Consider the following 47976-nt stretch of genomic DNA (forward strand, 5'->3'; position numbering starts at 1 on the left):
AACCCGAGCTGGGCGGCGCCTTCAGCGCCACGATCGCCGAGGGTCTCGTCATCGGCACCGATCCCGATACCGGCAGCCGCGTACCGCAGGACAGCACGGTCACAGTCATCGTCTCCCAGGGGTTGCAGCCCATCACACTCCCCGCCCTGGCCGGGTCAACGCAGGCGCAGGCATCCGCTGTCATCACCGAATTGAAAGCCGTGGTCGGCAGCATCGACCCGGTCTTCAACGGTGACGTGCCCGAGGGCTCCGTCATCTCCGCGAGCAAAGAAACCGACGGTGCCGATGTCTCGGCCGGGGGCGAATACTTCGAAGGTCTGACCGTCAACCTCGTCGTGTCACTCGGGGCCATTCCCAACGTCGACGGCAAGTCCGTGGCCGAAGCCACCGACATTCTGGCCGGTCAGAACCTGCTCGTGGTGTCGGGCGAGCAGACCTATAGCGACACCGTTTCCGAGGGCAACGTCATCACCGCCCGGGTACCCGACGGCACCATTCGAGGGGGTGCCACCCTCACCCTGGTCATTTCCCGAGGCCCCGAGCCTGTCATAGTGCCTGATGTCATCGGCAAGTCGTGGGGCGACGCCAAAGCGATTCTCGAAGCCGCCGATCTGAAGCTGGAATACAACATTTTCGCCGATGCCGCACCCGGCTTGTTCACCGTGACCAAGGTCACTCCGGGGCCCGGACAATCAGTTCCCAGGGGTTCCACCGTCAAAATCAACTTCTCGGCCTAGCCTCGCGGGCCAGAAGCGGAAGGCGGGACGTCACCGAAGGAGTGCGGCCAAATACGTGGAGCGTAGGCACCCACGCTTCTGCGATAAGTCCAGCCTCAGACGTGGAGCACGCACTCTCCAGGTGACCACCAACGTCGCGATGCGCGGGAGCTGCGCCACTGCGCGGGAGGCGCAACTCGCGCGCACCTGCGTAGCTCCCGCGCGTCGTGTTGCGCGGGACTTCTGGCCAAGCAACAACTCCCGCGCACTGGCGTAGCTCCCGCGCAGCGTTTTCGGGCCCACGTTCCGGGCCCGGGCCCCGTGCGGAATGCGTGGGGAATGCGTACGGAATGCGTGCGGAATGCGTGGGGCTCTAGCGGACCGCGAGCTCTTCAGCAACCAGGAAGGCCAGCTCAAGCGACTGCGTGTGGTTCAGGCGAGGATCGCAGAGCGACTCGTAGCGGGTCGCCAGGGCGGCCTCGTCAATGTGCTCCGACCCGCCGAGGCACTCGGTGACATCATCGCCGGTGAGCTCAACGTGAATTCCACCGGGGTGAGTCCCCGCGGCACGGTGCGCATCGAAGAAACCCTTGACCTCGTCGACGACGTCATCGAAACGACGGGTCTTGTAGCCGGTCGGCGTGGTGACGCCGTTGCCGTGCATGGGGTCGGTGACCCACAGCGGCGTCGCTTCGCTCGTTTTGATGGCCTCAAGCAGCGGCGGCAAAGCATCCCGCACCTTGCCGGCACCCATACGGGTGATGAAGGTCAGACGGCCCGGTTCGCGGTTCGGGTCGAGCTTGTCGACGAGGCGCAGCATGTCGTCGGCCGAGGTGGTCGGGCCGAGCTTGACGCCGATCGGGTTGCGCACTCGCGACAAGAAGTCCACGTGGGCGCCATCGAGGTCGCGGGTGCGTTCGCCGATCCAGATGAAGTGTGCCGAGGTGTTGTACGGCGTGCCGGTGCGCGAGTCGATGCGGGTCATCGGGCGCTCGTAGTCCATCAACAAGCCCTCGTGGCTGGTGTAGAACTCGGTGCGTCGCATGGCCTCGAAGTCAGCGCCGCACGCGATCATGAACTTGATCGCCCGGTCGATGTCCTTGGCCAGGCCTTCGTAGCGCTGATTGGCCGGGTTGGCGGCGAAGCCCTGATTCCAGCTGTGTACCTGGCGCAGGTCGGCGAAACCACCCTGCGTGAAGGCGCGAATGAGATTAAGCGTGGAGGCGGCGGTGTGGTACGCCTTGACCAGCCGATCCGGGTCGGCTTCGCGCGACTGGGGGGTGAACGGGTAACCGTTGACGATGTCGCCGCGGTACGCCGGCAGAGTCACGGCGCCGCGGGTCTCGAAGTCGCTTGAGCGCGGCTTGGCGAACTGGCCGGCCATGCGCCCCATCTTGATCACGGGCATCGACGCACCGTAGGTGAGCACGACGGCCATCTGCAGCACGGTCTTGACCCGGTTGCGAATCTGATCGGCCGTGGCACCGCTGAACGTCTCGGCGCAGTCGCCGCCCTGCAGCAGAAAACCCTGTCCGCCAGCGGCCTGGGCGAGCCGGTCGCGCAGAATGTCGACCTCACCGGCAAAGACGAGCGGCGGCTGGGTGGCCAGCTCAGCGGATGCCGCAGCCACCTTTCCAGCGTCGGGCCAGGTCGGCTGCTGCTTGATCGGCAGGGTGCGCCAGTGGTCGAGACCCGTGATGACAGAAGCTTCTGCGGCAACGATGGGTTCGGTGGGGTCTACCACGGGATGGTTCCTGTTTTCTATACTGAACCGGCAACTCGTACCGACCCGAAATGGATGAGGTGCTGCAACGCTCAACGCGCAGACAGCACTTCCGCCAGCCTATCGCGAAAGGCTGGCCCGCTTTTCTTTGACCGACGAGGCGTAGACGTCGACGTAGTCCTGCGTGCTGAGTCGCTGCAGCTCGTACATGAGCTCGTCGGTGACGCTGCGCAGCACGAACCGGTCGCCCTCCATGCCCTCAAACCGGGTGAAGTCAAGCGGTTTGCCAATGACGATACCGATGCGACGCACCTGCGGAATCCGCGTTCCGGTCGGCATGGCCTTCTCGGTATCGATCATAGCCACCGGAATGACCGTCACGCCCGATTCCAGCACCATCCGCGCGACGCCGGTTCGACCTCGATACAGGCGGGCGTCAGGGCTGCGGGTGCCCTCGGGATAGATTCCGAGAATGCGGCCTTCGCCGAGAACCCGCAGGCCCGTGTTGAGCGAATCCTCCGAGGCCTTGCCGCCCGACCGGTCGATGGGAAGCTGTCCGGCCGCGGTGAGAAACTGCCGCGTCGCCCAGCCCTTGAGCCCCGTGCCGGTGAAATAGTCGCTCTTGGCCAGAAAAGCCACGCGGCGCGGCACGACGAGCGGCAGAAAAACCGAGTCGATGAATGACAGGTGGTTGCTGGCCAGAATGACCGGACCGGTCTTCGGAATGTTCTCCAGGCCGATGATCCACGGTCGAAACAGCGAGAGCAACAGCGGGCCAATGACGACGTTCTTCATGATCCAGTAGAACATTCGCACTCCCTTATCCGACGAGGAAAGCTTAGTCCGCCTGCCGCATCCAAGCGGATGCCACCGCGCGCGACACGTGAATACCGCTCCGGTCAGCGCACCGCGTGCAGCCGGGCGAGGTCGGCCGCACCGACGACACCAGCATCATTGACGAGCTGGGCGGTGGCAAACTCTGCTTCCGGATGGTATCCGCGGGCTGGCAGGTAATCGAGGTAGGCAGCGCGAACCGGCTCGAGCAGCAGGTCGCCGGCGGCTGCCACTCCCCCGCCGAACACGAACACCTGGGGGTCGAGCACGGCGCCGAGGCTCGCGCAGGCCTGTCCGAGGGCGCCGCCGAGCTGGCGGAGGGCTGCGAGGGCGCCGCCGTCACCGTTCCGAATCAGCCGTCCGACCTCGTTGCCGGTGAGTTTGCCGCGCCGGTCGCGGGCGCCGGCCAGGCCGAGGCCGATGCCGCCGGCATCCGCAAATTCGTTGGCGATGCGCAGCAAAGCCCGACCAGAGCCGTATTGTTCCAGGCAGCCATGCGCGCCGCAGCCGCACGGCAGCCCGTCGGGAACAACGCGCAGGTGGCCGAGTTCGGCGCCCGCGCCGAAACCGCCGCGGAACAGGGCGTTGTTGGTGACGATTGCCCCGCCGACGCCGGTGCCGATGGTCAGGGTGACCATGTCGGTGTACGGGCGGCCGGCGCCGAAGCGGAATTCGGCCCAGCCGGCGGCGTTGGCATCGTTTTCGATGATGATGGGCAGGTCGATCCGTGCCTCGAGCTTGTCGCGGAACGGCTCATTGCGCCAACTGATATTCGGGGCGTAGTAGACCGTTGACTGGGCGGAGTCGATGAATCCGGCAGCGGCGACCCCCGCCGCGACGACCTCCTCGCCCTCGGACAGCGCCAGGATCATCGCGACCACCGTGTCTTCGATCTCGCCCGGGTTACCCGGCGTGGTCGGCTGCCGGTCAGAGCGGATGATGGCGCCCGCCTCGTCGACGAGCGCTCCGGCGATCTTGGTGCCCCCGATATCGATACCTATGGCGTGCACGGGGCACCTTTCGTTCGGGGTGATCGGGAAGTGGAGTGGCGGCACCGGTGACGGCGCCTGACACCATCTAGAGTGTAGTAAACCAGTTTGCCGCTGCACGAAACACCCGCTCACTCCAGAAATTTGGTTGCAGGAGCAGTTGGTACGTTCAGCCGGTACCAAAGGAGTTGCCGTGAAACAATTTGATATGCCCGCCGTCGTTGCCGCCGACCCGGGCGCCAACATCACCGACCTCCTCCGGGACCGTCTCGCCGCGACTCCAGAGCTCGTTCTGTTTTCGTTGCCCCGGGGCGGCCAATGGCTCCCCGTCACCACCCGGGAGTTCCACGCGCAGGTGGTGGCGCTGGCCAAGGGCCTCGCCGCCGCGGGCATCGAGCCCGGCGACAAGATCGGGCTCATCTGCAAGACCCGCTATGAGTGGACACTGATTGACTTCGCGGTCTGGTTCGCCGGAGCAGTTCTGGTGCCCGTTTACGAGACCAGCTCCCCCAGCCAGGTGCAGTGGAACCTCAGCGACTCGGGTGCCATGGCGGTCATCGTCGAAACCGCCGACCATTTCGCCCGGTTCGACGAGGTGCACCCGGAACTGAGCGAGATCCGTTCGGTTTGGCAGATCGATCTGGGCGACCTCGACAAGCTCGTCGCCGGGGGCGTCGACGTGACGGATGCTGAGATCGAACGCCGCCGCAACCTGGCCGTGGGCGACGACATGGCCACCCTCATCTACACCTCCGGCTCGACCGGAAAACCCAAGGGCTGTGTGCTCACCCACGCGAACTTCCTGGAAACCAGCCGAAATGCCGCCGTCGCGCTCAAGGAAGTACTGGTTCACCCCGAGGGCGCCTCGACCCTGCTATTCATCACGACGGCCCACGTCTTTGCTCGTTTCATCTCGGTTCTGTGCGTGCACGCCGGCGTGCGCGTCGGACACCAGGCCGACACCAAGACCCTCCTGGCCGCGCTCGGCAGCTTTCAGCCGACCTTTCTGCTCGCGGTGCCGCGGGTGTTCGAAAAGGTGTACAACTCGGCGCAGCAGAAGGCGGTCGCCGGCGGCAAGGGCAAAATCTTTGACGCCGCCGCCCACGTGGCCGTGGAGCACTCCAAGCTCGTGCAGGCCGGAACGTCGATTCCGCTCGGTATGAAGATCAAATTCGCCCTGTTCGACAAGCTGGTCTACAGCAAGCTGCGAGCCGCCATGGGCGGCAAGGTCGTCTGGGCGGTTTCGGGTTCCGCGCCGCTCGGCGCCCACCTCGGTCACTTCTTCAAGAGCCTCGGCATTGTCATTCTCGAGGGCTACGGACTGACCGAAACGACCGCCCCCGCCACCGTGGGCCTGGCCACCCGGGCCAAAATCGGCACGGTCGGTCCGCCGCTACCCGGCGTCTCGGTGCGGGTCATGGACGACGGCGAGATCGAGGTCAAGGGCGTCAACGTCTTCAAGGAGTATTGGAAGAACCCGCAGGCCAGTGCCGATACCTTTGACGACGGCTGGTTGAAGACGGGCGACATCGGCGACTTCGACGAGAACGGTTTTCTCACCATCACCGGGCGCAAGAAGGAAATCATCGTGACGGCCGGCGGCAAGAACGTGGCTCCGGCCGCGCTCGAAGACCCGATCCGCGCGAATCCGTTGATTGGCCAGGTCATCGTCGTCGGCGACCAGAAGCCCTTCATCGGCGCGCTCATCACGCTGGACCCCGACATGCTGCCGGTGTGGCTGAACAACAACCAGGAGGATGCCGGCATGTCGCTCGTGCAGGCATCCGTCAACAAGACCGTGCTCGCAGAGATCCAGCGCGCGGTCGACCACGCCAATGAGGGCGTGTCGCGGGCGGAGTCAATTCGCAAATTCACACTGCTGGCGGTCGAGCTCACCGAGGACAGCGGTCATTTGACGCCGAAGATGAGCATCAAACGCAACATCATTCTGCGGGACTTCGCGGACGAGATCGCGGCCATGTATTCGGACGCGCCGGTCACCGAGGGCATCTCGCTGCGCGAGTAATTCTTGCGTCGTCGAATGCGTACGTCGAGCCTGTCGAGACCACGCCGGGGATTGGCTTCACCAACGTGACCTAGAACCAGGTCGACTCGCGGATTTCTTTCATCGCAGCGCGCCGGTTCTCCTTGTCGAGGCGGTCGATGTAGAGAAAACCGTCGAGATGATCGGTTTCGTGCTGCAGGGCCTGGGCCATGATGCCGGTGCCGGAGAGTTCGACCGGGTTGCCGTCGAGGTCGATGCCGGTGACCCGAGCGAAGGGGTAGCGCTTGGTCGGGTACCAGAGGCCCGGAACGGAGAGGCATCCCTCATCGACGAGGTCGGGCTCGCCGGAGAGTTCCGCGACGGTGGGGTTGAGAATGTAGCCGATGACGCCGTCAACGTTGTAGCTGAACGCGCGCAGGTTCACCCCGATCTGCGAGGCGGCGACGCCGGCCCGGCCGGGCAGGCGCACGCTGTCGACCAGGTCCGAAACGAGGCCGCGTACCCGGACGTCGATCCCGGTGATGGGGTCGGAGGCGGTCTTCAGCACCGGATCTCCGAAGAGACGGATCTGGCGTTCGGGCACGGGGAGACTCCTCGGTCGGCGGGTGGTGAAAAGCGAGCCAGTAGGAACCGGCCGCAAGCTACAGGCTGCGGTCGGCGGGCAGCCCCTCCACGACGAGCTCGGCGAGCGTGCGTGCGGCCAGCCGGGTGATCGGTTTGAGGTCTTTATACGACACGACGCTGCCGGCAGCGAGCTGCGGGTCGTAGGGAATGCGCACGATTTCGCGCACCCGGGAGCGAAAGTGCGACTCGATCTCTTCGAGTCGAACCAGGTTGGTGCCCTGGGTTGCGGTGTTGAGCGCGACGATCGCGTTGCGCACGAGGTCGCCATAACCGTTCGCTTCAAGCCAGGTGAGCGTTTCTGACGCCAACCGGGCCTCGTCGACACTGCCGCCGGAGACGATCACGATGGAGTCGGCGCGTTGCAGGGTGGCCCGCATGACCGAGTGCACAATTCCGGTGCCGCAGTCGGTGAGCGCGATCGAGTAGTAGCGGGCGGCGAGGTCGGCGACGACGTTATAGTCGTTCTCATCGAACGCTTCGGAGAGCAGCGGGTCGGTGTCCGAGGCGAGAATGTCGAGGCGGGTTTCGTCACGGGAGACGAGCGAGGAGAAGTCGGTGAAGTTGCCGATCGAGGCAGCCCGGGAGACGACGTCGCGCACGGTCGAGCGGGTCTGCTTGCTGACGCGTTCGGAGAGGGTGCCGCGGTCGGGGTTGGCGTCGATGGCGATGATGCGATCGTCGCGGGCATCGGCCAGGGCCATGCCGAGCAGCGCTGTGACGGTGGTCTTGCCGACGCCGCCCTTGCGGGTGAGGATCGGCACGAACCGGGTACCGCCCTCGAACTGGCGGCGGATGCGCTCGTCCATTTCCTTGTACGCCTGCACCTTGGTGGAGTCGCCCAGGTTGACCAGGTGCAGGGTGACCGCGTAGACGAATTCGGGCCAGACGCCCTGTGGCGCTTTGCGGGTCTTGCGGTTGACCGTGAGCAGGCGATCGGAGGTCAGCATGGCGGCCGACTCGGGCGCCGTGCTGTTGTCCGTGCGGATGCGTTCGCGCCGAACGGATGCTGCGGCATCCGTTCTCGACAGTGATTGCACGGCGGAGCCGGCACCGGCCGTCCGGGCCGGCGCGCGCGTGCTGATTTCGATCGTGTGGGTGGCCGGGGTCGACACGACGCGGGCGGTCGGGGTACTCGCGCTCGGGCGCCCGAGCGCCGCAACCGCGCGGCGCGGCGCGGCGGGCACGACGATCGGCACGCTCAGGCTCTCGGGCAGGGCCGCCGCGAGGTTGTCGATCGTGTGCGGCGGCAGCTCACTGTGGTAGTCGTCACCGCGGTACTCGTCGCTGGTCCGCTTGGCGGCGGCAGATACCGGGCGCGCGGACGCGCCCTGGTCGTCACTACGTTTGTCTGGCACAGGACATCCTCAACTGGTCGATAACGGCATTCATCTTAGCGTGGACGCACCACCACGAGCAGATCGCCCGCATCGACCTGCTGGGTGAACGGAATGGCTACGCGGTCGATCGTTCCAGCGATCGGCGAGGTGATTGCCGCTTCCATTTTCATGGCTTCGATCGAGGCGACGCTTTGGCCGGCATCGACCTGGGCGCCTTCCTCCACCTGCAGGGTGACCACGCCGGAGAACGGAGCCGCGATCTGGCCGGGCTGGTTGGCATCCGCTTTCTCAGCGATTTTGGTCTGCACGGTGATGCTCGTGTCGCGCACGAACACGGGACGCAGCTGGCCATTGAGGATGGTCATGACGGTGCGCATGCCCTTGTCGTCGGCTTCACCGATCGCTTCGAGGCCCACGTAGAGCCGCACACCCTTGGCGATTTCGACGGCGTGTTCCTGGCCCTGCTGCAAGCCATAGAGATAATCGACGGTGTCAATGACCGACAGGTCACCGTAGTTCTCCTTGACCTGTTCGAACTGGCGGGTGGGCGCCGGGAACAGCAGCTGGTTGAGCATGGCGCGACGTTCGGCGCTCGTGGCGCCCAGCGCGGTGCGCTCCCCCGCGGTGATTTCGGTAACGCCGATGCGCACGGTGCGTCCCGCGAGCACCTTGGTACGGAACGGCTCTGGCCAGCCGCCGGGCAGGTTGCCGAGCTCTCCGGCCATGAAGCCGATGACCGAATCGGGTACGTCGTACTTGTCGGGGTTCTGCTCAAAGTCGGCCGGGTCGGCTTTCACCGCGGCGAGGTAGAGGGCGAGGTCGCCGACAACCTTCGACGAGGGGGTCACCTTGGGCACCCGGCCGAGAATCTTGTTCGCCGCGGTGTACATGTCTTCGATGAGTTCGAAGTGGTCGGCCAGGCCGAGCGCGACGGCCTGGGTGCGCAGGTTGGACAGCTGGCCGCCCGGAATCTCGTGCGAATACACCCGACCGGTCGGTGCGGACAGTCCCGATTCGAACGGGGTGTAGAGGATGCGCACGGCCTCCCAGTAGGGCTCGAGGTCGGTCGTGGCCTTAAGCGAAATGCCCGTGTCCCGCTCGGTGTGGGCGAGGGCGGCCACGAGAGAGGATGCTGACGGCTGGCTGGTCGTGCCGGCCATCGGAGCGGAGGCCACGTCGACAGCGTCGGCGCCGGCGCGCGCGGCGGCGAGCAGCGTGGCGAGTTGGCCGCCCGGGGTGTCGTGGGTGTGCACGTGCACGGGCAGGTCGAAACGTTCCCGGAACGCGCCCACAAGCCTCTCGGCGGCACTCGGGCGGAGCAGCCCGGCCATATCCTTGATGCCGATGACGTGGGCGCCGCTCGCGACGATCTGGTCGGCGAGGCGCAGGTAGTAGTCGAGGGTGTAGAGGTTCTCGGCCGGGTCGAGCAGGTCGCCGGTGTAGCAGACGGCGACCTCGGCCAGGGCGGTGCCGGTGTTCAGCACCGCGTCGATGGCGGGGCGCATCTGCGACACGTCGTTGAGGGCGTCGAAGATACGAAAGATATCCACGCCGGTGTCGGTCGCCTCGCGCACGAACGCGTCGGTCACCTCGGTCGGGTACGGGGTGTAGCCGACGGTGTTGCGGCCGCGCAGCAGCATCTGCAGGTTGATGTTCGGCAGGGCTTCACGCAGCGCGGCGAGGCGATCCCACGGGTCTTCGCCGAGGAAACGCAGTGCCACGTCGTAGGTCGCGCCGCCCCAGGCCTCGACCGAGAGCAGCTGCGGCGTCAGCCGGGCCACGTACGGTGCCACGGCGACGAGGTCTTTGGTGCGCACCCGGGTAGCGAGCAGCGACTGGTGGGCGTCGCGGAAGGTCGTGTCGGTCACGGCCAGCGCGGTCTGGCCGCGGAGGTCGGCGGCGAACCGGGTGGGGCCGAGCAACTGCAGCTTCTGGCGGGAGCCATCGGGCGCCGGCTGGGTAATGTCGAGCTGCGGCAACTTGTCGCGTGGGTGCACCGTGGTCGGCGGCACGCCGTTGGGCTGGTTGACGGTGACCTCGGCGAGCCACGTGAGAATCTTCGTGCCACGGTCTTTGGATTCACGGCCGCGCAGCAGCTCCGGTCGTTCGTCGATGAACGAGGTGCTCAGGTCGCCGGCCGCAAAGTCAGGGTCGTCGAGCACGGCCTGCAAAAATGAGATATTGGTGGAGACGCCGCGGATACGGAACTCGGCCAGCGCCCGCTTGGACCGCACGACCGCGGCTGCATAGTCGCGGCCTCGGCAGGTGAGCTTGGCGAGCATCGAGTCGAAGTGCGGACTGATCTGCGCGCCCGGGTTGATCGTGCCACCATCCAAACGAATGCCGGCGCCACCGGGAGAACGATAGGTGGTGATCTTGCCGGTGTCGGGCCGGAACCCGGCCGCGGGGTCTTCGGTCGTGATGCGGCACTGCAGGGCGGCACCGCGCAGGCGGATCTCACCCTGAGTCAGGCCGATCTGTTCAAGGGTCTCCCCGGCCGCGATGCGAATCTGTGCCTGCACGAGGTCGACGTCGGTGACTTCCTCGGTCACGGTGTGTTCGACCTGAATGCGCGGGTTCATCTCGATGAACACGTGCTGCCCCGCGCGTTCGCCGACCGTGTCGAGCAGGAACTCGACGGTGCCCGCATTGACATAGCCGATCGACCGGGCGAACTTAATGGCGTCGGCGTAGAGCTGCACCCGGATCTCGTCGCTCAGGTTCGGCGCCGGGGCGATCTCAATGACCTTCTGGTGCCGACGCTGCACCGAGCAGTCGCGCTCGAACAGGTGCACCGTTTCGCCGGAGGCATCGGCCAGAATCTGCACCTCGATGTGCCGGGGGCGCAGCACCGCCGCCTCGAGAAACATCGTCGGGTCGCCAAAGGCGCTGTTCGCCTCGCGCATGGCCTCCTCGAGCGCCCCGCGCAACTCGCTTTTCTTGGAGACGCGACGCATGCCGCGCCCGCCCCCGCCGGCGACGGCCTTGGCGAAGATGGGAAAACCGATTTCGTCAGCCTGGCTGATCAACAGTTCGACATCGGTCGACGGCTGAGTCGACGTCAACACCGGAACGCCAGCCGCGATGGCGTGTTCCTTCGCCGTGACCTTGTTGCCGGCCATTTCGAGCACGCCGGCGCCCGGGCCGATGAACGTGATGCCGGCCGCGGCGGCTGCATCGGCCAGTTCCGGGTTTTCCGACAGAAAACCGTAGCCGGGGTAAATGGCGTCGGCACCACATTCCTTGGCCACCCGAATGATTTCACTCACATCCAGGTACGCCCGAACCGGATGCCCCACCTCACCGATCTGGTACGCCTCGTCGGCTTTCAGACGGTGTAAAGAGTTGCGATCCTCGAACGGAAACACCGCTACTGTCTTGGCTCCGAGCTCGTAAGCCGCCCGCATGGCGCGGATCGCGATCTCGCCGCGGTTGGCAACAAGGATTTTTTCAAACATGCAGGCCTTTCGAGGGCGTACGTGGCGCACAGCTAACGGTTAGGTTCTCTAACACTAGTGAAGGTAACGTTGCTACTCATGCACGTACTCAGCGTAAGTTCCCTTAAGGGTGGCGTCGGCAAGACCACGGTGACCCTTGGTCTGGCTTCTGCTGCCTTCGCCCGTGGCGTGCGAACACTGGTTGTGGATCTTGATCCGCAGTCCGATGTGTCCACCGGCATGGATATTCAGGTAGCCGGTCACCTCAATGTTGCCGATGTTCTCGGTTCGCCCAAAGAAAAGACCGTTCGCGCGGCTATCGCCCCGAGTGGGTGGACCCGTAATCGCCCCGGCACGATCGACGTCATGATCGGCAGCCCGTCGGCGATCAACTTTGACGGCCCGCACCCGAGCATCCGCGATATCTGGAAACTCGAGGAAGCGCTCTCGACGATTGAAAAAGACTACGAGCTCGTGCTCATCGACTGTGCCCCCTCGCTCAACGCCCTCACGCGCACCGCGTGGGCCGCGAGCGACCGGGTAGCCGTCGTCACCGAGCCCGGACTGTTCTCGGTCGCTGCCGCCGACCGTGCCCTGCGCGCGATCGAAGAAATTCGTCGTGGCCTGAGCCCTCGCTTGCAGCCGCTCGGTATTATCGTGAATCGGTCCCGAACGGCTTCGCTGGAGCATCAGTTCCGCATCAAAGAATTGCGTGACATGTTCGGTCCCCTCGTGCTCAGCCCCCAGCTTCCCGAGCGCACCTCACTGCAGCAGGCACAGGGCGCCGCAAAGCCCCTGCACATCTGGCCCGGCGACAGTGCGCTCGAAATGGCGGGATACTTTGATCAGCTGCTGGAACGGGTGCTGCGAACGGCGCGCATCGGAGAGTATGCCGAGACGCCCGCTCACTAGTCCTGACCTGCGCTAGCGGCACGCGACTTGCGGCACGCGGCACGCGGCACGCGGCACGCGGCTAGGAGATTTTGCGGGAGGTTCTCCGGGCGGCTAGCTCGTCGGTGGGGTCGATCGCCTGCCTGTCGAGTTCGACCAGGCTGGTTTCGACCTCGCGCAGGACCTTGCCCACGGCAATGCCGAAGACGCCCTGGCCGCGGCTGACCAGGTCGATGACCTCGTCGTTCGAAGTGCACAGGTAGACACTCGCACCATCGCTCATGAGCGTGGTCTGGGCGAGGTCACTGATGCCCGATTCGCGCAGCTGATTGACGGCTGTGCGAATCTGCTGCAGGGAAATGCCGGTGTCCAGCAGGCGCTTGACGAGCTTGAGCACGAGGATGTCGCGAAAGCCATAGAGTCGCTGCGAGCCGGAACCGGCCGCGCTCCGCACGGTGGGTTCCACGAGCCCGGTGCGGGCCCAGTAATCGAGCTGTCGGTAGCTGATGCCGGCGGCACGCGCGGCGACAGCACCGCGGTAGCCGCAGTTTTCATCATGCTCGGGCATGCCATCGGTGAACAGCAGTCCTAACGAGTAGCGCGAAGCGTCAGCGTCAGGCTTGAGCTCACTCATATGGGTTGCCTCTCGAGGGTTACGTCGTGCGGTGACTGGCAGCTGCTGTGAGGCGAGCGTCAGTCACTGTGGTGCGGAACTGAACCGGTGCGGTGGTGCTGGTGGTGCGAAGTCGTGCTGCTGTGGATCACTGTACCCACGGTATCGAGGTAGAACCCTTGCAGCCCTGACATTCGTGCGACTGGTTTGGCGTGTCGGTCATCCGCCGCCAACGCGGCCGAGGAAGACCCAGCGCGACCCACGACCGCACGTCACTCTGCGCCTGAGTCAGTCTACGACCTACTTGGTCAGTCGGCCCAGTGCGGAACGGATCAGGCTGCCTCGAATGACCTCAAGCTGCCCGGCGATTTCGACGGCCATTTCGGCCGCCTTGGCCCGGCTGGAGGCGTCTTTGCGTCGCGCGAGCGGCACGAGGGCACTCTCAATCAGTCCGAGTTCGCGTTCGGCGGCGCCGCGAAAGCCCCGAAGGTGTCGCGGCTCGATGCCGCTGCGTTGCAGCTCCACCAGGGCACGCAGCACGTGCAGCGCGCCGTCGCCGTAGTGGTCGGCGGGAAGAATGATCGACGCGGAGACGGCGTCGTGCAGCAGTGTGGCGGAGGCTCCGGCTTCACGCAATAGGTCCTCGCGGGTGAGGCGGCGTACGGTACCGAGCATCGACGGCCCGGGGGTGATTCCGCCCGGCAGCACCGGCGACAGTCCGGCATCCAGATCGTCCAGATACGAGCGGATGACTTTCAACGGCAGGTAGTGATCACGCTGCATCGACAGAATCAGCCGTAGACGGTCGACGTCACTGCTGCAGAACTTGCGATAGCCGGATTCGGTGCGGGCCGGGGAGACCAGCCCCTGTTCCTCGAGAAAGCGCAGCTTCGACGGGGTCAGATCGGTGAATTCCGGAGTGAGGCGCGCGAGAACCTGGCCGATGCTCAGCAGCGGCGCTGATCCCGGAGCGTGCGCTTTCGCCACCGACACGGACACGGACATGGACCGGGCTTGGGCGGCGTTTACTGCCACTACTCGCTCGCCGCGCGGGCGAGGTCGAGGCGGGACGCGTAGAAGGTGAGGCGGAACTTGCCGACCTGCACCTCGGCTCCGTCGGTCAGCGCCGCCGTTTCGATGCGCTCACCATCGAAGTAGGTACCGTTGAGCGAGCCGAGATCTTTGACCGCGAATGAGGTGCCCGTGCGCAAGAACTCGGCGTGACGTCGGGACACGGTGACGTCGTCGAGAAAGATGTCGGCGTTCGGGTGGCGACCGACGCTCGTGAGATCGGCGTCGAGCAGAAAACGCGCTCCGGCATTGGGTCCGCGGCGAACGACCATGAGGGCTGAACCGGAGGGCAAAGCCGTGATGTACTCCTGCTCCTCCGCAGTCACTTTCGAGTCGATCGACGCGATCTGTGCGGCAAACTCCTCACTGAAGTTCATCGTCGTATCGGTGCTGAGCATATCGTGCACCGTCGTCGATTCGCCGGGCGTCTCGTCACGGGACGGGACAGGGGTGGACGATGCTGGGGTGGACTGCGCCTTGTTGGGCATTGCTTCGCCTGTCGTCGGGTTCTCGGGCTGATCTGCGGGCACGGGATCGTTTTGTTTCTCGGAATTGTTCTTGCCGGGTAGATCGACCATCGTGCACCTCCTATCGCTCCAGCGTATCGGAAGATATCCCTCCAAAGACCCTCGGCAGTCGAATCACTCGCACCGTTTCAATCGCATAGATGATGCCCGCCCACCAGTACAGGAAAGCACCCCAGATGGCGAAGGCCCACCCCACCGGCTGTGACCACCATTCCAGCTGGGGAAAGGCCTGCCCGAGCATGATCATCGGCAGGGCGTAGAACAGGCAGAAGGTGGCCACCTTGCCCAATTGGTGCACCGGCAGCGGGCCGAAACCGAAGTTAGCGAGGATGATTCCGAGGGCCAGTAGAAAGATGTCGCGACCCACCACGACCAACACAATCCACCATGGCACGAGGTCACGCCAGGCGAGCCCGAGCAGCGCGGCAAAGATATAGAGGCGATCGGCGGCCGGATCCAGCAGCTGACCGAGCCGGGTGATCTGGTTCCAGCGGCGGGCGAGAAATCCGTCGAGCCAGTCGGTGAAACTGGAGATGCTGAGCACGACGAGGGCCCAGGCATCCTCTCCCTGCGCGAGGAGTACCAGAAATACCGGCACCAGCAGCAGGCGCAGAAAGCTCAGCACGTTGGGCAGGGTCAAGACCCGATCGCTGACCACCCCGTTCGCTGCCCCTGTCACAGGTGTGAGTCTATCGAGTGGGACCAGAGTCGGCCGCGGCGAGCCGCCCGCGCAGGGCGGGCCAGCTCGAGGCGAAACCGGGATGGAGGGCGAGGAGGTCAACCGCATCTGCCGCCACCCAGCGCAGAGCTATGCTCTCCTGGTCGCTGATGACGGGGTCAAATTCCTCCGTCGCCTCCACGACGACGGTCGTGTACGACCAGTATCCCAGATCGAGGAGGGAGGTGAATTTGAGCTGCACCAGGTGGGCGGGTACGCCGGCCTCCTCCCTGGCTTCACGCAGGGCGGCCGAGATCGCGCTCTCGTTCTCGTGACGGGCACCACCGGGCAGGCCCCAGGTGTCACCGAAATGACTCCACACCGCCCGGTGCTGCAACAATACGCCGAGGCGGGGATGGTACACGAGCAGTCCGGCCGCCCCGAATAGACCCCAATACCTGCGGCCATCGGGGGCGTGCACCCACGCATCGCCGCTGTCCCGGTTCGGGCCCGGCAACGGAACGGTGAACCCGCGTGCGTCACCCGCGTCAGCACCCCAACTCTCAGTCATGCTCCAAGCATGCCCCACCCGAGCCCCGGGTAGCGCGAAAACGCTCGTCCGGTGACCTAGATCGACATGATTGCGTGTACGGGGGCGGTGCCGAGACGCTCACGTCCGTGCAGATCGGTGAGTTCGAGCACGACGCCGACGCCGGTCAGGGTGTAGCCGGCGCGTTCTATCAGGCGGCTCGTGGCCGCGATGGTGCCACCCGTGGCGAGAACGTCGTCGAGGATGAGGACCCGGGTGCCGGCTGGCAGCTGGCCGACCTCAAGCTCGAGCCGGGCCGAACCGTACTCGAGGTCGTATTCTTCGGTCAGCACGGTACCGGGCAGTTTTCCGCCCTTGCGCACGGCCAGGACGGCCGCATTGGCCGCGTACCCGACAGCGGCGGCCAGCAGAAAGCCGCGCGCCTCGATGCCGGCGACCGCGTCGAACTGGCCGCGATGCTGGTCGGCCAGGTCGTCGATGATCGCGCGAAAGGCGACGGCATCGGCGAAGACCGGATTGAGATCGCGGAACAGGATGTCCGGCTGCGGAAAATCGGGGTAGGAGGCCAGCAGAGCCTCGACGTGGTCGGCGGCCGATGACGACGAAGCAGAAGGCGTAGAGAGTTGAGTCACTGATTCAGCTTAATCGGCGCTCATACCCTGCGTCCGCCAACGTACGTCAACGGTGTGCGAACTGCGGTTGCAGCTGCAATGCCAGATCGAATCCCGCATGCTCGAATGCCGCGTCCGGTCGCGGTATGACGGCAATCGCGCTCATCGCATCCAGAAAATGCACGACGGCCACCTGTTGGTCAACGGTGAGCTCCAGAGCCGCCTGCAGCAGCTGAGCGTGCGTGCCCCCCAACGCGAGGCGCATCTGCTCGTGCGACGACTGCGTCGCGAACAGCCGTTGCGCGTGGCCGTCGTCAGGGTTCACCTCCCGGCGAATGTGACCGGAGACGGAGAGCCTGGAGAGGAGCTTCGCCGTCGACGCCGAGGAAATATTCAAGAATTTACTGAGGGATGTGGGGCTGGCCACCCGGTGCTGGCGTTCGCAGTCGATCAGGTGCCGAATGGCCATCAGGTCAGTTTCGTTGATGTGCATCTCGGCTTGAGCACGATGACGCAACGCGGTACCGGCCACCCGAAAGCGGCGCACGGCGCGCAGGACCTCCATGGCCAGGGGAACGCCTGTATCCTCGGAGTGGTACCAGTACGCCCCGTGTGTTGAGGGCGAACTCTCATCCTGGCGCATGGTCACATGGTAACCTCAATCGTCGCTAACTTGGTTAGTTATTCGCAGCAGAATCAGCTTGTACCGAGAAGGGGAGCACACATGCAGACCGCCAACGCTCTTGATGAACACGTGGTCCTTCTCGATGACGAGGGGCGCCACATCGGCACCGCACCGAAGTACAGCATTCACGGATCAGACACCGCGCTTCACCTGGCTTTCTCGTGTTACGTCTTCAATGCGCTCGGCGAGGTGCTCGTCACCCGTCGAGCGCTGAGCAAGAAGGCCTGGCCGGGCGTCTGGACCAATTCGTTCTGCGGACATCCGCTGCCCGCTGAACCCATAACGCAAGCCGTCGACCGCCGTGCCCACCATGAGCTGGGGCTGCAGATCGACAATATCGACCTCGCCCTCCCCCTGTTTCGATATCGCGCCACTGACAGCGGCGGCATCGTCGAGAACGAAATCTGCCCGGTCTACCTGGCCACGACCGACCAGGAACCGACGCCGAACCCCGACGAAGTGGCCGAGTACGCCTGGACCCGCCCGGCGAATCTGTACCGTGCGGTGACCGACGCGCCGTGGGCGTTCAGCCCGTGGCTGGCGTTGCAGGTGCAACAGCTGGACGGTTTTCATGCTTGACACGGTCGCGGCCGGTGTCGAGACCGAACTGGCCCGGTTTTTTGCCGCGGCACGCCTGCGCGCGAGCGACTACGGTGAACACTATGTGGCCCTCTGGGATTCCCTTGAGCAGGCCAGCAGCGGCGGCAAACGGGTGCGGCCGGCCCTGGTTCTGGCGGCTTATGCCGGTTTCGGCGGGCGCGACCAGGCCCTCGTGGCACCGGTAGCCGTGAGCTTTGAACTACTGCACACGGCGTTTTTGATTCACGACGACGTCATCGATCGTGACTTGACCCGGCGCGGCGTAGCGAACATCGCCGGCCGGTTCAACGACCGCGCCCTGGCGCACGGCGCCGCCGCCGACCAGGCCGGAGTCTGGGCCGCGGCCGCGGCCATTCTCGCGGGCGATCTCGCGCTCAGTGAAGCACATCGCGCGCTGGCCAAACTCCCGGTCGACGTGCACACCCGGCTGCGGCTGCTGGACCTGCTCGACCGTGCGGTATTCGTCTCGGCGGCTGGGGAGCTGGCCGACGTCACGAACAGCTCGGCGCGGCATCCGCTCACCGTGGCCGAGGTCGTGACCACGTTGGAGAACAAAACCGCCGTGTATTCCTTTGAAGCGCCGTTGCAGGCCGGGGCCGTGCTGGCCGGGGCGTCGGCCGAGGCGATCCGTCTGCTCGGGCGCTACGGCCGGCTCATCGGGGTGGCATTTCAGCTGACCGACGATCTGCTCGGAGTGTTCGGCGACCCGGCGAAGACCGGCAAGAGCGTCACGGCCGACCTGCGGGAGGGCAAGCAGACCGCGCTGATCGCCCACGCCGGCGGTACCGCGAGCTGGTCGCTGATCGCGCCGTACCTCGGCAAGGTCGACCTGAGCGATGAGGAAGCCGAACGCGCCAGAGAGCATCTGCTTGCCTGCGGGGCGAAGGCGGCAGCCGAGGGACTCGCCTATGACCATTCCCGGCTGGCGGTCGACGCTCTCGACCCGGCGATCATTCCCGCAGGCCTGCGGACGAGCCTGACCGAACTGGCCGATGCCGCAGTGAATCGGTCACGCTGATGGGCCCCCTGCGAGCGATGGCTCGAACGAGTGGAAACCACACCAACCTGAACAAGTACGCACAGACGGCTCGGGCCAGCTCGACGACGGTCATCGGCCACTACTCCACCTCGTTTGGACTCGCCGCCCGGCTGCTCGACGCCCGGGTGCGCACACCTGTGCGCACGATCTATGCCCTCGTGCGCATCGCCGACGAGATCGTCGATGGAGCCGCCACCGAGGCCGGTGTCTCGATTGAGGAACAGCGACAGCTGCTCGACGAGCTCGAACGTGAGACCGAGCGGGCGATTGTGCGCGGCTACAGCACCAATCTCGTGGTGCACGCCTTCGCCGCGACAGCCAGGCAGTGCGGCATCGACTCCAGCCTGATCGCGCCCTTCTTCGCCTCGATGCGCCGCGACCTCGACCCGGCACCGTTCACCGTGCAGGGGGTCGCCGAGTATATTTACGGATCCGCCGAAGTGATCGGGCTCATGTGCCTGCGCTGTTTCCTGCACTGGTCGCCGCGCAGCGATGCTGAGGTCGGCGTACTCGAGGACGGTGCCCGCCACCTCGGCGCCGCATTTCAGAAGATCAATTTTCTCCGCGACCTGTCCTGCGATCGTGAGCTGCTCGGCCGCAACTACTTTCCCGGCATCGACCCGCTCACACTCAGCGAACAGCAGAAGAACGTGATCCTCGACGACATCGACGCCGATCTGGGCATTGCCAGCGCTGTTCTGCCGTTGCTGCCGCCCGGCTGCCGCCGCGCCGTGGCCGCCGCGCAGGGCCTGTTCACCCGGCTGTCCCAGCGCCTGCGGGCGACCCCGGCCGACCAGCTACTGCGCTCCCGCATTCGGGTGCCGGATGGAGAAAAACTGATGATCGCCTTGACCTCTACCCTCGGCCACGGTGCGTGGAAGCGATGACGCGCACCATCGTGATCGGCGGCGGTATCGCCGGTCTGGCCAGCGCCGCCCTGCTCGCCCGGGACGGCCACGACGTCACCCTGCTGGAATCCCGCGCCGAACTCGGTGGACGAGCCGGTCAGTGGAGCAGCGATGGTTTTCGTTTCGACACCGGGCCGTCCTGGTACCTCATGCCGGAGGTGTTCGAGCATTTCTACCGACTGTTCGGCACGACCGCCGCCGAACAGCTCGACCTCGTGAAACTGGATCCCGGCTACCGCGTGCACTTCGAGGGGGATCCGGATGCAATAGATATCCGGGCGGACCGGGCCGCGAACATCCGCTTGTTTGACAGTGTGCAGCCGGGGGCCGGGCGGGCGCTCGACCGCTACCTCGATTCGGCGATCGACACCTATGACATGGCCGTGAAAAGGTTTCTGTACTCGAGCTTTGAATCATTTCGCCCGCTCCTGGTGCCCGACGTGCTGCGGCGCCTCGGTCGGCTGGCCCGCCTGCTGCTGCAGCCGCTCGACAAATTTGTTGCCGGATATGTGAGCGACCCCCGGCTGCGTCAGATCCTCGGGTACCCCGCCGTATTCCTGGGTTCAGCGCCGAACCTGACACCGTCGATGTACCACCTGATGAGCCATCTCGACCTGGCCGACGGGGTGCTCTACCCGCAGGGCGGGTTTGGAACACTGATCGACAGCATCGCCGCGATCGCCCGTGCCGAGGGCGTGCGCATCGTCACGGAGGCCACGGTCACGGCCATTCGCGTCACCGGCCAGAAAGCCGTGGCCGGTGTGAATTACGACGACGCCAACGGCACGTCACAGCAACTCGACGCCGACGTCGTGGTGTCGGCCGCTGACCTGCACCACACCGAAACCGAGCTGGTCCCGGCCGACCTGCAGACCTACCCGGAGCGCTGGTGGGACAAACGCCTGTCGGGTCCTGGAGCGGTGCTCGTGATGCTCGGCGTGAGCGGCCAACTCCCACAGCTGCAGCACCACACACTGTTCTTCACGACGGACTGGGGCAAGAATTTCAGCCAGATCTTTGGCAAACAGACCTCCGTCCCGTCGCCGGCCTCGCTCTACGTCTGCATGCCGAGTGCCACGGACGCGTCGGTGGCACCGGCCGGGGACAGCAACCTGTTTATGCTCGTGCCGGTGCCGGCCGATGTGACCCTCGGCGGCGGCGGCATCAACGGGGCCGGATCGAAAACGGTTGAATCGATAGCGGATGACGCCATCGCGCAGGTCGCCCAGTGGGCCGGCATTCCCGACCTCGCCCAACGCGTCACGGTGCGGCGCACGGTCGGGCCCGGCGACTTCGCCGACGACCTGAACAGTTGGAAGGGTGGCGCCCTCGGCCCGGCACACACCCTCCGGCAGAGCGCCTTCATGCGCGGGTCGAACAAATCCAAGAAGATTGCCGGCCTGTACTATTCCGGCGGCACCACCATTCCCGGGATCGGCCTGCCGATGTGCCTGATCAGCGCCGAGATTCTACTCAAACGGCTTCGCCACGACACCAGCACCGGACCGTTGGCCGAGCCGCTGCGTTCCAGCCCCGCCGGTAAAACTGCAAACCCACTGGAGTCTGCGCCGAATCGGTCGTGAGTGTTCTGTACCTGCTGACACTGCTGGTCTCGCTTGCCGGTATGACGCTGCTGGACTGGCGCTTTCGACTGTTCTTCTGGCACTCTCCCCGGCGTGCGGCCCTCGTGCTCGGCATCGGAGTGCTCTTCTTTCTCGGGTGGGACCTGCTCGGCATTGGCCTGGGCATCTTCTACCGCGGCGAAACGGCGCTGATGACCGGGCTGCAGCTGGCGCCGGAACTGCCGCTGGAGGAGTTCTTCTTTCTCACCTTTCTCTGTTATTTGACCATGAATCTCGTGCAGGGTGCCGGGCTTGTGCTCCAGCGGCAGGCCTGAGATGACCTACCTCGTCCTCAACGCGGTCTTTCTCGCCGTGACCGCGCTCGTGGCCGTCGTGGCCCTGGTGCGCCGCACGATTTCAGCGCGTGTCGTGGCGGCTGTGACCGTTGCCCTCGGACTGACCCTGCTGCTCACGGCCGTATTCGATAACCTGATGATTGGGGCTGGACTGTTCAGCTACGACCCGGAGCACATTTCGGGCCTGTTCATCGGTCTCGCTCCGATCGAAGATTTTGCCTACCCGCTCGCCGCGGCGATTCTGCTTCCGTCGCTGTGGGTGCTGCTTGGCCGTACCACGTTAGGACGAACGGATGACTGAGCTCGGCACGGCGTCATGGAAGACCCGGCAGGTCGTATTGTCGTCCCGGCCACTCAACTGGATCAACACGGCGTTTCCCTTCGCAGCGGCCTACATGGTGACCACCGGGCGCATCGACGCGCTGCTGATCGTTGGCACACTGTTCTTTCTGGTTCCGTACAACCTGCTGATGTACGGCATCAACGATGTCTTCGATTACGAGTCCGATCTGCGTAATCCGCGAAAAGGCGGTGCTGAGGGGGCGCTGCTGCACCCCGCGCTGCACCGAACGGTGATTGCCGCAGGGGTTCTGAGCGTGGGGATTGTGGGCGGGGCGATGGTCGTGTTGGCGGGGGCAGGGCATCCGCTCTCGTGGGCGGTCCTCGCCGTGAGCCTGTTCGCGGTCGTGGCGTATTCGGTGAGCGGGCTGCGATTCAAGGAACGACCGATTCTGGACTCGATCACCTCGAGCACCCACTTTGTCAGCCCCGCCGTCTACGGCCTCGTGGTGGCCGGCGCCACCGTCAACTTTGGGCTGATCGCCCTGCTCGCGGCGTTCTTTCTGTGGGGCATGGCCAGCCATGCCTTCGGCGCGGTGCAGGACGTCGAGCCGGACCGTCACGCGGGAATTGCGTCGATCGCGACGGCCCTCGGTGCCTGGCCGACCGTGCGGCTCGCGATAACCTTCTGGACCCTCGCTGGCCTGTTCATGCTGGTGACGCCATGGCCCGGGCCGCTCGCCGCGGTGCTGTCCGTACCCTATATTCTCGCGGCGCTGCCGTTTTGGTCGGTCGGTGACGAACAGTCGGAAAGTGCCAACCGGGGCTGGAAACGTTTTCTCTGGCTCAATTTCTTCACCGGCTCTCTGGTATCCCTGCTGCTGATCTACTGGGTGCAGCAGGGCGCCTGACTGGAAAGTTCCGGCCAGCCGGAGTCAGGCCAGTAGAGTGAATGGATGGAGCTCACTTCCGCCCGGGTCGATAGCTGGTGCTGGGGAGTGCGCCTGTTCAGGACCCGCTCGATGGCCACGGCCGCCTGCCGCGCCGGGCACGTGAAGGTCAATGGCGACAAGGCTAAGGCCGCGCAGGCCCTGCACGTCGGCGATGAGGTGCGGGTGCGCTCCGACGGCTTCGACCGGGTGCTGATCGTGTCGCGCCTCGTGGTCAAACGGGTCGGGGCCGTCGTGGCCGCCGGCTGCTACGTCGACAAGACTCCCCCGCCGCCGCCGCGCGACGAGGTGGCCCTGGTTCCCATGCGCGACCGGGGTGCCGGGCGGCCGACTAAGCGCGAGCGCCGGGAGATCGACGAGCTGCGCGGGCATTAGCACGCGGCGATACCCGTTTTCTACTCAGAATCACCGTGTGAACCCGGACTCTCGGTAGCGGGCGCAGCGGCTTGTGGGCTCGCGTCGGCCTGGGACTGGCGGGAGTGGGCCGATTGCAGGCCGGCCACAATGCCCAGGGAGCGCTTGATGCGGTTCGCGGCGTCATCGTCGGCCGCGCTTGCCGCCTGGTTCGCCTCGATCACGGCGCGAACGACCTCATCGCGCTGAATCTTCACCCCTCGGGGGGCGTCGATTCCGATGCGCACGCTGTCGCCGCGGGCGTCGAGCACGGTGATGACGATGTCGTCACCGATGAGGATCTTCTCCCCCAGTTTGCGTGTCAGAACCAGCATCGTGCCAGCCTATCGGTTTGAGCGCGGCCCTCCACGTAGCGGCGGGCCGATCCAGCGCGCAGCGCGGGTCGATCCAGCGCGCAGCGGCGGGCCGATCCAGCGCGCAGCGCGGGCCGATCCAGCGCGCAGCGCGGGCCGATCCAGCGCGCAGCGGCGGCCGATCGAGCGCGCAGCGCGGGCCGATCCAGCGCGCAGCGGCGGGCCGATCGAGCGCGCAGCGGCGGGCCGATCGAGCGCGCAGCGGCGGGCCGCCTACGCGCGGCGGCTGGCCGCCCGACGACCGGTCGGCGCAGCGGCATCTCGGCCGTCCATCCATTCGACCGGCAGGTCAAGCTCGGTGACAGTCGCCGGTGAGGTGGTCAGCTGGGCACCGATGGCAGCGACCGCATCGACCGAAACTGCACCGGCGACCATGTTCACCCACCGCTTGGTGTCCTCCGGCTTACGCCCGGCATCAACGACGACCCAGACCTGGTCTGCATCGAGCGCGGCGAACGTTACCGCCCGCGCCACGACGTCGGAGGCGGGTTCGAGTCCGAAGGCAATGAACGTGCTGTGGCCCAGCTCGACGCCCCTGGCTCGCGCGGCGAGGGCCTCCCGGCGATCATCAACGCGCTCGGGTGACCCGTGAAGCAGCGCTCCCGAGATGCGCAGGTCACCGGAGCCGGCCAGGCGCAGCATGAGCCGGGCGATGGTGAGCGCGTCGTCAACGAGGCCGACGACGAGTACGAGGTCACCAGGCCGGGTAAGCGGGGTCGGTGCGAACCGCTGCGCACCGAATCGGGTGCCACCCGACGCGCGAAGCGTGCCCACGCCGACATCCGCTGCCCCGGTAGCTGCCCCAGTAGCAGCCCTGGTCGAGCCCGCTTCGTAGGCGGTTGCAGCGCCGGGCACCGGGTCAGCCGCTGGGACGACAAGGTCGACGGGAGCCCGGGCCGTCGCGAAGGTGAGTTCGTCCATAAGAGCGGCGAAGCCGTCAGAGTCGGTCGAGAGCCGCGGTGCGGTGTCGACGCGGTGCAACTGCGACTCCTCCTCGTCGGCATCGGCGAGCAGCGCGGCAATGCCCAGTCGGGCGGTCATGTCGAGGCCGGCGTGGGCCGATCGTCGGCGAGTCGCCGACTCGATCACCTCAACGATCACCTCGTAGTGTTGCCGTGCGAAGAACCCCCGAATTCCGCCCACTGTGACGCGTTCGGCAGCGATGATCGTGGCGTCTTTGCCGTGTACCGCGAGGATTCGCTCCTGCACTTCACGCAGGGTCGGCCCCTCAAACAGATATCGTTTCGGCTCCACGGACCACACCTACCGTCTCAATGGTGACGTTCGCCGACGTGACCTCTTGGTATGACAGTACCGGCAGCCCGCCCGTTTGGGTCGAAACCAGACGACGAATGGCGGGGCGCAGCGCTGGGGCGCAGACCAGCACCGCGGTCTGGCCGTTGGCCTCGACCGTGGCGACCGTCGACCGCACCGAGGCGAGCACCGTTTCGATGCGTGCCGGATCCATCAGAATCTGGGTGCCCTGGTCGGAGGGGCGCATGCCCTCGAGCATCGACTGCTCGAGCCCCGGCTCGATCATGATGACTCGTAGCACCGAACCGTCGAGGTACTGCGCGGTCAGCGCCGGCCCGAGGGCGTGCCGCGCCGACTCGATCAGCCCCTCGGGGTCGTTCGAGGTCTTTGCGCGCAGCGACAGGGCCTCGTAGATGCGCGGGAGGTCGTTGATCGGGATCTGCTCGATCAGTAGCCCCTGCAGAACACGCTGCACCTCGGCGAGCGAGAGCAGGCCGGGGATCAGATCGTCGACGGCCGAGGGGTTGACCTGCTTGACGCCATCCGTCAGCACCCGCACATCTTCGCGGGTCAGCAGGCGGGCCGCATTGGTGGTGATGATCGATGCGAGGTGGGTGACCACGACCGACACCCGGTCGATGACGGTGGCACCGGTCATCTCGGCGCTGTGCCGCATCTCGCTCGGCACCCATTTGCCGGCCAAACCGAACACGGGCTCAACGAAGACCTGGCCGGGAAGCGCTTCGAGTGCGTCGCCGAGGGCCAGGACCTTGCCCGACGGCGCGAGACCACGCCCGTATTCGACGCCGGCGATGCGGATGACGTACGTCGCAGGCGGCAGATCGACGCTGTCCCTCGTGCGCACCGGCGGCACGACGACGCCAAGATCCATTGCGATCTTGCGGCGCAGGCCGCGCACCCGTGCGAGCAGGTCATCGGAAGCACCAGAGACGATATCGACCAGGTCCGGTGCGAGCATGATCTCGAGCGCGTGCACCCGCATCTGCTCGATCAGATCCTCGTTGGTGTCTGACTTGGGGGCGCTGTTCTCGGCAGCAACGTTCGCTTCGACGTTCGCTGCGGTTGCGGTCTCTCGCACCTTGATGCGCTGGGCGGTCACGATGAGCGTGGCCCCCACGACGAGAAACGGCAAAATCGGCATGCCGGGGATCATCGCCATCAGGATGGCGGCTGCGCCGGCGATGGTGAGTGCGTTGCGCGACTGGGTCAGCTGGGCCGACGCCGTGGACCCGATGTCGGTTTCGGCGTTCGAGCGGGTGACTATCATACCCGTCGACACGGCCATCAGAAGTGCCGGAATCTGAGTGACCAGGCCGTCGCCAATGGTCAGCAGCGCGTAGGTGTTCAGCGCATCGCCGATCTCCATGCCGCGCTGGAACATGCCGATCGCGATGCCGCCGATCAGGTTGATGATGATGATGATCAGGCCGGCGATGGCATCACCCTTGACGAACTTTGAGGCACCGTCCATGGCACCGTAGAAGTCGGCTTCGGCCGAGACCTCGGCGCGACGATCCTTGGCCTCGGCGTCGGTGATGAGGCCGGCGTTCAGGTCGGCGTCGATCGCCATCTGCTTTCCGGGCATGGCGTCGAGAGTGAAGCGAGCACCGACCTCGGCGACCCGCTCGGCACCCTTGGTGACCACGACGAACTGGATCACGACGAGAATCAAAAAGATCACGGCGCCGATGATGATCGAACCGCCGACGGCGACATGGCCGAAGGCTTCGATGACCTGGCCGGCGTAGCCATCGCCCAGAACCAGCCGAGTGGATGCGACGTTGAGGCCGAGCCGGAACAGCGTCGCCACCAGCAGCAGCGAGGGAAACACCGAGAAGTCGAGCGGCTTCTTCACAAACATCGTGGTCAGCAGCGTGACGAGGGCGAGCATGATGTTCACGATGATGAGCACGTCGAGCAGCACCGCCGGAATCGGTACGACGAGCAGCAGAATTATGCCGACGACCCCGACGGGGACGGCGAGCTTGGTGAGATTGCGGTTCACTCTAACGTCCTCCGACTGGTTGAGGTTGTGGGGCTTCCGTTGGTGATGGGGCTGATAGGGCGCTCATGGTGTGGACTCCCGGCGAGCTGCCCCTGGCCTTGAGGGCCATGACGAAGGCGAGCACGCGGGCGACGGCGTTGTAGAAGTCGGCGGGGATCTCGTCTCCGATCTCGCAGGCACCGTGGAGGGCCCGCGCGAGCGGAATGTCCTGCACGATGGGCACCCGATCCGTGTCGGCCTGTTCGCGGATGCGGGTGGCAATGTGGCCAACGCCCTTGGCGACCACGCGCGGCGCCGATTTTCCGGGCTCGTACTTGAGGGCGACCGCAACGTGGGTCGGGTTCACCAGCACGACGTCGGCATCCGTCACCGAGGCAATCATGCGGTTGCGGCTCATTATGAGCTGGCGTGAACGACGTTGCGATTTGATCAGCGGGTCGCCCTCGGAGGCCTTGTTCTCATCTTTGACCTCTTTCTTCGACATGCGGGTCTTCTTGCGGTTGCGCCGCATGATGACGAAGATATCGGCGGCTGCGAGCACGAGCCCGGCGATGACGGCGGCCTGCAGCAGCGCGGCCGCACCGTTGGTTGCTGCGACGAGCAGCTCAGACACGGGCAGGCCGCCGGCGGTGAGCAGAACCGGCATGAGTCCCTGAATCACGGTGTACAGCACAAGCCCGACGACGGCGGTCTTGGCCAGAACCTTCACGCCCTCCCACATCGCCTGGGTGCCAAACACCCGCTTGAGGCCGGTGACAACGTTGAACTGCTCGTACTTGCCGGTGAACTTTTTAAACTGGATGCCGCCCTGCAGGGCTGCCCCGCCGAGCACGACCGCGACCACCACGACGAAGAACGGCGTCAGGCTAGCGGCCATCGACGCGAGTCCGTTGCCGAGCGCCTGAACGGCTACGTCGGGGTCTGGAGTGTTGGCCAGCGCACCGATCATATACATCTGGTCGGTGCCGGCGAGGGCACCGGCGGCAATGGTCGCCGGAAGCATGATAGCGGCCGCGCCAACACCCAGCCACGCGGTGACGTCCTGCGATTTGGAGAGCTGACCCTTCTCACGCACCTCTTTCATGCGCTTGGGGGTGGCAAGCTCGGTCTTTTCACCGGAATCCTCGGCCATTTACTTCACCCCCATCATCACGTCGATGGCTTGGCCGGTCAGTGACGACACGATGTGCGGCAGGGCCACAAAAACGGTCGCGGCGAGGAGGAGCGTGATAAGGATCTTCAGCGGAAAGCCGAGCGCGAACGCGTTGAGTGCGGGGGCGACCCGAGTGAGCAGGCCGAGGCCGGCATCCGCTAGAAAAAGCACGACGAGCAGGGGCCCGGCGATCTGCACAGCGGCGAGAAACATCTGGGTCGTTGCCGCGATCATGGCCTGAGCCGGGGCGGCGAGGTCAAGACCGCCGCCGAGGGGCAGCGCTGTGAAACTGCGAGCGAGACCGCCGATGATGAGTTGGTAGGCGCCCGACGCGAACATGAGGGCGAGAGCGGTCATCTGAAACAACCTGGTGAATTGGGCACCGTTCACCATGGATTGCGGGTCGAAACCCTGCGCCATCTGGAACCCGCTGAACATGTCGATCAGACCACCGGCTGACTGCACGGCCGCGAAGATCAGAAACACCAGAAAACCCAGGGCAGCGCCGACCAGAACCTCGAGAATGAGTGCGCCGACGAAACCCGCGGTGCTCTGTGACACGTAGCCCTCGGTGACGCGCGGTGCCATGGCCAGGGCGAGCCCGATCGAGAGCATGGCCTTGATCCGCAGCGGAATCGCCTTGTACGAGAATGGCGGCGCGATCACGAGAAAGGCGACCATGCGCACACCCGAGAGCATGACCGCTTCGATCCACGACACGTTGAGGACGAATTCCACCTCAGCCACCGCCGAGGAGTGCAGGAATCTTTTCAAACATCTGGTTCGTGAACGCGACCGACTCAGAGATCATCCAGTGACCGCAGATGAGCAGGGCGAGCGACACGGCGATCGCCTTGGGCACGAACGACAGCGTCACCTCCTGGATCTGCGTGATCGACTGCAGCAGCGAGATGACGAACCCGACCACGAGCGCGGTGATGAGCACCGGCGCGGACAGTTTCGCTGCGAGAATCAGGGCCTGCAGGCCAATATCGAGAACCGCGTTGGTGTTCATGTGACCATCTGATAACTGCCGATGAGTGAGGTGATGATGAGGCCCCACCCGTCGACGAGTATGAACAGCAGAATCTTGAACGGCAACGAGATCATGACCGGTGGGAGCATCATCATGCCCATGGACATGAGGGCGGCCGAGACGACGATGTCGATGACCAGGAACGGAATGAAGATGACGAAGCCGATGATGAAGGCGGCGCGCAGCTCAGAGATCATAAATGCGGGAATGAGCGTGAGCAGGGTGACGTCGTCGGGGTTATCAGGGTTGGGCTGGTCGGCGGCACGGGTCATCAGCGCAAGGTCTTCACCGCGGGTGTTGGCGAGCATGAATTGCCGTAGCGGCTCAGAACCGATGTTCAGAGCATCCGTGAAATTCATGGTGCCCTCGAGGTAGGGCTGCAGGGCAATGTTGTTGATGTCGGTCAGAATCGGCGCCATGATGAACAGCGACAGAAACAGGGCCAGCCCGGCGAGCACCTGGTTCGGCGGGATCGACGGCAGGGCCAAGGCGTTCCGGGTCATCGCGAGCACGACGAAGATCTTCGTGAAGCTCGTCATCATGAGCAGTAGCGCGGGTGCCACCGAGAGCAGTGTGATGCCCAGCAGGGTGACGATCGCCGACGACGGTGCGCCGTCTGGACCGTTGATGTCGATGCTCAGCCCGCCCCCGCCACTGTCGGCCGGGTTTGCCGGGTCGCTCGGAAGGGTCGGGTCATTCGGAAGGGTCGGGGAGTCGGGCATGGCCGGGTCGACCGGCACAGCGTGGCCGGCACTCTGGCTGACCCAGAGGATCACGACGGTGATCAGCACCACGAAGGCGAGCAGGATGCCGATGCGAACGTAGTTCTGTCGGGTGGCGAACCGCGAGACCCGGGCGTTCACCGGCCGTGCCGAAGCGCGGCGGCGGTCTGCTGCCAGGTGGCCGGCGACAGAATCGACCCGGCCAGGCGGGACGACGGCGCAATAGTGCCGTCAGGGTTCGTGGTTGCCGAGACCCTGGTGGGTGCGCCGTGCGCGCGGCGCGGACGGAACGCGAGCGGCGGCGTCAACACCGGTTCAGCCGACGTTGCGGTGGTCAGAGACCGGGCGAAGGCGTCGGCGGTGTAGCCGGGGGCCGCGGTCGCTGGCTCTGGCACCGGTGTGTCGCTGCCATGCAGAACGCTGACCGACTGCTCTGTGACTCCCAGAACGAGTCGTTGACCGTCGACGTCAACGACGACGACGGATGCCTTCTGGCCGATCGCCTGTCGGCCAACCACCACGACGAGGTCGGCTTTGGCTTTCTGTCGACCGCCGCCCTTGGTCAGGCGTCGCTGCAGGTACCAGAGCAGCCCGAGCACAACGCCCAGCGACAGCACCACCCGCAACGCAACAATGAGGGTATCCACTTATGACTGGCCCTCGGCGACGTCAAGAATCTGGGTGATGCGCACGGCGTAGTCCTGGTCGACGACGACGATTTCACCGTGGGCGATGAGACGGCCATTGAGCAGAATATCGGCGGGCGCGCCGGCGGAGCGGTCCAGTTCGATGACCGCGCCGGGCTCGAGGTTGAGCACATCGCGCACGGACATGCGGGTTCGCCCGATCTCAACGGTGAGGGTCATTTCGACGTTGTTGATGCGACCCAGATTCCCCATGACCGAACGAGTGGCGGGCAGGGTATATCCGCGAACGACACCGTTCTGGCGGATCCGGATGGCGAACCATCCGGTGATGGTGCCCGCTGCGCTCAGTTCGAACACGGTGGTGTCTTCTGCGGCGAACAGGGCGGAGGCATCCTCGCGCGCAGAGTCGCCGAGCACGCCGACGCCGAGCACCGAGGAGGCACTCTCGAGCGCGGGGCGCAGCACATCCTGGCTGGAGACGAGCGAGGGGGCGGCGCCGGCCGCGGCGTCGAGGGAGGCCGGGTCCATGAGCACAATGGCGAGGTCGGCCGATGTTGTGCCGACGTAGGAGGCGACGACTGCTGAACCGACCCGAGCCGACAGGGCCGAGCTGCCGAAGTGCGGTGTGGCCTGCAAGGGCATGCCGGTGGGCAAGGCCCGGATGAGTTCGTCCACGGCTGCGTCGGCGATGGGCTGGGTCGAAATCACTGGGTTTTCTCCTCGGTGTCAATGATGATGCAGGCCAGGCGGGAGCCGTTGGCTCCAACGGCCGCGCGGGCCAGGGGCTGTCCCCCGACAGCCAGGTCGAGCGGACGATGCTTTGGGTGGGGAACGGGGAGTACATCGCCGACCGCAAGGGACAGGATGCGACTGGGAAGCACGTGCGCCGGTGTCAGGCGCAGCGACACCTCGACCGGCACGGCTGCAATCTGTGCCTTGAGAAATTCTGCAGAGTTGGTGCCGGTCATGGTCGGGTTCACTTCGCCGAGCTGCGGAATGAGCGCCGTGGCGGGAATGGCGAGGGTCGCAGCGACGGTGACCTTTTCGACGCGAATCGAGAAGTTGGCCACGATCATGTGGTCACCGGTGGCGGCGGCCTGGGCGAACTGCGAGTTGAACTGAATCGCCTCAACGGCGATGTCGTGCACCAGCAGCGGCCCGAACGAGTAGCGCAGGTCTTCGAGGCCCTCGGTCATGAGCTGGCGCACGAGCGCCAGTTCGATCTGGGTGAAGGTACGCTCGGCCGGAATGACCTGCGTGCCGTTGCCGCCAAGCATGTGGTTGACCCAGGTCAGGCCCGTTGACGTCGGAAATTGGAAGACAGCGCGGGCTTCGATCCCGGCGATCGTGCACAGGACCATCGCGGTTTTCGCCGGCAGTGAGGCGGCGTACTCATCGTAGGTGGCCATGAGTACCTGGTCGCAGGTGATCGTGCACAATGCCCTGACGCGGGCGGTGATCTGGGTGCCCCACTGGCGGGCAAAGGTTTCACAGGCCAGTTCCAGCACGCGGGCATGATCGCGCGCCAAAGTGGTCGGCCGACGGAAGTCATATAACTCCACCGGTTTGGGCGCCTTTGTTGGCGCACTGGTTTCAACGTGTTCCTGGACCGTCACGTTTGGACTATCGGTCACCGCGCTCAGAAGGTAAGGAGAGGGACGCCGGACAGTTTCTGAGGATATTTTGCGTTCTACGGCGTTGTGGCGACGCTTGTTCCGTCAGCTTCGAGGGCCGCCGGGATCAAAGCGCGCACCCCGTCACTTTTGTCGGAGAGCAACACAATGTCGACCCGACGGTTCTGCGCCATGTCGGCGAGGGTTGAACCGGTCGAAGCCGGCCGCGCCGAGCCGTAACCGACCGCGCCGATGAGCCCCGGCGTCACGCCACCCTGCTCAACCAGGCGCCGCAGTACCTGTGTCGCGCGCCCACTCGAGAGCTCCCAGTCGGTGGCGAAGATCGCCGACTGTCCGTGCTTGTCAGCGTGACCCTCGACAGAGATCTGTCGATTCGCCGCCGCCAGAACCGGTGCCGCCGCATCGAGAACGGATGTCGCCACGGCGCTCAGCGCCGTGCTGTCGGGCGCGAAGAACGATTCAGACCCGACGAGCCCCATGGTCAACCCTCGTTCGTCGATGGTGAACGAGATGCGATCGGTCATGCCCGCAGCAGAGAGGTTGGCGTTCACCTGGTCTTCGATCGATTTCAAGGTGCGCACCTCCTCACGGGCGCTCGCGGCATCGGTGAGGGCGGTATTGGTCAGGGCGGTATCGATGAATCCCTCGGCCACATCATTGATTTTGTCTGCCGGAACGACCACGCCTTCGGCGGTATCGATCTTGCCGGCCTCAACGGTGCCGAAGCCGCTCGCGAGTGAATTGGCGAGTTTCTCAAACTTGGCCTGGTCGACCGTCGACATGGCGAACAGCACGATGAACATGCACATGAGCACGGTCACCATGTCCATATAGGACGCCATCCACCGTTCATCGGGATGAACCTCTTCGTCCTCAACCTTCTTGCGTCGACGAGGCCGGACGCTCATGCTGCCTTGGGAAGCGTCTTGGTGTTGACTTTCGGCAGATCCTCTGAAGGAATCATGGCGCGCAGTCGTTCGCCCAACAGACGCGGCTGGCTGCCGGCCTGCACGGCCAGGGCACCCTCCATGAGCAGCGTCATGCGGTCGACCTCAAGGTCGGCAAGGCGCCGCAGCCGTGCTCCGATTGGCAGCCAGATGAAGTTGGCCGAGAGCAGCCCCCAGAGGGTCGCTACGAATGCGGTCGCGATCATCGGACCGAGCTTTTCGGGGGTTGAAAGGTTTTCGAGCACGTGGGTGAGCGAGACGACCGTTCCGACAATGCCGACGGTGGGCGCGTAGCCACCGAGACTGTTGAAGAACTTGGCCGCGCTCCGGGCGGATCGAGCCTTGGTCGCGATGGAGTCTTCGAGCAGCATTCGCAGTTCATCGCCGTCGGTGCCGTCCGCAATGTTCTGCAGGGCATCGCGCAGAAACGGGTCGTTGACCGTGTCTGCCTCTTGTTCAAGAGCCAGTAGGCCCGAGCTGCGCGCGGTCTCGGCGAGGCCGACAACCTGGTCGATGACGGTTTGCGGCGGGGTGATCTTGCCACGGAACGCACCGGGGAGAGCTTTGAAGGCCATGATGGTGTCGCGCACGGTTCCGCCGGCAATGCCGACAGCGATGGTGGCGCCGAAGACCAGGATCATCGGAGCCGGAAGCAGAATCGACATGACCGATGAGTGTTCGAGCGTGATCATCGCCACGAGCGCGCCGAACGCGAGGAGGATTCCGATCAGTGTCGCGGGATCCACTAGATGGCCCTGGGGCCTCGGGCCAGATTGCCGGCAGTCGGCTCGTAGGCGAGGGCGATGACGTGGGCCCGATAGCTCGCGATCTTCTCGATGACATCGTCCATCGATTCGGTCACGATGAAGTTGGCGCCGTCGACCATGACCAGAGTGGTATCCGGGTTTTCGTGGATGCGTTCAATCAGGTCTGGATTGATCGCAAAGTGGCTGTCGTTCAGCCGCGTCAATACGATCATGAGCTCATCCCTGGTTTGAACGACTCGAGTGAGGCGTCACCAGCTACTGTCGGCCACCGGCCCGCCAGCGTTAGCTTGCACAGCGTCAGGGTATCGACAGGCTCGACCAGCGGAGTTCGTCAGTCGAGCCCGTCGCAACCGGTGGTCGAGCCCGTCGAGATCACAGGTGTCAGCGCTTGAGGTTGGTCAGCTCCTGCAGAACCTCGTCGGAGGTCGTGATGATGCGCGCGTTGGCTTGGAAGCCACGCTGGGCGACGATGAGGTTGGTGAACTCCTGCGACAGGTCGACGTTCGACATTTCGAGGGCACCGCTCTGCAGCGAGCCAAGGCCAGCCGAGCCCGGGGTCCCCGTGGTCGCCGCTCCGGAGTTGAACGTGGCGCGGTAGGCCGAGGAACCGGCCTTCTCGAGCCCACCAGGGTTGACGAAGTTGGCGAGGGCGACGCGGCCGATCGCGAGCTGGTTTCCATTGCTGAACAGGCCCATCAGGGTGCCGTCAGCGCCGAGGGTGTAGGAGTTCAAAGTTCCCGCGGCGTTGCCGTCGTTGGCGGCGCCAGCGACGGTGGTCATACCGGCGAAGCCTTCGAGCTTCGACAGATTCACGGTGATGTTGCCAGCGACGAGCGTGGAAGTTCCCGTGAAGCCGCCCAATCCGTTCGACGTGAGAGTCGTCGTGGTTGCGTCGAGCGAGTTACTGACCGTCCACTGGGTTGCCGATGACCGCGTGAAAGACAACTTCACCGTGCTGGAGGTTCCCAAATCGTCGAAGACCTGGATGTCACGCTCTAGCACGGTGTTCACTGTGGCGCCCGAGGGTAGATTACCGGTGAACGATGCTGTGGTGGTGCGGGTTGCAGCGCTGATCGCGCCGACCGGCAGCTGGATGTTGCCGGTGGCACCGCCGTCGTTGACGACCCCGGTGGCGCTGGCACCCCAGCCCTGCACGATGGCGCCGTCGGGCGACACGAGACGCCCAGCGGAGTCGAAGTCGAACGATCCGGCGCGGGTGTAGAGGGTCTCGCCGCCGGACTGCGTGATGAAGAAACCGTCGCCGCTGATCATGAGATCGGTCGACTTGCCGGTGGCCTGCGACGAACCCTGCGAGAAGTTGGTGGCGATACCGGCGACCTGCACGCCGAGGCCGATCTGGGCCGGGTTGGTGCCACCGACCTGATCCTGGGGAGCACCGGCGCCCGAGGTGAGCTGCGAGAGGGTGTCCTGGAACTGCGCGGCCGAGGCCTTGAACGCGGTCGTGTTGACGTTGGCGATGTTGTTGCCGGTCACGTCGAGCATGGCCTGGTGTGAACGAAGACCTGAGATACCGGAGTAGAGAGAGCGAAGCATGAGTACTGCCTTTCAATGAGTAGAAAGAAGTGAAGCTGGAAAGAGCGGGGGTTTAACGTGCAGCGAAGGGTGCCTACGTGGTGACGGGGGTCCTGACTCCCGAAATAACGTCGAGGGCAACCGGGTTGCCGTCAACGGTGACCTGGGGAACGGCACCGGCGAACGACACCGACGTGGCCACACCGGTGACCTCTGTACCGTCAGGCTTGCTGTAGGTGACGGTCTGACCGACCATCGCGGCCGCCGAGGTGCGCATCTGCAAAGAGAAACCCTCCTGGCTGGCCGTCGTCATCGCGGTGATCTTCTCCATCATGGCGAGCTGCGTGGTCTGCGCGATCATCTCGTTGGTGTCCATCGGCGAGCTCGGGTCTTGATTTTGCAGCTGGGTGACCAGCAAGGACATGAACACGTCGGAGTCCATCGATTGTTTGGGTATGCGCGTCGTGGCGGCGGTGTTCAGGCCGGCGTTCGAAGCGGCTGCGATTGATTCAACGGTCACGGCTGATCTCACTTTCTCGAGTAGAAACGGCACTCACGCCATCACGTCGATGGTCGAGTCTTCCCCAAAACGCTGGGGGCGCAGCGGTTCGGCTGGAGTGTCTGGTTCGTGGCCGACGCGAGCAGTGCGATCAGCGCCCTGCTGCCACGACCCCGCCGAATTGCCCGGATTGTCCTGGCTGGCCGGGTTGTGGCTGGCCAGGTTCTGATTCGACAGGTTCAATTGGGCATTCAGCCCCGAGCCGGCCAGGTCGCGGCGCAGATCGGGCATGATCGCCCGCAGTGAATCGCGCGCCAACTCGGTCGGTGCGAACAGTTCGACCCGAATTCCCTCTAACGAGACGTGGGCGCGCACGGTGACCGGTCCGAGGTTGTCGGGGGTGACGCTGATGGTCATCATGTGTTCCCCGGGGCCCACGTTGGCCAGCGAGAAGATCGGTTTGGCTACCTGTGCGGCCAGGGGAACGGGCGCGGCCTGTGCCATTAGGGCGACCGGGGCGGTGGGCGCAACGGGAGCGGCTGACACGACAGCGGAGAGCGGGGTCAGCGCACCGAGGGTGGGGGTCACCGCCGGAGCGGCGGCATCCGCTGTCACCAGACGAACGGCGTTAAGCTTCGTGGTGCCCGCCTTGACGGTGTCGGCGGGCAGAGCGAGCGCGACCGTCGGCGTCGGCGGTGCGGCTGGCGACACTGGTGCAGTAGTCGCCGGGTTCGAAGGCGTAAGCTGGCTCGACGTGGGCAGGCTCGACGTGGGCAGAGCCGACGTGCTGGCCGCCGGTGGTGTGCTGGCCGCGTCGGCCGGGGTGGTCGCTGAGGCTGGAATGGTCGGGTTGGCCGGAATGGTCGCTGCAGGGGCGGCTGATGCGACCGCGACCGATGTGGCGCCAGCAGGCGCGGTGGCCGCGGCAGACGTCGAAGTCGAAGCTGTGCTCGACACCGCTGCGGCAGTTTCAGCCGAAACCGTGTTCGCGGTGCTGGCCGCAACATTTACTCCAGCCTGCACCCAGGAAGGCACGAAACCGGCGACCGATGCCAGTGGCGCAACAGGCGCAGGAGTCGGTGCTGCCACCGGCGCAGCGGTCGGTGCCGCGCCATCAGACGCAGTATCGGTGGCCGCAGTGTCATCGGCGATCATCGACTCATCTGCGACGGTGGCCACGGCGTTCGCCAGTGAGACCACGGCGTTCGCCAGCGAGACCACGGCGCCTTGCTGACGCGCTGCTGGCGACACGGTCTGCATCTGAACCGGCTGGGCGGCCCCCGCGCGGTTCGCTGCGGTCGTCGCGGCCACGGCCGGAGTGGCCTGGGACAATTCATCCACCGAGTTCTGCATGATCGAGGCGAAGCCTTGGGCTCCCGACGACTGGGCTCCCGACGACTGGGCTCCCGAAGACTGGGCTCCCGACGCCTTTGCGCCAGCGGAGTGTGCCGCCGAATGCGCAGGCGCGGCCGGCTTGAACTGGTTCAGAACGAGACTCACGCTGCGCCTCCCTTGGCGAATGATGCGAACGCGGCGCTGAGCATGTCAGCGGTGCCGATGCCCGCGGTGCCGCTACCAGCGTTTCCGGTGACCGCGGTTGCCGTCGGGATGATGCGACGGATGGTGGTGATCTCGGCATCGGACATATAGGCCTCACGCAGGCAGACCGTGCGGCCCGGGTAGGGCGCGTGGATGACCTTGTGGTCGCCGGCGTAGATGAGAATATGGGCTCCGCCACCGGTGACGATGAGGTCGCCCGGTTGGGCTTCAGCGAGCGAGGCTACTTCGGTTCCCATCTTCATCTGGCCAGAGACAAGGCGCGGCATATCTATGCCGATATCGGCATATACCTTTTGCACCAGACCGGAGCAGTCCATGCCGCTCGAATCTTCGCCGCCGAAGACGTAGGGCACGCCGAGGTACTTCTTGGCCGCGCCGACGACGTCGACGCCCGACTTACCGCCGGTCGACCCGACCGCGCTCGTTCCGGTGGCGGTGGCAATGGCGGTGGCAATGGCGGTGGCGGTGGTCGGGCCTGTGCCCATGGCTGCAGCAAGCTGCGCGGCGAAGGCGTCGGCATTGGTGGCAGCAACCGCTGGGGTTGCGGCGGCCTTCGGCACGGTGGCGCCGGCCGAGAGCTGGTGCAGGGAGGCCTGGATCTGCTCCATGCGGCCCATGGCTGCGATCATCGTCATGAGGTCACGTCGCTTCGGGGGTCAGAATTGTCTTGGTCACGGTGCCAGCGGGTCGACGCAATCTCATCGAGGACGATCTGCTCGGCGTGCAGGTCAGCGGCGGCGACGGCAGACAGATGGCGCACCTCAAGTTTTTCCAGGGCGATCGACTCGGCCCGGGCCGCATCGAACACGGTCTGGGCTTGGTCGGCGCTGGTCTGGTTGGTGCGGCCGAGCGCGTCGAGGTCGGCAAGCATGCTGCGCGACGACGAACGTGCGGCGGCCATGGCGTTCATCGCGGCGACGGTCTGCGGGGTCGCCCCACTGGTGTTGAGTGCCGAGCGCGCACGACCACGTCGGGCTTCAATCGCGGCGACCCGGGCGTTCGCCTCGGCGAGGTCGAGGGCGGCCTGGTCTTGTTGCAGGCGACGAAGGCGCAGCAGGCCGGCGAGGGGGAAACCGCGTTTCATGCCACACCGCCGAGGGTGCGGGTGAGCCGGGTGAGCTGCGCCCAGGCCTGCTCTGTGGGGGTCTGGTCGTTCATGCGCTGCTGGAGAAAGGCTTTAATTGCTGCATCGTTGGCCACGGCCGCATCGACGAGCGGGTTGGTGCCGACGCGGTAGGCGCCGACGTCGAGCAGGTCTTGGGCGGCGGCGCGGGCGGCGAGCACAGTGCGCAGGGTCGTCGCGATCTGGTTGCGTTCGGGCGAGTTGACGCGCGAGGCGACCCGCGAGATCGAGGCGAGCACGTCGACCGACGGAAAGTGGCCGGTGATGGCGAGTTTGCGATCAAGCACGACGTGGCCGTCCAAAATCGAGCGGGCGGCATCCGCTATGGGCTCATTGTGGTCGTCGCCGTCGACGAGCACGGTGTAGATGCCGGTGATCGAGCCGGTTTCATCGGTTCCGGCACGTTCGAGAAGCCGGGCCAGCACCGAGAAGGTCGACGGCGGATAACCGCGGGTCGCCGGCGGCTCCCCCACCGACAGGCCTATTTCGCGCTGGGCCATGGCGACGCGGGTCAGCGAGTCCATCATGAGCACGACGTCTGCGCCCGTGTCACGAAACGATTCGGCGATGCGGGTTGCGGTGAACGCTGCACGCAGACGCATCATGGCCGGTTCGTCCGAGGTCGACACGACCACGATTGAGCGCGCGAGGCCCTCGGCACCGAGATCGTCTTCGAGAAATTCGCGCACCTCACGGCCACGCTCCCCCACCAGGGCGATGACCGAGACCTGGGCGTCGGTGCCGCGGGCGACCATCGACAACAGCGACGACTTGCCCACGCCCGAGCCGGCGAACAGGCCCATGCGCTGGCCGCGACCGACAGTGGTGAGCGTATCGAGCACGCGCACGCCGAGCTGCAACGGTTGGGTGATGCGGGTGCGGTGCATGGCCGAGGGGCTGTCGTTCTCGATCGCGACGGCGCCGTCAGAGAGCAGCGGCCCCTTGCCGTCGATCGGGCGGCCGAGACCGTCGATGACACGGCCGAACAGCCCGGTGCCGGTGGGTACCAGCAGAGGCGTGCCGGCCGTACGCACCCGCGCACCGGCTTTGAGTCCGGTCATACGCCCGAGCGGCATGCAGCGGATGCCCTCCCGTGTCGTCGCCACGACCTCGGCTTCGACCCCGGGCTGGTGCGGTTCGGCGCCCAACACGACGAGTTCGCCGATGGCGGAGCGCAAGCCCCGCACCTCAACGCTCAGGCCAATGATCGATGACACCACGCCGACCCGCTCAGGCTTCGCAGCTCTGAGGGCCATCGTCAGCTGCTGGGCGCGGGGGCGCCACATCGTCGTTGTCACGCGGAGTCTCCGAGCAGCGCGGCCTTGGCGCGGGCGAACGCAGTGCTGATGCTGGCATCAAGAAACCCGTCGCTGAATTCGGTGAGGGCGTCGCCGCGGTGGATGAGCGCATCCGCTACAAATTTGACCTCGGTGAGGCTGCTGATGGCTGTACCGAGCACGGCGAGGTCATCGGGGTGCATGCGAATCGTGTGGATCTCGCTGCGATCGAGGTCGTCGGCGCGGCCCTGGGCACGTTCAAGGGCCCGGCGGGCTGACGGCTCGGTGCGGCTCAGTTCGCTGCCGAGCACGGCTTCGGCCAGGTCGAGGGCGGTGTGCACGAGGGTGTCTTCGGCCTCGCGCAGCAGCGGCATGCTGCGTTCGTCAAGGGCCTGGGCCGCGGCACGCAGCAGTCGCACACCACGGTCGATCCTGGCGTCACCCAGCTGCCGGCTCTCGGCGTGCTCGGCCTCCATCTCGGCTGAACGCCGAGCCACCTCGTCGGCGGCAGCGTGCAGTCCTCTGGTGTAGCCGGCCGCGTGCCCCTGGGCGCGCGCCATCTCGTCAGCGCGGGTGGTCTCGTCGTCCCGCACACGAGGGAATGCGATGCGACCGAAGACGGAGTCAACTGACATATTCGTCCTCCGTGCCGCGCGTCACGGTAATGACACCCTGCGCCTCCATGTCGCGGATGGCGCGCACAATGTTGGCACGGGCATCTTCGACCTGGCTCAGACGTACCGGGCCGAGGGCCTTGATCTCGTCTTCGAGCATGTCGCGGTTGCGCTCGGACAGGTTCGCGCGAATGACCTCGGCGACGGCGCTCGAGGTGCCCTTCAGGGCCATAGCGAGGGCTGTCGTGTCGATCCCGCGCAGCACCTGCTGCACGTCGCGGCTCTCCAGCTTCACGATGTCGACGAAGGTGAGCATGCGTGAACGCACCTCTTCGGCCAGAGCCGGGTCGCTCTCCTCGAGGCCTTCGAGCAGGGAGCGCTCGGTGGCGGCATCCGCTCGGTTGAGAATATCGACGAGCGGTTGAATACCACCGACGACCTCGACGACCTCACGAGAGACGACGGCGCCGGTGCGCTGCTTGAGCGACTCGGTGACGACCCGAATCGCCTCGGGCGTTGCACTGCCCATCGTGGCGATGCAGCGGGCGACCTCGGTGCGCAGGGCTGGGTCCAGGCCGGTGAGTACTCCGCTGGCCTGCTCGCGGCGCAGGTGCGCCAGAACGAGGGCGATGGTCTGCGGCATTTCGCCGTCAAGCAGGTTGAGTACGTCGTTGGGTTCTGAGGTGTCGAGAAATTCAAAGGCCTTGCCGGCCATAGAGGTGGCGACACGGGCCAGCACACCGGCCGCGCGCTCGGCACCGAACGACGCCTCAAGAAGGCCGGCGGCAAAGTCGTGGCCACCGCGCGCGTGGCGGCTGCCCCGCTGGGTGATCTCTTGAAACTCGATCAGGGTTGATTCGGCCACGGACGAGTCAACCTTGCGCAGTTGCACAATCTCTGACGCGATGACCTCAGCTTCGACGTCGGTGAACTGTTTCATAACTTCGGTGGCCCGCTGGCGGTCCATGTTCATGAGCACGACGGCGACCTTTTGAGTGCCGGTCAGCGCGGCCGAGGCTTTCGCCGCGGAGTCGGTCATGCCGGCTGCCGATCGTCCATCAGCCCGCGCAAGAACTCGGCGGTGCCGCGCGGGTCGTTCTGCGCCAGCGCGTCAATTTCAGCGCGACGGATGTCTGCCGGTGTCGGCTCGAAGGCCACGGTGCGAATGACCTGGGTGGGCAGGTCGCTCGGGTTGAAGAACAGCGAGCCCGGCCCGGCGGTCAGGGCGTTCGGGGTCTCTGCGCCTTCGCCAAGCGCGTTCTGCATCTCGGAGAGATCGCCGAGCTCGACCGTTTCGCGGCTCTGGCGGCGCGAGCGGCGCGCGTAGAGCAGCAGGCTGACCACGAGGGTGATGACGATGCCGGCGGTGATGACCGAGACGCGGATGATGTCGGCGAGCTGCTCTGCCGAGGCGGCATCCGCTGTGGCTTTGAGCGCGGCGGCGGCGGAGGCAGCGCCCGAGGTGTTGAACGGCATGACCTCAACGGTGATGGCGTCGCCGCGCACGGTGTCGACACCGGCGGCCGAGGTGACCATCGACGTTACATCGGAAACGTTGAGCACCTTGGCCGCTGCGGTGTCGAGCACGACCGAGACGGTTTGGCGCTTGATCGAGCCGGACGGAATCGTGCGGTTCTCGGTCACCTTGTTGATGGCGTTGTTCTTGGTCGTCGTGCCCGAGGTGAAGGTGCCATCGGGGTTGGTCGTACCGGTAGTCGTGGCGGCAGCACCCGTCGCGGTGGTCGACGTAGCACCGAGCACGCCGGCGGCGGCTCCCCCACCACCGCTGTAGTTCTCGGTCGCCACTGATTCGCTCAGCGTCGGCGCGTTGGTCGGCGTGGTGAACGACTCTTCAACGCGAGAGGCAGATTCGTAACTCATGTCGGCGGCCACAACGACGGTGGCGTTGCCGACGCCGACGACCTGGTCGAGCATGGCCTGCACGGCGCCCCGCACACGCGACTCGTAGTCGGCGGCCTGCTGGTCGGCAGAGCCGGTCGCGCCCACGCCAACGGCCGAGAGCACGGTGCCGCTCGCGTCGATGACGGCCACATCTGAGGCTTTCATGCCGTCGATCGAGGCGCTCGTAAGGTGCACGATGGCCTGAACCTGTTCGTTCGAGAGCGTCACGCCGTTGCTGGTCTGCACGAAAACGGACGCCGTCGGGTCGTTCTTTTCAGACACGAAGACGCTGTCCTTGGGGATGGCCAGCTGAACGGAGGCGGTCTGCACGCCGTCCATGGCACCGATGGTCTTGGCCAGTTCGCCCTCAAGGGCACGCTTGTAGGTCACGGACTGCTGAAACTCGCTCGAGGTGACGCCCATCGTGTCGAGCAGCGAGTATCCCCCGGTGCTCGCCGACGGCAGCCCGGCGGCCGCGGCCTTGAGACGCTCGTCGTACACGTTCGCCTCGGGCACCATGACGCTCGCGCCGCCATCGGCCAGTTCATACTTCACTCCGTCGGCACGCAACTGCTCAACGACGGCGTTCGCGTCAGAACCGCTCAGCCCGGTGAACAGGGGCGTGAACGCGGGCTTGGTGACCCACATACCGAGCGCAGCTGCCCCGAGCACGAGCACCGCAACACCGATGATGGCTACGGTGCGCTGGGCAATGGTGAATTCGCGAATAGCGTTGCCGAAACGGCGAAAGACGCTGGTGACCTGACGGGGCATTAGGCCTGCATCCTCATGATCTCGTTGAACGCGTCGACGCCCTTGTTACGAATGGCGGCGACGAGTTCCATCGTGACCGCGGAGCGGGTCGAGGCGATGGTGGCGGTGTGAATATCGTTGAGGTCGCCCGAGACGGCCTGAATGGCGAGGGCGTTCGAGGTCGACGAGAGACTCTGCAGGTTGTCGACCGCGCCGCTCAGGGCGTTACCGAAGCTGGCACCGTCGGTGCCCTGCGCAGCTTGAGTGCTCGAGCTGCCCATGACGCCGCCAAGCGAAGCGGAACCGGCGACCCCCTGGATGAGGCCAATTGCGCCGAGCGGCATCAGCCACGTCCGATCTGCAGGGCTGCTTCGTAGGCGGTCTTGGCCCGGTCGACGACCGCGGCGTTGGCCTGGTAGCCGCGCTGGGCCATGATCAGGTGGCCCATCTGCTCGGCCATGTCGATGTCGGGGTAACGCACGTAACCGTTGGCGTCGGCCAGCGGATGCGCCGGCTCATACACGAGGGCACCGGCGGTGTCGCCGAATGCCGCGGTGGCCGAGACTCCCGAAACGCCCTGCCCCTCCTGGGCGACGATGTAGCGCTCTTGAAAGGCCCTGTCGCTGGTGGCTGTGACGGTGCTGGTGTTGGCGAGGTTGTCGGCGATGGCGTCGAGCCATTTGCGGTGCATGGTCATTCCGCTGCCCGCGATGCCAATTGCGTCGACCATCAGCTGGTCCTGATGGCGGTGCGCATGGCCGTTGCCGGGCCGTCGATCGCCTTCGCCGCGAATTGATAGCGCAACAGGGCGTCAATGTTCGACAGCGTCTCGGTGTCGAGGTTGACGTTGTTGCCGTTCAGCCCGGTCGCTTCAAGCGATCGCTCGGTGCTGGCAGTGACCTGGCCACTGCCATCCGCTACCGATTTCGCGAGGGCCTTCTCGAATGAGACGACCTTGGCGTGGTAGTTCGGGGTGTTGATATTGGCGATGTTGCTCGCGATGGTGCGCTGGCGCAACGCGAGACCATCCAGTGCACTGGTGAGCGCAACAGAGGTCACGGAATCAAGCATGGTTACCCGTTTCGTCGACAAGAGACAAGACGGCCAATCCGTGGCCCGGTATGAGCAATCCATGCTCACTGGTAGTTATCGACGCGGGTGAGAGTTTCGTAAGGAGTTTGCTGAAAGTACTTGAATTCTGTTGCGATACAGGGTTTCAGCCGTCAACATCCAGATAAACGGATGCCCGCGCGTCGCGTCGCGGAGGCACCGAACGTACGGCGGCCAAGTGCCGACCCACGCCCGCGCGCGCCGCCGCCAGCTCCCCCACGAGCTTCTTCTGATTACCGAGCAGGTGCCGCACGCGCGCCCCGAGCTCGGGAGGGAGCGCCGCCAGCCCTGCCGGTGGGGTCCACGCGTTGGTCGAGCCAGCCCTGTTGGTCGAGCTTGTCGAGACCATCACATCTTCGTTGGTCGAGCTTGTCGAGACCACCAATCGCGCCGCTTCCTCCAGCTGCAGCTCGAGTGCGTCCAACGCAGCGTTCCACGCCTGCAGATTCGCGTCGCTACCCAATCCCCAGCACCCCGCCAACCCGCGCAGCTGCGACCGGCTGAGCCGGCAGCATCCCGGCCGCTTCATGCCAGGTCAACCGCAGTGGCTCGAGCAGATCAATGCATTCGCGTGTCCGTGCCGCATCCCGATGCGTGTTCGCGCTCATCATCGCCGTCGACGCGTAGGTGTACAGCGAGAACAGCCCGTCGCCGCCGTCCCAGGCCTCCACGTTGAGCGAGGTACTCAGTTCAGACACAATGGCCTGCGCGTGCAGAAGGTTGTCGCTGGCAACCTGCCAGTCCTGGCGCCCCTGCGCGGCTTCGGCCCGGTTCAAATCGAGCAGCAGCCGGTCGTAGAGCATCGTGAGCAGTCGCACCGGCGTGGCCGAGAGCACCGCTTCGCGGTTCAACTGTGCGCGTCGGGCCTGTGCCCCACCCATCATGCTCATAACAGCCATCATCATCCTGTGGTCGAGTTGGAACTGGGGAGCCCGGCAACCTGGGCGCTCAGCCACGAGGACTGGGCTTTCAGGGCGCTGAGCTGGGTTTCCAGTGCGGTGTAGGTGCTCTGCAGGGTTGCCCGGCGGGTGGCCAGGCTGCGGTCCCAGTCGGCGATGCGGTCGCCGAGGTTGCGCACGGTGGACTGCTCACCGGTGATCTTCTGAGTGAGCTGGCCGTCGTATCTGTCCGAGGCCGTGGTGGCGGCCGCCGCAACCCGGGCGGCGATCTCCGTGACGGCGGCCTTCACCGTCGCCGGGTCCTTGGCGAGGGCGGCGGCGAACCTGGCCGGGTCGAACTCCATGGTTCCCAACCGGCTGATGCTGATGCCGTACTCCGACGGGGACCGCCCGTTCACGGGTAGGGAGGCCGCCGAGAGGATGCGCTGCTTCGTGTCCCGGATGGTGCTGTCACCGGAGAACAGTCCGGCCGTCGTCCGTGAGATCCCGGAGGAGTTCGTCGTGGTGCTCACGGTCGTCCTGGCCGTGATCGTGGCGAACACGCCGTTCAGGGCGGTGACCAGGTCGGCGGCGCGGGTGCTGATCTGTGCGTCGTCGCGGGCCACGGTGATGCTGACCGGGTCGACCGATACGGCCGAGACGGTGAGCGTCATACCGGGCAGGATGCCGGCGAACGTGTTGGTTGCGGAGGTGATCTTCTGCTCGGCCGCGGTGCCGGCCCAGAGGGTGACCTCGGCATCCTGCGCGGCCTGGGTCTGGGTCATCGGCACGGTCGTGCCTGAAATCGTGACGCCGGCGGCCGCGCCGGACGCGGTGGCCGTGAACTGCAGACGGAAACCGTCGACTCCCACGGCAACCTTGGTGGCGATGACGCCGGCGCCGGCCGCATTCACGGCCGAGACCATGTCGTCGAGCGAGGTCGAGGCGCCGGTGACGGTCGTGGCCGTGCCGTCAGCCCGCGTGACGGTGAGGTTGGTGTCGGGCCAGGCGGTGACCGGGCCGGAGACCATGACCTGGGTCTGGGCGAGCCTGCCGACGACGAGGTCGAGCTGGCCGGCAGCGGCACCGGTCGAGGTGGTGACCGTGACACCGGTGGAGCTGCTGGTGGCCGAGTAAAGATCGAGAGCGGCCGGCTTGGCGGCGGTCTTGGCCAGGTCGGCGAGAGCGGCCACCTGGGTGTTCAGACCCTGGAGCGCCGTGATCATGGTCTGGGCGGCGGAGACCCTGGCCTTGAGCTGGGTCTGCGGGATTGCCTCGACCTGCATCAGGGAGTTGATCAGGCTGGTGGTGTCCAGGCCGCTGACGAGGCCGTCAATCGCTGTGACCATGTCGTCTCCTCCTTCTGCTTCCTGGTAGTGCTGGATTGTGTTGGGTCACGCTGGCTCGGGCTGGTGCAACGCGAATGGCTGGTGGCGGCCGAGGGATGAGGTCCAGTTCATCTCTCGGTCACCACCAGCCATAGTTCACCGTGCGGTTGCCCGAAAGGTTCAGCTCACCGGTTTAGCGGAGGAGCTGCAGCACGCCCTGGTTGGACTGGTTCGCCTGCGCGAGCATGGCGGTACCGGCCTGCGAGAGGATGCTGGAACGGGTGTACTTCACCATTTCCTCGGCCATGTCGGTATCGCGGATACGCGAACCGGCAGCGGTGAGGTTCTCCTTGGCAACGGCCAGGTTCTTGATGACGCTCTCGAAGCGGTTCTGCACGGCACCCAGGTCGGCGCGCTGCGAAGAGATCGCCGTGATTGCCGTGTCGATCGCGGTGATCGTGGTCTGGGCCGTGGCGTTGTCGGTCACGACAAAGCCGGCCGCACCCGTCGCGCTGCCCAGTGTGCCAACCGCTGTGGCCACGTCCGCGTTGTTGACGACGATCTTGTCGTTGGCGGTTGCACCGGCACCGATCTGGAAGGTCATCGTGCCACCCTTGAGCAGGTCTGTGCCGTTGAACTGGCTCCCCTCCGTGATGCGGTCCAGTTCTTTGCCCAGTGCATCGGCCTCGGTCTTGATGGCGAGGCGCGACTGGGTGCTGTTCGAGTCGTTACCACCCTGGACGGCGAGGTCACGCATGCGCTGCAGGATCGAGGTGACCTCGTTCAGGGAACCTTCTGCGGTCTGGATGACCGAGATGCCGTCCTGGGCGTTGCGGCTGGCGACCGTGAGGCCGCCGACCTGCGACTTGAGGCCCTCGGAGATGGCGAGGCCGGCCGCGTCATCCGCTGCGCGGTTGATGCGGAGACCGCTGGAGAGCTTCTCCAGCGACTTGGACATGTCGTTCTGCGTGGCGGCCAGGTTGCGGTACGTGTTGTTGGCCGCGAGGTTGGTGTTGATCTGCATACCCATGATGTATTCCTCCGTGATTGGGTGATGTGCGCCGGCCCATCCATGGGCTGACACCACTAGCTATCGACCACGCTCCGCCCCCGGTTAGCAACACCGGGGAAGATTCTCGCGAATTCCGCCACGATGGCCGCCCTCCCATGAATGCGTGGTCGTACCGGCGCTGTGCGATGAAGTTCTGGCCAATCGCCTGATGACGCGTCAGTCATCACAATCAGAATTATCTCTGAATCTAAATCAGCACCTTTCTGAGTTTCTCTCGGCTTTTGGGGGTGGTGTGGGCTATAATTGTGGGTGAAGGAGGCACCGCCGCCATGACCCTCACCGCCCCGCCCGCCGCCACCGGCTCCACCCCGGATCCGGTGTTCTCCCGGGTCGCGGCGATAGCTCAGGCCGGTGCGATTCTGGCCTCCGCGTTGGACGGGGTGCGGTTTGGTCACCTCGACGATTCCGA

At 65.5% G+C, this 47976-nt stretch carries 53 protein-coding genes (1 of these 53 cut by a window edge); 11 read left to right on the top strand and 42 right to left on the bottom strand.

Translation table 11 applies throughout. The annotated features are described in order from the left end of the window. Window positions 1-737, top strand: partial view of a Stk1 family PASTA domain-containing Ser/Thr kinase gene (pknB, locus tag IWX77_RS07160; protein WP_442784437.1) — the 3' portion only. The gene continues 1207 nt to the left of window position 1, outside the view; 737 of the gene's 1944 nt are visible here — the last part of the coding sequence; the start codon falls outside the window, past its left edge; it ends in the stop codon at window positions 735-737. A gap of 352 nt (window positions 738-1089) precedes the next feature. Here pknB and IWX77_RS07165 read toward each other — a convergent pair whose 3' ends face one another. The 3 genes from IWX77_RS07165 to IWX77_RS07175 all read right to left on the bottom strand — a co-directional run bounded on the left by IWX77_RS07165 (window position 1090) and on the right by IWX77_RS07175 (window position 4283). Continuing rightward, complete coding sequence (locus tag IWX77_RS07165; protein WP_196843825.1) at window positions 1090-2460, bottom strand: class II 3-deoxy-7-phosphoheptulonate synthase; 1371 nt, start codon at window positions 2458-2460, stop codon at window positions 1090-1092. Between the two features lie 99 nt (window positions 2461-2559). Next, complete coding sequence (locus IWX77_RS07170) at window positions 2560-3249, bottom strand: lysophospholipid acyltransferase family protein (RefSeq protein WP_196843884.1); 690 nt, start codon at window positions 3247-3249, stop codon at window positions 2560-2562. A gap of 89 nt (window positions 3250-3338) precedes the next feature. Further along, window positions 3339-4283: an ROK family glucokinase gene (locus IWX77_RS07175; RefSeq protein ID WP_196843826.1), complete on the bottom strand. Its 945-nt coding sequence runs from the start codon at window positions 4281-4283 to the stop codon at window positions 3339-3341. A gap of 172 nt (window positions 4284-4455) precedes the next feature. Between IWX77_RS07175 and IWX77_RS07180 the strand changes: the two genes are divergently transcribed. Next, on the top strand, window positions 4456-6288 hold the full coding sequence (locus IWX77_RS07180) for an AMP-dependent synthetase/ligase (RefSeq protein ID WP_196843827.1): 1833 nt from the start codon (window positions 4456-4458) through the stop codon (window positions 6286-6288). A gap of 70 nt (window positions 6289-6358) precedes the next feature. On the opposite strand, the gene IWX77_RS07185 is transcribed toward IWX77_RS07180, so the two are convergent. Genes IWX77_RS07185 through IWX77_RS07195 form a run of 3 tightly spaced genes read right to left on the bottom strand, consistent with a single transcriptional unit; the run spans window position 6359 to window position 11686 of the window. Next, the gene (locus IWX77_RS07185) at window positions 6359-6850 is read right to left on the bottom strand and encodes a peptide deformylase (RefSeq protein WP_196843828.1); all 492 of its coding nucleotides are present in this window, start codon (window positions 6848-6850) and stop codon (window positions 6359-6361) included. A gap of 58 nt (window positions 6851-6908) precedes the next feature. Continuing rightward, window positions 6909-8246: a MinD/ParA family ATP-binding protein gene (locus IWX77_RS07190; RefSeq protein ID WP_327012114.1), complete on the bottom strand. Its 1338-nt coding sequence runs from the start codon at window positions 8244-8246 to the stop codon at window positions 6909-6911. Between the two features lie 35 nt (window positions 8247-8281). Continuing rightward, entirely contained in the window at window positions 8282-11686 is a 3405-nt protein-coding gene (locus IWX77_RS07195) for a pyruvate carboxylase (protein WP_196843829.1), read from the bottom strand. A gap of 78 nt (window positions 11687-11764) precedes the next feature. Here IWX77_RS07195 and IWX77_RS07200 point away from each other — a divergent pair, with 78 nt between their 5' ends. After that, a complete protein-coding gene (locus IWX77_RS07200; RefSeq protein ID WP_196843886.1) occupies window positions 11765-12577 on the top strand; it encodes a ParA family protein in 813 nt (270 codons plus the stop codon). 61 nt (window positions 12578-12638) lie between these two features. On the opposite strand, the gene IWX77_RS07205 is transcribed toward IWX77_RS07200, so the two are convergent. The 7 genes from IWX77_RS07205 to IWX77_RS07235 form a co-directional block, all read right to left on the bottom strand. After that, a complete protein-coding gene (locus tag IWX77_RS07205) occupies window positions 12639-13190 on the bottom strand; it encodes a MerR family transcriptional regulator (protein ID WP_196843830.1) in 552 nt (183 codons plus the stop codon). A 279-nt stretch (window positions 13191-13469) separates the two neighbouring features. Beyond that, the gene (gene ftsR / locus IWX77_RS07210; RefSeq protein ID WP_196843831.1) at window positions 13470-14174 is read right to left on the bottom strand and encodes a transcriptional regulator FtsR; all 705 of its coding nucleotides are present in this window, start codon (window positions 14172-14174) and stop codon (window positions 13470-13472) included. A 29-nt stretch (window positions 14175-14203) separates the two neighbouring features. Next, window positions 14204-14638, bottom strand: coding sequence for an FHA domain-containing protein (locus IWX77_RS07215; RefSeq protein ID WP_196843887.1), 435 nt, complete (start codon window positions 14636-14638; stop codon window positions 14204-14206). A 190-nt stretch (window positions 14639-14828) separates the two neighbouring features. After that, the gene (locus IWX77_RS07220; protein WP_297413214.1) at window positions 14829-15446 is read right to left on the bottom strand and encodes a CDP-alcohol phosphatidyltransferase family protein; all 618 of its coding nucleotides are present in this window, start codon (window positions 15444-15446) and stop codon (window positions 14829-14831) included. Window positions 15447-15456: 10 nt separating this feature from the next. Further along, on the bottom strand, window positions 15457-15996 hold the full coding sequence (locus IWX77_RS07225) for an NUDIX domain-containing protein (protein WP_196843833.1): 540 nt from the start codon (window positions 15994-15996) through the stop codon (window positions 15457-15459). Window positions 15997-16052: 56 nt separating this feature from the next. Next, a complete protein-coding gene (locus IWX77_RS07230) occupies window positions 16053-16607 on the bottom strand; it encodes an adenine phosphoribosyltransferase (protein WP_196843834.1) in 555 nt (184 codons plus the stop codon). Window positions 16608-16653: 46 nt separating this feature from the next. After that, a complete protein-coding gene (locus IWX77_RS07235) occupies window positions 16654-17229 on the bottom strand; it encodes a MarR family winged helix-turn-helix transcriptional regulator (protein ID WP_196843835.1) in 576 nt (191 codons plus the stop codon). 81 nt (window positions 17230-17310) lie between these two features. Here IWX77_RS07235 and idi point away from each other — a divergent pair, with 81 nt between their 5' ends. Genes idi through IWX77_RS07275 form a run of 8 tightly spaced genes read left to right on the top strand, consistent with a single transcriptional unit; the run spans window position 17311 to window position 23340 of the window. Further along, entirely contained in the window at window positions 17311-17850 is a 540-nt protein-coding gene (idi, locus tag IWX77_RS07240) for an isopentenyl-diphosphate Delta-isomerase (RefSeq protein ID WP_196843836.1), read from the top strand. Next, complete coding sequence (locus tag IWX77_RS07245) at window positions 17843-18889, top strand: polyprenyl synthetase family protein (protein ID WP_196843837.1); 1047 nt, start codon at window positions 17843-17845, stop codon at window positions 18887-18889. Before idi ends, IWX77_RS07245 begins: the two co-directional genes overlap by 8 nt. Window positions 18890-18906: 17 nt before the next feature. Next, window positions 18907-19797, top strand: coding sequence for a phytoene/squalene synthase family protein (locus IWX77_RS07250; RefSeq protein ID WP_196843838.1), 891 nt, complete (start codon window positions 18907-18909; stop codon window positions 19795-19797). After that, complete coding sequence (gene crtI, locus IWX77_RS07255) at window positions 19794-21401, top strand: phytoene desaturase family protein (protein ID WP_196843839.1); 1608 nt, start codon at window positions 19794-19796, stop codon at window positions 21399-21401. Before IWX77_RS07250 ends, crtI begins: the two co-directional genes overlap by 4 nt. Continuing rightward, on the top strand, window positions 21398-21715 hold the full coding sequence (locus IWX77_RS07260; protein ID WP_196843840.1) for a lycopene cyclase domain-containing protein: 318 nt from the start codon (window positions 21398-21400) through the stop codon (window positions 21713-21715). Before crtI ends, IWX77_RS07260 begins: the two co-directional genes overlap by 4 nt. Window position 21716: 1 nt before the next feature. Continuing rightward, complete coding sequence (locus IWX77_RS07265; protein ID WP_196843841.1) at window positions 21717-22037, top strand: lycopene cyclase domain-containing protein; 321 nt, start codon at window positions 21717-21719, stop codon at window positions 22035-22037. Further along, window positions 22030-22926 carry a prenyltransferase gene (locus IWX77_RS07270; protein WP_196843842.1) on the top strand — a complete coding sequence of 299 codons (897 nt, stop codon included), beginning with the start codon at window positions 22030-22032 and terminating at the stop codon, window positions 22924-22926. Before IWX77_RS07265 ends, IWX77_RS07270 begins: the two co-directional genes overlap by 8 nt. 45 nt (window positions 22927-22971) lie before the next feature. Further along, the gene (locus IWX77_RS07275; RefSeq protein ID WP_196843843.1) at window positions 22972-23340 is read left to right on the top strand and encodes an RNA-binding S4 domain-containing protein; all 369 of its coding nucleotides are present in this window, start codon (window positions 22972-22974) and stop codon (window positions 23338-23340) included. A 20-nt stretch (window positions 23341-23360) separates the two neighbouring features. Here the strand turns inward: IWX77_RS07275 and csrA are convergent, their stop codons facing one another. From csrA to IWX77_RS07420, 29 genes are all read right to left on the bottom strand, one after another. Beyond that, window positions 23361-23693 (bottom strand): carbon storage regulator CsrA, encoded by a 333-nt coding sequence (gene csrA / locus IWX77_RS07280; protein WP_196843844.1) that lies wholly within the window; start codon window positions 23691-23693, stop codon window positions 23361-23363. Between the two features lie 252 nt (window positions 23694-23945). Continuing rightward, window positions 23946-24986, bottom strand: a complete 1041-nt coding sequence (locus tag IWX77_RS07285) for a hypothetical protein (protein ID WP_196843845.1) — start codon at window positions 24984-24986, stop codon at window positions 23946-23948. Further along, window positions 24961-27012: a flagellar biosynthesis protein FlhA gene (locus IWX77_RS07290; protein WP_196843846.1), complete on the bottom strand. Its 2052-nt coding sequence runs from the start codon at window positions 27010-27012 to the stop codon at window positions 24961-24963. The genes IWX77_RS07285 and IWX77_RS07290 overlap by 26 nt, the downstream gene beginning before the upstream one ends. 1 nt (window position 27013) lies before the next feature. Next, window positions 27014-28144, bottom strand: a complete 1131-nt coding sequence (locus IWX77_RS07295; protein WP_196843847.1) for an EscU/YscU/HrcU family type III secretion system export apparatus switch protein — start codon at window positions 28142-28144, stop codon at window positions 27014-27016. Further along, window positions 28145-28903: a flagellar biosynthetic protein FliR gene (locus IWX77_RS07300; RefSeq protein ID WP_196843848.1), complete on the bottom strand. Its 759-nt coding sequence runs from the start codon at window positions 28901-28903 to the stop codon at window positions 28145-28147. A gap of 1 nt (window position 28904) precedes the next feature. Further along, entirely contained in the window at window positions 28905-29180 is a 276-nt protein-coding gene (gene fliQ, locus IWX77_RS07305) for a flagellar biosynthesis protein FliQ (RefSeq protein WP_196843849.1), read from the bottom strand. Continuing rightward, window positions 29177-30064, bottom strand: a complete 888-nt coding sequence (gene fliP / locus IWX77_RS07310) for a flagellar type III secretion system pore protein FliP (RefSeq protein ID WP_442784435.1) — start codon at window positions 30062-30064, stop codon at window positions 29177-29179. Before fliP ends, fliQ begins: the two co-directional genes overlap by 4 nt. After that, the gene (locus tag IWX77_RS07315; RefSeq protein ID WP_196843850.1) at window positions 30061-30570 is read right to left on the bottom strand and encodes a flagellar biosynthetic protein FliO; all 510 of its coding nucleotides are present in this window, start codon (window positions 30568-30570) and stop codon (window positions 30061-30063) included. Before IWX77_RS07315 ends, fliP begins: the two co-directional genes overlap by 4 nt. Next, window positions 30571-31278 (bottom strand): flagellar motor switch protein FliN, encoded by a 708-nt coding sequence (fliN, locus tag IWX77_RS07320; RefSeq protein ID WP_327012115.1) that lies wholly within the window; start codon window positions 31276-31278, stop codon window positions 30571-30573. Next, on the bottom strand, window positions 31275-32186 hold the full coding sequence (locus IWX77_RS07325) for a flagellar motor switch protein FliM (protein ID WP_196843851.1): 912 nt from the start codon (window positions 32184-32186) through the stop codon (window positions 31275-31277). The genes fliN and IWX77_RS07325 overlap by 4 nt, the downstream gene beginning before the upstream one ends. 74 nt (window positions 32187-32260) lie before the next feature. Continuing rightward, window positions 32261-33112: an OmpA/MotB family protein gene (locus tag IWX77_RS07330; RefSeq protein ID WP_196843852.1), complete on the bottom strand. Its 852-nt coding sequence runs from the start codon at window positions 33110-33112 to the stop codon at window positions 32261-32263. Continuing rightward, complete coding sequence (locus tag IWX77_RS07335) at window positions 33109-33897, bottom strand: motility protein A (protein WP_196843853.1); 789 nt, start codon at window positions 33895-33897, stop codon at window positions 33109-33111. The genes IWX77_RS07330 and IWX77_RS07335 overlap by 4 nt, the downstream gene beginning before the upstream one ends. Continuing rightward, window positions 33897-34130 (bottom strand): flagellar FlbD family protein, encoded by a 234-nt coding sequence (locus IWX77_RS07340; RefSeq protein WP_196843854.1) that lies wholly within the window; start codon window positions 34128-34130, stop codon window positions 33897-33899. The genes IWX77_RS07335 and IWX77_RS07340 overlap by 1 nt, the downstream gene beginning before the upstream one ends. Window positions 34131-34299: 169 nt before the next feature. Further along, window positions 34300-35472 (bottom strand): flagellar hook protein FlgE, encoded by a 1173-nt coding sequence (locus IWX77_RS07345; RefSeq protein ID WP_196843855.1) that lies wholly within the window; start codon window positions 35470-35472, stop codon window positions 34300-34302. 73 nt (window positions 35473-35545) lie between these two features. Next, the gene (locus IWX77_RS07350; RefSeq protein ID WP_196843856.1) at window positions 35546-35971 is read right to left on the bottom strand and encodes a flagellar hook capping FlgD N-terminal domain-containing protein; all 426 of its coding nucleotides are present in this window, start codon (window positions 35969-35971) and stop codon (window positions 35546-35548) included. Window positions 35972-36004: 33 nt separating this feature from the next. Then, the gene (locus IWX77_RS07355; RefSeq protein WP_196843857.1) at window positions 36005-37450 is read right to left on the bottom strand and encodes a flagellar hook-length control protein FliK; all 1446 of its coding nucleotides are present in this window, start codon (window positions 37448-37450) and stop codon (window positions 36005-36007) included. Next, window positions 37447-38145, bottom strand: a complete 699-nt coding sequence (locus IWX77_RS07360) for a C40 family peptidase (protein ID WP_196843858.1) — start codon at window positions 38143-38145, stop codon at window positions 37447-37449. Before IWX77_RS07360 ends, IWX77_RS07355 begins: the two co-directional genes overlap by 4 nt. Next, complete coding sequence (locus IWX77_RS07365; RefSeq protein ID WP_196843859.1) at window positions 38142-38594, bottom strand: flagellar export protein FliJ; 453 nt, start codon at window positions 38592-38594, stop codon at window positions 38142-38144. The genes IWX77_RS07360 and IWX77_RS07365 overlap by 4 nt, the downstream gene beginning before the upstream one ends. Beyond that, complete coding sequence (locus IWX77_RS07370) at window positions 38591-39919, bottom strand: FliI/YscN family ATPase (RefSeq protein WP_196843890.1); 1329 nt, start codon at window positions 39917-39919, stop codon at window positions 38591-38593. The genes IWX77_RS07365 and IWX77_RS07370 overlap by 4 nt, the downstream gene beginning before the upstream one ends. 8 nt (window positions 39920-39927) lie before the next feature. Then, window positions 39928-40545, bottom strand: coding sequence for a FliH/SctL family protein (locus IWX77_RS07375; RefSeq protein WP_196843860.1), 618 nt, complete (start codon window positions 40543-40545; stop codon window positions 39928-39930). Next, the gene (gene fliG / locus IWX77_RS07380; RefSeq protein ID WP_196843861.1) at window positions 40535-41563 is read right to left on the bottom strand and encodes a flagellar motor switch protein FliG; all 1029 of its coding nucleotides are present in this window, start codon (window positions 41561-41563) and stop codon (window positions 40535-40537) included. Before fliG ends, IWX77_RS07375 begins: the two co-directional genes overlap by 11 nt. Then, window positions 41560-43200 (bottom strand): flagellar basal-body MS-ring/collar protein FliF, encoded by a 1641-nt coding sequence (gene fliF, locus IWX77_RS07385; RefSeq protein ID WP_196843862.1) that lies wholly within the window; start codon window positions 43198-43200, stop codon window positions 41560-41562. Before fliF ends, fliG begins: the two co-directional genes overlap by 4 nt. Next, window positions 43200-43523 (bottom strand): flagellar hook-basal body complex protein FliE, encoded by a 324-nt coding sequence (locus tag IWX77_RS07390; protein WP_196843863.1) that lies wholly within the window; start codon window positions 43521-43523, stop codon window positions 43200-43202. The genes fliF and IWX77_RS07390 overlap by 1 nt, the downstream gene beginning before the upstream one ends. After that, window positions 43523-43912 (bottom strand): flagellar basal body rod protein FlgC, encoded by a 390-nt coding sequence (locus tag IWX77_RS07395; protein ID WP_196843891.1) that lies wholly within the window; start codon window positions 43910-43912, stop codon window positions 43523-43525. Before IWX77_RS07395 ends, IWX77_RS07390 begins: the two co-directional genes overlap by 1 nt. After that, window positions 43909-44250 carry a flagellar basal body rod protein FlgB gene (locus IWX77_RS07400; RefSeq protein ID WP_196843864.1) on the bottom strand — a complete coding sequence of 114 codons (342 nt, stop codon included), beginning with the start codon at window positions 44248-44250 and terminating at the stop codon, window positions 43909-43911. The genes IWX77_RS07395 and IWX77_RS07400 overlap by 4 nt, the downstream gene beginning before the upstream one ends. A gap of 145 nt (window positions 44251-44395) precedes the next feature. Further along, a complete protein-coding gene (locus IWX77_RS07405) occupies window positions 44396-44713 on the bottom strand; it encodes a hypothetical protein (protein ID WP_196843865.1) in 318 nt (105 codons plus the stop codon). Between the two features lie 31 nt (window positions 44714-44744). After that, window positions 44745-45179: a flagellar export chaperone FliS gene (locus tag IWX77_RS07410; protein WP_297413241.1), complete on the bottom strand. Its 435-nt coding sequence runs from the start codon at window positions 45177-45179 to the stop codon at window positions 44745-44747. A gap of 11 nt (window positions 45180-45190) precedes the next feature. Further along, a complete protein-coding gene (gene fliD, locus IWX77_RS07415) occupies window positions 45191-46516 on the bottom strand; it encodes a flagellar filament capping protein FliD (protein WP_196843867.1) in 1326 nt (441 codons plus the stop codon). Between the two features lie 172 nt (window positions 46517-46688). Further along, entirely contained in the window at window positions 46689-47525 is an 837-nt protein-coding gene (locus IWX77_RS07420; protein ID WP_196843868.1) for a flagellin N-terminal helical domain-containing protein, read from the bottom strand. Window positions 47526-47976 lie beyond the last annotated feature (451 nt).

Origin of the sequence: Cryobacterium sp. CAN_C2 (genome assembly GCF_015751745.1) — a bacterium.
GTDB lineage: Bacteria > Actinomycetota > Actinomycetes > Actinomycetales > Microbacteriaceae > Cryobacterium.

Excerpts from the sequence above, each read along its gene's own strand:
- IWX77_RS07400 (WP_196843864.1), bottom strand. The coding sequence starts at position 44,250 with ATGCTTGATTCCGTGACCTCTGTTGCGCTCACCAGTGCACTGGATGGT.
- csrA (WP_196843844.1), bottom strand. The coding sequence starts at position 23,693 with ATGCTGGTTCTGACACGCAAACTGGGGGAGAAGATCCTCATCGGTGAC.
- IWX77_RS07245 (WP_196843837.1), top strand. The coding sequence starts at position 17,843 with ATGCTTGACACGGTCGCGGCCGGTGTCGAGACCGAACTGGCCCGGTTT.
- IWX77_RS07200 (WP_196843886.1), top strand. The coding sequence starts at position 11,765 with ATGCACGTACTCAGCGTAAGTTCCCTTAAGGGTGGCGTCGGCAAGACC.
- IWX77_RS07215 (WP_196843887.1), bottom strand. The coding sequence starts at position 14,638 with ATGCTCAGCACCGATACGACGATGAACTTCAGTGAGGAGTTTGCCGCA.
- IWX77_RS07265 (WP_196843841.1), top strand. The coding sequence starts at position 21,717 with ATGACCTACCTCGTCCTCAACGCGGTCTTTCTCGCCGTGACCGCGCTC.
- fliF (WP_196843862.1), bottom strand. The coding sequence starts at position 43,200 with ATGCCCCGTCAGGTCACCAGCGTCTTTCGCCGTTTCGGCAACGCTATT.
- IWX77_RS07375 (WP_196843860.1), bottom strand. The coding sequence starts at position 40,545 with ATGTCAGTTGACTCCGTCTTCGGTCGCATCGCATTCCCTCGTGTGCGG.
- IWX77_RS07170 (WP_196843884.1), bottom strand. The coding sequence starts at position 3,249 with ATGTTCTACTGGATCATGAAGAACGTCGTCATTGGCCCGCTGTTGCTC.
- IWX77_RS07340 (WP_196843854.1), bottom strand. The coding sequence starts at position 34,130 with ATGATCGTATTGACGCGGCTGAACGACAGCCACTTTGCGATCAATCCA.
- IWX77_RS07370 (WP_196843890.1), bottom strand. The coding sequence starts at position 39,919 with ATGTGGCGCCCCCGCGCCCAGCAGCTGACGATGGCCCTCAGAGCTGCG.
- IWX77_RS07365 (WP_196843859.1), bottom strand. The coding sequence starts at position 38,594 with ATGAAACGCGGTTTCCCCCTCGCCGGCCTGCTGCGCCTTCGTCGCCTG.
- IWX77_RS07390 (WP_196843863.1), bottom strand. The coding sequence starts at position 43,523 with ATGCCGCTCGGCGCAATTGGCCTCATCCAGGGGGTCGCCGGTTCCGCT.
- IWX77_RS07345 (WP_196843855.1), bottom strand. The coding sequence starts at position 35,472 with ATGCTTCGCTCTCTCTACTCCGGTATCTCAGGTCTTCGTTCACACCAG.
- IWX77_RS07420 (WP_196843868.1), bottom strand. The coding sequence starts at position 47,525 with ATGGGTATGCAGATCAACACCAACCTCGCGGCCAACAACACGTACCGC.
- IWX77_RS07270 (WP_196843842.1), top strand. The coding sequence starts at position 22,030 with ATGACTGAGCTCGGCACGGCGTCATGGAAGACCCGGCAGGTCGTATTG.
- crtI (WP_196843839.1), top strand. The coding sequence starts at position 19,794 with ATGACGCGCACCATCGTGATCGGCGGCGGTATCGCCGGTCTGGCCAGC.
- IWX77_RS07205 (WP_196843830.1), bottom strand. The coding sequence starts at position 13,190 with ATGAGTGAGCTCAAGCCTGACGCTGACGCTTCGCGCTACTCGTTAGGA.
- fliD (WP_196843867.1), bottom strand. The coding sequence starts at position 46,516 with ATGGTCACAGCGATTGACGGCCTCGTCAGCGGCCTGGACACCACCAGC.
- IWX77_RS07225 (WP_196843833.1), bottom strand. The coding sequence starts at position 15,996 with ATGACTGAGAGTTGGGGTGCTGACGCGGGTGACGCACGCGGGTTCACC.
- ftsR (WP_196843831.1), bottom strand. The coding sequence starts at position 14,174 with ATGTCCGTGTCCGTGTCGGTGGCGAAAGCGCACGCTCCGGGATCAGCG.
- IWX77_RS07330 (WP_196843852.1), bottom strand. The coding sequence starts at position 33,112 with ATGAGCGTCCGGCCTCGTCGACGCAAGAAGGTTGAGGACGAAGAGGTT.
- IWX77_RS07360 (WP_196843858.1), bottom strand. The coding sequence starts at position 38,145 with ATGACGATGATCGCAGCCATGGGCCGCATGGAGCAGATCCAGGCCTCC.
- idi (WP_196843836.1), top strand. The coding sequence starts at position 17,311 with ATGCAGACCGCCAACGCTCTTGATGAACACGTGGTCCTTCTCGATGAC.
- IWX77_RS07410 (WP_297413241.1), bottom strand. The coding sequence starts at position 45,179 with ATGAGCATGATGGGTGGGGCACAGGCCCGACGCGCACAGTTGAACCGC.
- IWX77_RS07195 (WP_196843829.1), bottom strand. The coding sequence starts at position 11,686 with ATGTTTGAAAAAATCCTTGTTGCCAACCGCGGCGAGATCGCGATCCGC.
- IWX77_RS07295 (WP_196843847.1), bottom strand. The coding sequence starts at position 28,144 with ATGGCCGAGGATTCCGGTGAAAAGACCGAGCTTGCCACCCCCAAGCGC.
- IWX77_RS07275 (WP_196843843.1), top strand. The coding sequence starts at position 22,972 with ATGGAGCTCACTTCCGCCCGGGTCGATAGCTGGTGCTGGGGAGTGCGC.
- fliQ (WP_196843849.1), bottom strand. The coding sequence starts at position 29,180 with ATGAACACCAACGCGGTTCTCGATATTGGCCTGCAGGCCCTGATTCTC.
- IWX77_RS07235 (WP_196843835.1), bottom strand. The coding sequence starts at position 17,229 with ATGCGCCAGGATGAGAGTTCGCCCTCAACACACGGGGCGTACTGGTAC.
- fliG (WP_196843861.1), bottom strand. The coding sequence starts at position 41,563 with ATGACCGACTCCGCGGCGAAAGCCTCGGCCGCGCTGACCGGCACTCAA.
- IWX77_RS07250 (WP_196843838.1), top strand. The coding sequence starts at position 18,907 with ATGGCTCGAACGAGTGGAAACCACACCAACCTGAACAAGTACGCACAG.